General features: G+C 70.8%; 53 protein-coding genes and 1 pseudogene (1 of these 54 only partly in view). 34 read left to right on the top strand and 20 right to left on the bottom strand.

Annotated elements, in window-relative coordinates; translation table 11 throughout:
* Positions 1–464 carry the 3' portion of a VOC family protein gene (locus ACIOEW_RS09780; RefSeq protein ID WP_401963044.1) on the top strand. The gene continues 265 nt to the left of window position 1, outside the view, so 464 of the gene's 729 nt are visible here — the last part of the coding sequence; the start codon falls outside the window, past its left edge; the stop codon is at positions 462–464.
* A 95-nt stretch (positions 465–559) separates the two neighbouring features.
* Here ACIOEW_RS09780 and ACIOEW_RS09775 read toward each other — a convergent pair whose 3' ends face one another.
* Positions 560–1,009 carry an NUDIX hydrolase gene (locus ACIOEW_RS09775; protein WP_401963042.1) on the bottom strand — a complete coding sequence of 150 codons (450 nt, stop codon included), beginning with the start codon at positions 1,007–1,009 and terminating at the stop codon, positions 560–562.
* Positions 1,010–1,256: 247 nt separating this feature from the next.
* On the opposite strand from ACIOEW_RS09775, the gene ACIOEW_RS09770 reads away from it, so the two are divergent.
* The 6 genes from ACIOEW_RS09770 (at position 1,257) to ACIOEW_RS09745 (ending at position 8,487) form a co-directional block, all read left to right on the top strand.
* On the top strand, positions 1,257–2,888 hold the full coding sequence (locus ACIOEW_RS09770) for an ABC transporter substrate-binding protein (RefSeq protein WP_362551060.1): 1,632 nt from the start codon (positions 1,257–1,259) through the stop codon (positions 2,886–2,888).
* Positions 2,889–3,000: 112 nt separating this feature from the next.
* Positions 3,001–3,924 carry an ABC transporter permease gene (locus ACIOEW_RS09765; protein ID WP_401963040.1) on the top strand — a complete coding sequence of 308 codons (924 nt, stop codon included), beginning with the start codon at positions 3,001–3,003 and terminating at the stop codon, positions 3,922–3,924.
* Positions 3,917–4,891, top strand: coding sequence for an ABC transporter permease (locus ACIOEW_RS09760; RefSeq protein ID WP_362551056.1), 975 nt, complete (start codon positions 3,917–3,919; stop codon positions 4,889–4,891). The genes ACIOEW_RS09765 and ACIOEW_RS09760 overlap by 8 nt, the downstream gene beginning before the upstream one ends.
* Before the next feature lie 13 nt (positions 4,892–4,904).
* The gene (locus tag ACIOEW_RS09755; protein WP_362551053.1) at positions 4,905–5,882 is read left to right on the top strand and encodes an ABC transporter ATP-binding protein; all 978 of its coding nucleotides are present in this window, start codon (positions 4,905–4,907) and stop codon (positions 5,880–5,882) included.
* Complete coding sequence (locus ACIOEW_RS09750; protein WP_401963037.1) at positions 5,872–7,209, top strand: ABC transporter ATP-binding protein; 1,338 nt, start codon at positions 5,872–5,874, stop codon at positions 7,207–7,209. Before ACIOEW_RS09755 ends, ACIOEW_RS09750 begins: the two co-directional genes overlap by 11 nt.
* Before the next feature lie 219 nt (positions 7,210–7,428).
* Complete coding sequence (locus tag ACIOEW_RS09745; protein WP_401963036.1) at positions 7,429–8,487, top strand: hypothetical protein; 1,059 nt, start codon at positions 7,429–7,431, stop codon at positions 8,485–8,487.
* A gap of 5 nt (positions 8,488–8,492) precedes the next feature.
* Here the strand turns inward: ACIOEW_RS09745 and ACIOEW_RS09740 are convergent, their stop codons facing one another.
* Positions 8,493–10,574, bottom strand: coding sequence for a prolyl oligopeptidase family serine peptidase (locus ACIOEW_RS09740; protein WP_401963821.1), 2,082 nt, complete (start codon positions 10,572–10,574; stop codon positions 8,493–8,495).
* A gap of 211 nt (positions 10,575–10,785) precedes the next feature.
* On the opposite strand from ACIOEW_RS09740, the gene ACIOEW_RS09735 reads away from it, so the two are divergent.
* From ACIOEW_RS09735 to ACIOEW_RS09700, 8 genes are all read left to right on the top strand, one after another.
* On the top strand, positions 10,786–10,980 hold the full coding sequence (locus tag ACIOEW_RS09735) for a hypothetical protein (RefSeq protein WP_326738529.1): 195 nt from the start codon (positions 10,786–10,788) through the stop codon (positions 10,978–10,980).
* Between the two features lie 84 nt (positions 10,981–11,064).
* A complete protein-coding gene (gene mshB, locus ACIOEW_RS09730; RefSeq protein WP_362551041.1) occupies positions 11,065–11,964 on the top strand; it encodes an N-acetyl-1-D-myo-inositol-2-amino-2-deoxy-alpha-D-glucopyranoside deacetylase in 900 nt (299 codons plus the stop codon).
* Complete coding sequence (locus ACIOEW_RS09725) at positions 11,961–12,407, top strand: DUF6113 family protein (RefSeq protein ID WP_401963034.1); 447 nt, start codon at positions 11,961–11,963, stop codon at positions 12,405–12,407. The genes mshB and ACIOEW_RS09725 overlap by 4 nt, the downstream gene beginning before the upstream one ends.
* A 338-nt stretch (positions 12,408–12,745) precedes the next feature.
* The gene (locus ACIOEW_RS09720; RefSeq protein WP_401963032.1) at positions 12,746–14,926 is read left to right on the top strand and encodes a hypothetical protein; all 2,181 of its coding nucleotides are present in this window, start codon (positions 12,746–12,748) and stop codon (positions 14,924–14,926) included.
* A 334-nt stretch (positions 14,927–15,260) separates the two neighbouring features.
* A complete protein-coding gene (locus tag ACIOEW_RS09715) occupies positions 15,261–16,196 on the top strand; it encodes an ABC transporter ATP-binding protein (protein WP_401963031.1) in 936 nt (311 codons plus the stop codon).
* The gene (locus ACIOEW_RS09710; RefSeq protein WP_362551031.1) at positions 16,196–16,948 is read left to right on the top strand and encodes an ABC transporter permease; all 753 of its coding nucleotides are present in this window, start codon (positions 16,196–16,198) and stop codon (positions 16,946–16,948) included. The genes ACIOEW_RS09715 and ACIOEW_RS09710 overlap by 1 nt, the downstream gene beginning before the upstream one ends.
* Positions 16,945–18,135: a sensor histidine kinase gene (locus ACIOEW_RS09705; RefSeq protein ID WP_362551028.1), complete on the top strand. Its 1,191-nt coding sequence runs from the start codon at positions 16,945–16,947 to the stop codon at positions 18,133–18,135. The genes ACIOEW_RS09710 and ACIOEW_RS09705 overlap by 4 nt, the downstream gene beginning before the upstream one ends.
* Positions 18,132–18,743, top strand: a complete 612-nt coding sequence (locus tag ACIOEW_RS09700) for a response regulator (RefSeq protein WP_401963029.1) — start codon at positions 18,132–18,134, stop codon at positions 18,741–18,743. Before ACIOEW_RS09705 ends, ACIOEW_RS09700 begins: the two co-directional genes overlap by 4 nt.
* Before the next feature lie 23 nt (positions 18,744–18,766).
* Here ACIOEW_RS09700 and ACIOEW_RS09695 read toward each other — a convergent pair whose 3' ends face one another.
* Positions 18,767–19,450 (bottom strand): response regulator, encoded by a 684-nt coding sequence (locus ACIOEW_RS09695; protein ID WP_401963027.1) that lies wholly within the window; start codon positions 19,448–19,450, stop codon positions 18,767–18,769.
* A complete protein-coding gene (locus ACIOEW_RS09690) occupies positions 19,447–20,778 on the bottom strand; it encodes a sensor histidine kinase (RefSeq protein ID WP_401963026.1) in 1,332 nt (443 codons plus the stop codon). The genes ACIOEW_RS09695 and ACIOEW_RS09690 overlap by 4 nt, the downstream gene beginning before the upstream one ends.
* A gap of 133 nt (positions 20,779–20,911) precedes the next feature.
* On the opposite strand from ACIOEW_RS09690, the gene ACIOEW_RS09685 reads away from it, so the two are divergent.
* The 3 genes from ACIOEW_RS09685 to ACIOEW_RS09675 all read left to right on the top strand — a co-directional run bounded on the left by ACIOEW_RS09685 (position 20,912) and on the right by ACIOEW_RS09675 (position 24,267).
* Entirely contained in the window at positions 20,912–21,820 is a 909-nt protein-coding gene (locus tag ACIOEW_RS09685; protein ID WP_401963025.1) for an ABC transporter ATP-binding protein, read from the top strand.
* Positions 21,817–22,674, top strand: a complete 858-nt coding sequence (locus tag ACIOEW_RS09680; protein WP_401963024.1) for an ABC transporter permease — start codon at positions 21,817–21,819, stop codon at positions 22,672–22,674. The genes ACIOEW_RS09685 and ACIOEW_RS09680 overlap by 4 nt, the downstream gene beginning before the upstream one ends.
* Positions 22,675–22,890: 216 nt before the next feature.
* On the top strand, positions 22,891–24,267 hold the full coding sequence (locus ACIOEW_RS09675) for an alpha-amylase family protein (protein WP_401963022.1): 1,377 nt from the start codon (positions 22,891–22,893) through the stop codon (positions 24,265–24,267).
* A gap of 74 nt (positions 24,268–24,341) precedes the next feature.
* Here ACIOEW_RS09675 and ACIOEW_RS09670 read toward each other — a convergent pair whose 3' ends face one another.
* Entirely contained in the window at positions 24,342–25,271 is a 930-nt protein-coding gene (locus ACIOEW_RS09670) for an SDR family oxidoreductase (RefSeq protein ID WP_401963021.1), read from the bottom strand.
* Between the two features lie 132 nt (positions 25,272–25,403).
* Between ACIOEW_RS09670 and ACIOEW_RS09665 the strand changes: the two genes are divergently transcribed.
* Positions 25,404–25,976 (top strand): TetR/AcrR family transcriptional regulator, encoded by a 573-nt coding sequence (locus ACIOEW_RS09665; protein WP_401963019.1) that lies wholly within the window; start codon positions 25,404–25,406, stop codon positions 25,974–25,976.
* Positions 25,977–26,095: 119 nt separating this feature from the next.
* Positions 26,096–27,750, top strand: a pseudogene (locus tag ACIOEW_RS09660) (IS1182 family transposase).
* A gap of 7 nt (positions 27,751–27,757) precedes the next feature.
* Here the strand turns inward: ACIOEW_RS09660 and ACIOEW_RS09655 are convergent.
* The 5 genes from ACIOEW_RS09655 to ACIOEW_RS09635 all read right to left on the bottom strand — a co-directional run bounded on the left by ACIOEW_RS09655 (position 27,758) and on the right by ACIOEW_RS09635 (position 32,532).
* Positions 27,758–28,012: a hypothetical protein gene (locus ACIOEW_RS09655; RefSeq protein ID WP_401963018.1), complete on the bottom strand. Its 255-nt coding sequence runs from the start codon at positions 28,010–28,012 to the stop codon at positions 27,758–27,760.
* A 290-nt stretch (positions 28,013–28,302) separates the two neighbouring features.
* Positions 28,303–30,114: a coagulation factor 5/8 type domain-containing protein gene (locus ACIOEW_RS09650; protein WP_401963016.1), complete on the bottom strand. Its 1,812-nt coding sequence runs from the start codon at positions 30,112–30,114 to the stop codon at positions 28,303–28,305.
* 318 nt (positions 30,115–30,432) lie between these two features.
* Positions 30,433–31,278 (bottom strand): class I SAM-dependent methyltransferase, encoded by an 846-nt coding sequence (locus tag ACIOEW_RS09645; protein WP_401963014.1) that lies wholly within the window; start codon positions 31,276–31,278, stop codon positions 30,433–30,435.
* 103 nt (positions 31,279–31,381) lie between these two features.
* Entirely contained in the window at positions 31,382–31,939 is a 558-nt protein-coding gene (locus ACIOEW_RS09640) for a TetR family transcriptional regulator (RefSeq protein ID WP_362556316.1), read from the bottom strand.
* Between the two features lie 14 nt (positions 31,940–31,953).
* Positions 31,954–32,532 (bottom strand): sugar O-acetyltransferase, encoded by a 579-nt coding sequence (locus ACIOEW_RS09635; protein ID WP_351003105.1) that lies wholly within the window; start codon positions 32,530–32,532, stop codon positions 31,954–31,956.
* A gap of 80 nt (positions 32,533–32,612) precedes the next feature.
* Between ACIOEW_RS09635 and ACIOEW_RS09630 the strand changes: the two genes are divergently transcribed.
* On the top strand, positions 32,613–33,815 hold the full coding sequence (locus ACIOEW_RS09630; protein ID WP_362556314.1) for an MFS transporter: 1,203 nt from the start codon (positions 32,613–32,615) through the stop codon (positions 33,813–33,815).
* Positions 33,816–33,909: 94 nt separating this feature from the next.
* Here the strand turns inward: ACIOEW_RS09630 and thrS are convergent, their stop codons facing one another.
* From thrS to ACIOEW_RS09615, 3 genes are all read right to left on the bottom strand, one after another.
* Positions 33,910–35,208: a threonine--tRNA ligase gene (gene thrS / locus ACIOEW_RS09625; protein ID WP_401963819.1), complete on the bottom strand. Its 1,299-nt coding sequence runs from the start codon at positions 35,206–35,208 to the stop codon at positions 33,910–33,912.
* Positions 35,209–35,325: 117 nt separating this feature from the next.
* The gene (locus ACIOEW_RS09620; protein ID WP_362556312.1) at positions 35,326–36,078 is read right to left on the bottom strand and encodes a class F sortase; all 753 of its coding nucleotides are present in this window, start codon (positions 36,076–36,078) and stop codon (positions 35,326–35,328) included.
* A gap of 196 nt (positions 36,079–36,274) precedes the next feature.
* Positions 36,275–37,081, bottom strand: a complete 807-nt coding sequence (locus tag ACIOEW_RS09615) for a hypothetical protein (RefSeq protein ID WP_362556310.1) — start codon at positions 37,079–37,081, stop codon at positions 36,275–36,277.
* Positions 37,082–37,483: 402 nt separating this feature from the next.
* Here ACIOEW_RS09615 and ACIOEW_RS09610 point away from each other — a divergent pair, with 402 nt between their 5' ends.
* Positions 37,484–39,499: a translation factor GTPase family protein gene (locus tag ACIOEW_RS09610; protein WP_362556308.1), complete on the top strand. Its 2,016-nt coding sequence runs from the start codon at positions 37,484–37,486 to the stop codon at positions 39,497–39,499.
* 42 nt (positions 39,500–39,541) lie between these two features.
* Here the strand turns inward: ACIOEW_RS09610 and ACIOEW_RS09605 are convergent, their stop codons facing one another.
* Positions 39,542–40,381: a tetratricopeptide repeat protein gene (locus tag ACIOEW_RS09605; protein ID WP_401963010.1), complete on the bottom strand. Its 840-nt coding sequence runs from the start codon at positions 40,379–40,381 to the stop codon at positions 39,542–39,544.
* Between the two features lie 4 nt (positions 40,382–40,385).
* Positions 40,386–41,387 carry a GNAT family N-acetyltransferase gene (locus ACIOEW_RS09600; RefSeq protein ID WP_401963008.1) on the bottom strand — a complete coding sequence of 334 codons (1,002 nt, stop codon included), beginning with the start codon at positions 41,385–41,387 and terminating at the stop codon, positions 40,386–40,388.
* Positions 41,388–41,504: 117 nt separating this feature from the next.
* On the opposite strand from ACIOEW_RS09600, the gene fdxA reads away from it, so the two are divergent.
* Together fdxA and dapC are read left to right on the top strand one after the other, a co-directional pair.
* A complete protein-coding gene (gene fdxA, locus ACIOEW_RS09595) occupies positions 41,505–41,825 on the top strand; it encodes a ferredoxin (RefSeq protein WP_018956287.1) in 321 nt (106 codons plus the stop codon).
* Between the two features lie 129 nt (positions 41,826–41,954).
* Positions 41,955–43,049, top strand: coding sequence for a succinyldiaminopimelate transaminase (gene dapC, locus ACIOEW_RS09590; protein ID WP_401963007.1), 1,095 nt, complete (start codon positions 41,955–41,957; stop codon positions 43,047–43,049).
* An 83-nt stretch (positions 43,050–43,132) separates the two neighbouring features.
* On the opposite strand, the gene ACIOEW_RS09585 is transcribed toward dapC, so the two are convergent.
* Together ACIOEW_RS09585 and ACIOEW_RS09580 are read right to left on the bottom strand one after the other, a co-directional pair.
* Positions 43,133–43,546 carry an ATP-binding protein gene (locus ACIOEW_RS09585; protein WP_401963005.1) on the bottom strand — a complete coding sequence of 138 codons (414 nt, stop codon included), beginning with the start codon at positions 43,544–43,546 and terminating at the stop codon, positions 43,133–43,135.
* Between the two features lie 286 nt (positions 43,547–43,832).
* Positions 43,833–44,783 (bottom strand): hypothetical protein, encoded by a 951-nt coding sequence (locus ACIOEW_RS09580; RefSeq protein WP_401963003.1) that lies wholly within the window; start codon positions 44,781–44,783, stop codon positions 43,833–43,835.
* A 35-nt stretch (positions 44,784–44,818) separates the two neighbouring features.
* Here ACIOEW_RS09580 and dapE point away from each other — a divergent pair, with 35 nt between their 5' ends.
* On the top strand, positions 44,819–45,898 hold the full coding sequence (dapE, locus tag ACIOEW_RS09575) for a succinyl-diaminopimelate desuccinylase (RefSeq protein ID WP_362556295.1): 1,080 nt from the start codon (positions 44,819–44,821) through the stop codon (positions 45,896–45,898).
* 95 nt (positions 45,899–45,993) lie between these two features.
* On the top strand, positions 45,994–46,779 hold the full coding sequence (locus ACIOEW_RS09570) for a TIGR00730 family Rossman fold protein (RefSeq protein ID WP_362556293.1): 786 nt from the start codon (positions 45,994–45,996) through the stop codon (positions 46,777–46,779).
* 157 nt (positions 46,780–46,936) lie between these two features.
* On the opposite strand, the gene folP is transcribed toward ACIOEW_RS09570, so the two are convergent.
* Positions 46,937–47,809 (bottom strand): dihydropteroate synthase, encoded by an 873-nt coding sequence (gene folP, locus ACIOEW_RS09565; RefSeq protein ID WP_362556291.1) that lies wholly within the window; start codon positions 47,807–47,809, stop codon positions 46,937–46,939.
* A gap of 121 nt (positions 47,810–47,930) precedes the next feature.
* Between folP and ACIOEW_RS09560 the strand changes: the two genes are divergently transcribed.
* Complete coding sequence (locus tag ACIOEW_RS09560) at positions 47,931–48,380, top strand: hypothetical protein (protein ID WP_362556289.1); 450 nt, start codon at positions 47,931–47,933, stop codon at positions 48,378–48,380.
* Positions 48,377–48,967 carry a DNA-3-methyladenine glycosylase I gene (locus tag ACIOEW_RS09555; protein ID WP_401963000.1) on the top strand — a complete coding sequence of 197 codons (591 nt, stop codon included), beginning with the start codon at positions 48,377–48,379 and terminating at the stop codon, positions 48,965–48,967. Before ACIOEW_RS09560 ends, ACIOEW_RS09555 begins: the two co-directional genes overlap by 4 nt.
* Positions 48,968–48,979: 12 nt before the next feature.
* Here ACIOEW_RS09555 and ACIOEW_RS09550 read toward each other — a convergent pair whose 3' ends face one another.
* The gene (locus ACIOEW_RS09550) at positions 48,980–49,792 is read right to left on the bottom strand and encodes an enoyl-CoA hydratase/isomerase family protein (RefSeq protein WP_401962998.1); all 813 of its coding nucleotides are present in this window, start codon (positions 49,790–49,792) and stop codon (positions 48,980–48,982) included.
* A 314-nt stretch (positions 49,793–50,106) separates the two neighbouring features.
* Here ACIOEW_RS09550 and ACIOEW_RS09545 point away from each other — a divergent pair, with 314 nt between their 5' ends.
* Complete coding sequence (locus ACIOEW_RS09545; RefSeq protein WP_003966491.1) at positions 50,107–50,274, top strand: DUF3117 domain-containing protein; 168 nt, start codon at positions 50,107–50,109, stop codon at positions 50,272–50,274.
* Positions 50,275–50,388: 114 nt separating this feature from the next.
* On the opposite strand, the gene ACIOEW_RS09540 is transcribed toward ACIOEW_RS09545, so the two are convergent.
* Positions 50,389–51,054 carry an O-methyltransferase gene (locus ACIOEW_RS09540; RefSeq protein WP_327708990.1) on the bottom strand — a complete coding sequence of 222 codons (666 nt, stop codon included), beginning with the start codon at positions 51,052–51,054 and terminating at the stop codon, positions 50,389–50,391.
* A 182-nt stretch (positions 51,055–51,236) separates the two neighbouring features.
* Between ACIOEW_RS09540 and sigE the strand changes: the two genes are divergently transcribed.
* From sigE to ACIOEW_RS09515, 5 genes are all read left to right on the top strand, one after another.
* Complete coding sequence (gene sigE / locus ACIOEW_RS09535; RefSeq protein ID WP_362556283.1) at positions 51,237–51,998, top strand: RNA polymerase sigma factor SigE; 762 nt, start codon at positions 51,237–51,239, stop codon at positions 51,996–51,998.
* Positions 51,995–52,993: a zf-HC2 domain-containing protein gene (locus ACIOEW_RS09530; protein ID WP_401962995.1), complete on the top strand. Its 999-nt coding sequence runs from the start codon at positions 51,995–51,997 to the stop codon at positions 52,991–52,993. Before sigE ends, ACIOEW_RS09530 begins: the two co-directional genes overlap by 4 nt.
* A gap of 122 nt (positions 52,994–53,115) precedes the next feature.
* A complete protein-coding gene (locus ACIOEW_RS09525) occupies positions 53,116–54,945 on the top strand; it encodes a S1C family serine protease (protein WP_401962993.1) in 1,830 nt (609 codons plus the stop codon).
* Positions 54,946–55,044: 99 nt separating this feature from the next.
* Entirely contained in the window at positions 55,045–55,521 is a 477-nt protein-coding gene (locus ACIOEW_RS09520) for a sec-independent translocase (protein WP_401962991.1), read from the top strand.
* 118 nt (positions 55,522–55,639) lie between these two features.
* A complete protein-coding gene (locus ACIOEW_RS09515) occupies positions 55,640–56,299 on the top strand; it encodes a hypothetical protein (protein ID WP_362556274.1) in 660 nt (219 codons plus the stop codon).
* Positions 56,300–56,445: the final 146 nt, after the last annotated feature.

Raw genomic sequence — 56,445 nt, 5'->3', positions numbered from 1 at the left:
GGAAACACATCGACGTGGGCCAGCTTCCGGAAGACGGGCATGTGGTGCTCGCCGATCCGGACGGCAACGAGTTCTGCGTCATCGAGGCGGGCAACAAGTTCCTCGCCGACACCGGCTTCATCGGGGCGCTGGCCTGCGACGGTACGCAGGAGGTCGGCTACTTCTGGAGCGAGGTGCTGCGGTGGCCGCTGGTCTGGGACCAGGATCAGGAGACCGCGATCCAGTCGCCGAACGGCGGTACGAAGATCACGTGGGGCGGCCCTCCGGTGGCGCCGAAGGCGGGCACGAACCGGCTGTACTTCGAGCTGGTGCTGCCCGCCGGTGCCGACTGGGAGGCGGAGGCCGACCGCCTGATCTCGCTCGGTGCGACGCGCACCGACGCCGGCGAGGGTGAGGGCGACGGCGGTCGGGTGCTGATGCTCGATCCCGACGGCAACGAGTTCTCCGTACAGAGGCCCCGGTAGCGGCGCTCTGCGGACGGCACGAGCGGACAGCGGCCGCTCCGGCGGCGTGGCCGAGCTGTACGGCCACGGCTCCGGGCGTTACCCAGGGCTGCGCGTCACCTTGCCGAGACCGGTGCCGCCTGCTCAAGGATGCGGAGGGCGTCGGCGGCCGCCGGTGACAAGACGGTGTCGTCCCGCAGGTCGGCAAAGGAGACCCACTCCACCGCGTCGGTGGAACCGTCGGTCTCGGCCACTTCCGGTGCCCCGCCCTTCAGCGCGACGACGTAGAACAACGCCGTGAGGCTCCAGCTCACTCCGTTCCGCCTGACCGCGTAGGTCCGCGCATCGGCCAGCCGGGCATCGGCGAGTTCGAGCCCCGTCTCCTCCCGGAGCTCACGGGCCAGGGCCTCGACGGGCTGTTCGCCCGGGTCGATTCCGCCGCCCGGCAGGTGCCACAGCCCGGGCAGGAAAACAGGGGACGTGTCCGACAGCCGGGCCAGCAGGAGCCGATCGTCCTCCACCGCGATTGCGTATGCCGAAACACGGGTCTGTACGTGAGCGCCCACGGTGCCCGCCCCTCCCTGTTCGAATGCTGCCGGGCTGACACCTTAACGTCGCCGGCCGATGTGGCCGGGGCCGACGCTCGTCACGGACTCCGACGCGTCACCGCTTTCGGCAGCCGCGCGAATCCGTCACGTCCGATGTGCCCGAATGCTCACTCTGTGCCCAGATGGCGGGAGTAAATGTGCGAAAGGTCCTATGTCAGGTGATATTTGACCTCACGTACGACGGAGCACTACGAGGAGGCACTCCATGCGCGGAGCCACACAGGTCAAGTGGGCCGCATGTGCGGTGGCCGTCGCCCTGGCGGCGACGGCCTGCGGCGGAGGGGACAGCGGCGGTGGTGGCGGTGGCGCCGATGGGATCGTGAGCTCCTCCTGGGGTGACCCGCAGAACCCGCTGGAGCCCGCCAACACCAACGAGGTGCAGGGCGGCAAGGTCCTCGACATGATCTTCCGCGGGCTCAAGAAGTACGACCCGAAGACCGGCGAGGCGACGAACATGCTCGCCGAGAAGATCGAGTCCACGGACAATCAGAACTTCACCATCACGGTGAAGGACGGCTGGACCTTCAGCAACGGCGAGAAGATCACCGCCAAGTCGTTCGTGGACGCCTGGAACTACGGCGCCCTGTTGAAGAACAACCAGAAGAACGCCTACTTCTTCGGTTACATCGACGGATACGACAAGGCCCACCCCGAGACCGGCACGGCGAGCGCCACCTCGCTCTCCGGCCTCAAGCAGGTGAACGACATGACCTTCACGGTCAAGCTGACGCAGAAGTTCTCCCTGTGGCCCGACACCCTCGGCTACCCCGCCTTCTCGCCGCTGCCCACGGCCTTCTTCACCGACCACGCGGCCTGGGTGTCCAAGCCGATCGGCAACGGCCCGTACACGATCGACGATTACGCCAAGGGCTCGTCGATGAACCTGCGCAAGTGGGACGACTACCCCGGTGACGACAAGGCGCAGAACGGTGGGATCGACCTCAAGGTCTACACCGACAACAACACCGCCTACACCGACCTGACCGCCGGCAACCTCGACCTCGTCGACGACGTGCCCGCGTCCCAGCTCAAGAACGTCAAGGCGGACCTCGGCGACCGCTACATCAACACCCCGGCCGGCATCATCCAGACGCTCGCGTTCCCCTTCTACGACGAGCAGTGGAACACTCCCGGCGCGATCAAGGTCCGTCAGGGCCTCTCCATGGCGATCAACCGCGAGCAGATCACCAACCAGATCTTCCAGAAGACCCGCACCCCCGCCTCCGACTGGACCTCCCCGGTCCTCGGCGAGGACGGCGGCTTCAAGAAGGGTCTGTGCGGCAAGGAGTGCACGTACAACGCGGCCGACGCCAAGAAGATGATCGAGGACGGCGGCGGGATCCCCAACGGCCAGCTCAAGATCTCGTACAACGCGGACACCGGCTCCCACAAGGAGTGGGTCGACGCCGTCTGCAACAGCATCAACAAGGTCATGGGCAACAACAAGGCGTGCGTGGGCGCCCCGGTCGGCACCTTCGCCGACTTCCGCAGCCAGGTCTCCCAGCAGAAGCTGCACGGCGCCTGGCGCGCGGGCTGGCAGATGGACTACCCGCTGATCCAGAACTTCCTGCAGCCCGTCTACTACACCAACGCCTCGTCCAACGACGGCAAGTGGAACAACAAGCAGTTCGACGACCTCGTCAACAAGGCGAACGCCGAGTCGGACAAGGCCACGGCCGTCTCCACCTTCCAGGACGCCGAGAAGGTCATGGTCCAGCAGATGCCCGTCATCCCGCTCTGGTACCAGAACGGCAGCGCCGGCTACTCGGAGAACGTCACCAACGTCTCGCTGAACCAGTTCAGCGTCCCGGTGTACGAGCAGATCAAGGTCAAGTAGGCGGCTCAGGCCGGGTGACCGGTGCGCTCCCGCACCGGTCGCCCGGCTTCCCCGTCCCCGGCCCCCGACTCTCAGCCCAGAGCCTCTGACCCCGCGACCCCCGGAGCCCTTCATGGGACGTTATGTGATCCGGCGGCTGCTGCAGATGATCCCGGTCTTCTTCGGCACCACGCTGTTGATCTTCCTCATGGTGAACGTGATGGGTGACCCCATCGCGGGTCTCTGCGGCGACCGCCAGTGCGATCCGGCGACTGCCGCCCAACTCCGTTCGGAATTCGGCCTCGACAAGCCGGTCTGGCAGCAATACCTCACCTACATGGGCAACGTCTTCACCGGCGACTTCGGCACCGCGTTCAACGGGCAGAAGGTCACCGAGCTGATGGCCACGGCCTTCCCCATCACCATCCGCCTCACCCTCGTGGCGATCTTCTTCGAGATCGTCATCGGCATCAGCCTCGGTGTCGTCACGGGTCTGCGCCGCGGCCGTCCCATCGACACGTCCGTGCTGGTCCTGACCCTGGTCGTCATCTCCATCCCGACCTTCGTCACCGGTCTGCTGCTCCAGCTCCTGCTCGGCGTGGAATGGGGCGTGATCAAACCGTCCGTCTCCAGCGAGGCTCCGCTCAACGAACTGATCATCCCCGGGCTCGTGGTCGCCTCGGTCTCCCTGGCCTACGTCACCCGGCTCACCCGGACCTCGATCGCCGAGAACGCCCGCGCCGACTACGTCCGTACCGCTACCGCCAAGGGCCTCCCCAGGCGCCGCGTGGTCGTCCGGCACCTGCTGCGCAACTCGCTGATCCCCGTCGTCACCTTCATCGGTACTGACGTGGGCGCCCTGATGGGCGGAGCGATCGTCACGGAGCGGATCTTCAACATCCACGGCGTCGGCTACCAGCTCTACCAGGGCATCCTGCGCCAGAACTCGCAGACCGTCGTCGGCTTCGTCACCGTTCTGGTCCTTGTCTTCCTGGCGGCGAACCTGATCGTCGACCTGCTCTACGCCGTACTCGACCCGAGGATCCGCTATGCCTGAGCAGACACCGGACGAGGCGATCTCGTCGGCCGGAGCCGGCGGAACGATGGACCTCGCCCTCGACGAGGGCGACAGCCTCGAAAAGACGCCCGGCGGTCCCGAGGGAACGGGACCCGGCACCAAGCCGCAGAGTCTGTGGTCCGACGCCTGGCGCGACCTGCGCCGCAACCCCGTCTTCATCATCTCCGCACTGATCATCCTGTTCCTGGTGATCATCTCGATCTGGCCGCAGCTCATCGCCTCCGGTGACCCGCTCGACTGCAACCTCGACAAGGCCCAGGAGGGCTCCCAGCCCGGCCACCCCTTCGGGTACGACGGCCAGGGCTGTGACGTCTACACTCGTGTCGTGTACGGCGCCCGGAACTCCGTGACCGTCGGTATCTGCTCCACCATCGGCGTCTCGCTGATCGGCAGCATCCTCGGCGGCCTGGCGGGTTTCTTCGGCGGCTGGTGGGACTCGATCCTCTCCCGGCTCACCGACGTCTTCTTCGGCATCCCGGTCGTCCTCGGCGGCCTGGTCTTCCTCTCCGTGGTGACCAGCTCCACCGTCTGGCCCGTGATCGGCTTCATCGTGCTCCTGGGCTGGCCGCAGATCGCCCGCATCGCCCGCGGCTCCGTCATCACCGCCAAGCACAACGACTACGTCCAGGCGGCCCGGGCGCTCGGCGCCTCCAACGGGCGGATGATGCTGCGCCACATCGCTCCCAACGCCATCGCCCCGGTGATCGTCGTCGCGACCATCGCGCTGGGTACGTACATCTCCCTGGAGGCGACCCTGTCGTTCCTCGGCGTCGGCCTGAAGCCACCGGCCGTCTCCTGGGGCATCGACATCTCCGCCGCGTCCCAGTACATCCGCAACGCCCCGCACATGCTCCTCTGGCCCGCCGGTGCGCTGGCGGTCACCGTGCTCGCGTTCATCATGCTCGGCGACGCGGTGCGCGACGCCCTCGACCCCAAGCTGCGCTGAGGAGTCCGCTGCCATGTTGCTCGAAGTGCGCGATCTGCACGTGGAGTTCCACACCCGGGACGGGGTCGCCAAGGCCGTCAACGGGGTCAACTACTCGGTGGCCGAGGGCGAGACGCTCGCCGTGCTCGGCGAGTCCGGCTCCGGCAAGTCGGTCACCGCACAGGCGATCATGGGCATCCTCGACATGCCGCCCGGCAAGATCAGCGGCGGCGAGATCCTCTTCAAGGACCGCGACCTGCTGAAGCTCAAGAAGGAGGAGCGCCGGAAGATCCGCGGCCAGGAGATGGCCATGATCTTCCAGGACGCCCTCTCCTCGCTCAACCCCGTGCTCACCGTGGGGGAGCAGCTCGGGGAGATGTTCGTCGTGCACCGCGGAATGTCCCGCAAGGAAGCGAAGGCCAAGGCCGTCGAACTGATGGACCGGGTCCGCATCCCGGCCGCGAAGGAGCGGGTCGGCAACTACCCGCACCAGTTCTCCGGCGGGATGCGCCAGCGCATCATGATCGCGATGGCACTGGCCCTCGAGCCCTCGCTGATCATCGCGGACGAACCCACCACCGCCCTCGACGTCACCGTCCAGGCCCAGGTGATGGACCTGCTCGCGGAGCTCCAGCGCGAGCTGAACATGGGCCTGATCCTCATCACCCACGACCTGGGCGTGGTCGCCGACGTCGCCGACAAGATCGCCGTGATGTACGCGGGCCGCATCGTGGAGACCTCGCCGGTCCACGACATCTACAAGGCGCCCGCGCACCCGTACACCAAGGGCCTGCTCCGCTCGATCCCGCGGCTGGACCAGAAGGGCCAGGAGCTGTACGCGATCAAGGGCCTGCCGCCCAACCTGCTCCACATCCCGCCCGGCTGCGCCTTCAACCCGCGCTGCCCGATGGCCCAGGACATCTGCCGCACCGACGTGCCGCCGCTGTTCGACGTGGCCGAGCACCGTCAGAGCGCCTGCTACTTCTGGAAGGAGACGCTCGATGCACGCTGACCACTCGGGGCGCAAGGGAGCGCGCGAAGAGGGCGAGGTGGCACGCGACCTCCTGGCCAAGTCGCGGGAGGGCAGCAGGTACGCGGGCGGCGAGCCGATCCTTGAGGTCCGCGACCTCGTCAAGCACTACCCGCTGACCCAGGGCATCCTGATCAAGAAGCAGATCGGTGCCGTCAAGGCGGTCGACGGGGTCTCCTTCGACCTGGCGGCCGGCGAGACCCTCGGGATCGTCGGCGAGTCCGGCTGCGGCAAGTCGACCGTCGCGCGGATGCTGGTGCACCTGGAAGCTCCGACAGCCGGCGCGATCCGGTACAAGGGCGAGGACGTCACCAAACTGTCCGGCCGCGCGCTGAAGGCCGTGCGCCGCAACATCCAGATGGTGTTCCAGGACCCGTACACCTCCCTCAACCTGCGGATGACGGTCGGCGACATCATCGGGGAGCCGTACGAGATCCACCCCGAGGTGGCCCCGAAGGGCGACCGGCGGCGCAAGGTGCAGGACCTGTTGGATGTCGTCGGCCTCAACCCCGAGTACATCAACCGCTATCCGCACCAGTTCTCCGGCGGCCAGCGTCAGCGCATCGGCATCGCCCGCGGCCTCGCGCTCAACCCCGAGATCATCGTCGCCGACGAACCCGTCTCGGCCCTCGACGTCTCCGTCCAGGCCCAGGTCGTCAACCTGCTGGACCGGCTCCAGACGGAGTTCAACCTCAGCTATGTGTTCATCGCCCACGACCTCTCCATCGTCCGTCACATCTCCGACCGGGTCGGCGTGATGTATCTCGGCCGGTTCGCCGAGATCGGCACGGACGAGGAGATCTACGACCACCCCACGCACCCGTACACCCAGGCGCTGCTCTCCGCCGTGCCGGTGCCGGACCCGATGGCGCGCGAGTACCGCGAGCGGATCATCCTGCACGGCGACGTGCCCTCGCCCGCCAACCCGCCCTCCGGCTGCCGCTTCCGCACCCGCTGCTGGAAGGCGCAGGAGCGGTGCGAGCTGGAGGTGCCGCTGCTGGCGGTCCCGGCGGCCTTCCGGCTCACCGACACCCCGGCCAAGCATGATTCGGCCTGCCACTTCGCGGAGGAGAAGCGCGTGGTGCCCCCGGAGGGGACGCTGGAGCAGGTGGGCGAGGGCGACACGGGAGCCGGCCCCGACGTGGAGAAGGTGGACCGCGAGGCCCGGAAGCCGCCGGAGACGGACGCGCAGCCGGGGGACCGGCCGCCGCCGGAGGCGCGGAACGAGGGCGACGGCCCGCCGCCGCCGGACGTGGGGAACGACGGCGACGGCCCGCCGCCGCCCTCCGGCAGCAGCCGGGTCAGCTGACCCGCCGGTCCGTTAACGCGTGGGCAACTCGGGCGTCTCACGTCCGATATACGGACCCGTCAGCATGGACTGCGTACGGCCGTGCGGGTGCCGTGGACCGGCCGGAGGGACTCACGTCTCCCCGGCCGGTCGCCCGTCGGGACCGTGCCGACGGCCCTCTTGTCGGGAGGCCGGGCGCGGGGGAGTATCGCTGGGGTGATACTCACTCGTGGAGCAAGAGTGACCGGCGCCGCTCTCTGCGCGGTGCTCGCCCTGATCGTCGCGAGCTGGCTCGTGCGGGACATCAGGGCCGTGGACGCCGAGCAGCTGTGGCGTTACTGGGCCGGCTTCCATGACGCGCGCCCGAAGGCGATGCCCGCCACCTCACCCCTGGATGCCGCCCTCCTCGTGGTGTACGTCTTCGCCACCGTCGCCGCGCTGCGCTCCTCGGTCGCCGCCACCGTGCTCGTCGCCACCGGAGTGATCACCCTCGCCGTACGGCTGCCGGGGGTCTGGGGCATCGGGAGCCGCCGGATGGAGACGGTGTTCTCCGACGACCTGCGCTCACGGGCGCTGATCTGTGCCTTCGTCGCCCTCGCCGCGGGCATCGCGCTGCTCATCACCGCCGGAGCCGGCCGCCGTCCGCCGGCCGACTCCTACGAGCAGCTGCCCTCCCGGCCCGGGTCCGGTGCCTCCGTCGCCGCGTTCCTGATGCTGGGCGCGGCTGGAGCGGTGCTGATCGCCTGGGAGATCCGCCAGATGGTGAGGTACCCCGAGCTCTATCCCGAGTGGTACGTGGGCGACGACCGCATCCCGCACGGCGTGATCGACCCGCCGCCGGGCTGGGGCACCGCGGCGCTGGCGCTGCTCTGTCTGGTCGCGGCGGCTAGCGCCCTCTTCCGCGCCGTGCACGCGCGGCCGTTCGGTCTGGTGGCGGCCGCGCTGCTGCTGCCCGGCGGGGCACTGGGCGTGGCCCGGGCCGTCCACTACGACCTGTTCGACGACTTCGGTTCCCTGCCGACGGAGACCCAGCTGATGCTCCTGAGCTGGATCTTCGAGGTGATCGCCGCGCTGGTGGTGCTGCTGGCGCTGGCGCCCAGGGGCTTCGCCGACCTCCCCGGCCCCTACGGACCGGGGCAGGGCCCCGGCTACGGCCCCCCGGAATTCGGTCCCCCCGGCTACGCCCCCACCTCGTACCCGGGGCAGCAGCCGCCGCCCGCACCGGGTTACGGCTACCCGCAGGGCGGCGGCGGTTTCGGGCCGCCCCCGCCGCCCTCGCAGCCGCCGCCGGGCTGGTAGACGGACTACATCCCCAACGACCGCTTCAGGAAGTCCACCTGGAGCAGCAGCAGATTCTCCGCCACCTTCTCCTGCGGGGTCATATGGGTCACCCCGCTCAGCGGCAGCACCTCGTGCGGGCGCCCCGCCGCGAGCAGTGCCGAGGACAGCCGCAGAGTGTGCGCGACCACCACGTTGTCGTCCGCCAGGCCATGGATGATCATCATCGGCCGCACCTGGTCGGCGGCGTGCGAGAGCCCCTCGTCGGTGAGCAGCGAGTTGTAGGCGTACACCTCCGGCTGGGTCGCCGGATCGCCGAGGTAGCGCTCCGTGTAGTGGGTGTCGTACAGCCGCTGGTCGGTGACCGGAGCGCCCACGACCGCCGCGTGGAAGACGTCGGGCCGCCTCAGCACCGCCATGCCGGCCAGGAATCCGCCGTACGACCAGCCCCTGATGCCCACCCGGCCCAGGTCCAGGGGGAACCGCTCCGCGAGCGCGTGCAGTGCCTCGACCTGGTCGTCGAGGGTGAGGGTGAGGTTGTGCTTGACGGCCTTCTCCCAGCCGGGCGAGCGGCCGGGTGTGCCGCGGCCGTCCGCGACGACCACGGCGAAGCCCTGGTCCGCGAACCACTGTGAGGTGAGATGCGGATTCTGGGCGGCGAGGACCCGGCGGCCGTGCGGCCCGCCGTACGGATCCATCAGGACTGGAAGCGGACCGTCCGATTCCTTGTAGCCGGTGGGGAGCATCACGGCGCACGGAATCCGCCGTGCGCCCCCTTCGGTGAGCTGCGGCCTCGCGGACAGCACCGGCTGCTCCGCGTGACTGGCGACGGTGGCGATCTGCTTGCCGTCCCGGAACACCCGTACCGTCGATCCGGGCACGTCCAGCGCCGTGGAGACCATGACGGTCACCCCGCCCGACCGGACCGCCGCGTGCACGCCCGCGCCCTCCGAGACCCGCTCGACGCCCAGCTCGTTGACCCGGTACACATGGGTCTCGCCGATCTCCGCCTCGGTCGCCCGCTCACCCGCCGACGCCGTCACGAGGATGTCGGACTCCCCGATGTCGAGCACCGTCCGGATCTGCAACTGGGCCCCGGTCAGCGGCCGGTCGCCCACCGCGAGGACCCGCGCCCCGCCCTCGTCCGCGATCCGCACCAGCCGCCCGTCCGGCGCCCACGCGGGCACAGCGGGGAACAGCTCCAGCCACACCGGGTCCTCGTCCGCGTGCACCGTCCGGGTCGCCCCGGTCTCCGGGTCCACCGCGAGGTAGAGCTGACTCTGCTGGTCACGGGCCTGCACCAGCAGCAGCGGTGCCCCGTCCGACGACCAGTGCACCCGCGCCAGATAGGGGAACCGGGCCCGGTCCCACACCACTTCGGTACGCTCCCCGGCCAGTCCCACCACGAAGAGCCGCACCTCGGCGTTGGGCGTACCGGCCGCCGGGTACGCGACCTCGGCGGGCTTGCGGTCCGGGTGCGCGGGATCGGCGATCCACCACCGTCGCACCGGGCTGTCATCGACCCGGGCCACCAGTAGCCGGTCCGAGTCCGGTGACCACCAGAAGCCGCGCGAGCGCGCCATCTCCTCGGCCGCGATGAACTCCGCGAGGCCGTAGGAGACCTGCGCTTCCTCCGGTTCGGCGAGGGCCCTGTCCTCCTCGCCGCCGGCGCCCACGACGCGCAGCGCACCCTTGGACACATATGCGATGTGTCGTCCGTCGGGGGAGGGGCGCGGGTCGATCACCGGGCCCGGCACGGGCAGCGCACGCGTCGTTCCGGCACGCAGTTCGGCGACGTACACCTTCCCCGAGAGTGCGAACGCCGCCAACTCGGCCGCCGCGTCGACCGCGTAGCCGACGATCCCCGACGACCCCTCGCGGCTCCGCTCACGCCTGGCCCGCTCCTGGACCGAGAGCCGCTCCGTCGAACCGCCCAGCAGCACCGCCGGATCGGCCACGACCCGCTCCCGCGGGGCCTTGCCGTCGCCGAGGTCCAGCACCCAGAGCTGCCCCGAGCGGTCGGTTCCCGACCCCGAGCGGAGGAAGGCCACCCGTTCACCATCGGGTGAAACCGTGAACGCGCGCGGTGCACCGAGGGTGAAACGCATGGTCCGGGCCAGCTGCAGCGGGAAGGTGATCTCTGGCGAAGTCATATGCCGAACCTATCGGCCGGTCCCGCCGTCCGTGCGCCCCTCGTGCTGCTGTGCCCCGATCAATGCCATGCGACGGATAGTTATGATCCGTAGCGCTCGGTGGGTATGAACCTGCTGGCTCCATGCGTGCTGCCTGTCCCGACCGTACAGATGGAGGTGAACCGCTGTGGTGCTCTCGATTTCGGCGGTGGTGCTGCTGGCGATCGTCGTCTTCCTGCTGATCCGGAAATCCGGACTGAAGGGCGGACACGCGGTCGTCTGCATGCTGCTCGGCTTCTACCTCGCCAGCTCGTCCGTCGCACCCACCATCTCCGAGCTGACCACGAACGTGGCCGGCATGATCGGGGGCATGAAGTTCTGACCCCGGCAGCCGCCCGTGGTCCCGCGGCGTCCGGAAAACGGCCGCAGTCGGCCCAGGGGGCCACCGGCTCGTAGGGTGGTCCCCATGACGGATCTTCCCGCCCGGCGTCTGCTCCTGGTGCACGCGCACCCCGACGACGAGTCGATCAACAATGGCGCCACCATGGCCAGGTACGCCGCCGACGGCGCCCTGGTCACGCTGGTGACCTGCACGCTCGGCGAGGAGGGCGAGGTCATCCCGCCCGAGCTCGCGCATCTTGCCGCGGACCGGGACGACTCCCTGGGCCCCTGGCGCCGGGGTGAACTCGCGGCGGCGATGAAGGAACTGGGGGTCACCGACCACCGCCTCCTCGGGGGCGCGGGCCGATACCGCGACTCCGGAATGATGGGCACCGAGCAGAACAGGCGCCCCGGCGCCTTCTGGTCCGCCGACCTCGACGAGGCCGCCGGGTACCTCGTGGAGGTGATCCGTGAGGTGCGCCCCCAGGTCCTGGTGACGTACGACCCCGACGGGGGCTACGGGCACCCCGACCACATCCAGGCGCACCGGGTCGCGACGCGCGCCGCCGAACTGGCCGCCGACCCCGCGTACCGCCCTGACTCCGGCGCTCCGCACGCCATCGCGAAGACCTACTGGAACCGGGTGCCGCGCTCGGTCGCCGAGGACGGCTTCGCTCGCCTGCGGGCCACCGCCCCGGACGCGTTCCCGGGCGTCGCCGCGATCGACGACGTACCGGGTGTGGTGGACGACGCCCTGATCACCACCGAGATCGACGGCACCGGACACGGTGAGGCGAAAGTCGCGGCGATGCGGGCGCACGCCACCCAGATCGCGCTCGACGGCCCCTTCTTCGCACTGTCGAACAACCTGGGCCAGCCCGTCCTCACCAACGAGTACTACGAGTTGGTGAAGGGCGCCCCGGGCGGCGGAGGGAACACCCGGGAACGCGACCTCTTCACGGGCGTGACGGAGGCGGGCCGGTGAGCAGCAGCAGTTCGCGGGCCGCCCGGACCAACGCACCTCCACGGGACATTCCGGCCACCGGCCTGGCCGCGCCCCTCAACCCCCGGCGGATCGCCGCCCTGCTGTGCCTGGCGGTTCTCGGCGCGCTCGTCGGCATCGCGGGAACCCTGGTCCAATCCGCCTGGTTCCCCGGCGGATTGCTGCTGGCCCTGCTCGCGTCCGCAGGCCTCTTCTACGGCGGCCGCTGCCTCATGGGCACGCAGCCGGGGGCTCTGGCGCCCGCCGCGGGATGGCTGATTTCGGTCATTGTTCTGCTGGGTGGCAGACCGGAAGGGGACTACGTCTTCGGAGACGAACTCGGCCTCGCTCTCTTCATGCTGGGCGGCATGGCCATCGCTGTGATCTGCGCCACCATGTCGCGGCCGCCCCAACTGGGCGCCGACAGCGGCCGACCTGGCAAGTAATGTGCCACCTCCGATCCCGGAATGCCCCCTGTCCGCCCGGGGGGTGCGCAGTCGTTTCCCCCGGTCGCGGGGTGTCTGTCGGCCGCGGCCAGTATGGTGGTTCGCGCGCCTAGTCGGGTGCTGAAGATCTTGACCGGGCTCGCGAGGCCTGGCACGCATATCTGCGGCGTTACCCAACGCCCTCATAGCTTCGCCACGAGGACGCTCCGGCTTCTCGTGGCTGCACGCACCAGGCGCCGCTCCCTGATCCGGCCAAGATCTTCAGCACCCTCCTAGTCGTCCCCCGGCCTGCGGGACGGGGGAAGTACGGGCGGCGGAGCCAATCGGGAGAACCTGCTTTGAGTCGTGAAACTGACAGTTCGTCCTCCGGGCCCCAGGGCCGCGGGGGAGCCGCGTACCCCTCGGGTACGCCGCCGTACGGATCCCGCCAGTATCCGTCGCTGCACCCTTCGCAGGACGCCCCGGAGGAATCCCCGGAGGCCGCGGATCCGCCTCAGCCCGACGAGCCGAGGACCGAGACGACGCTGACGACGCGCATCCGGATCAACATTCCGGGTTCGCGCCCCATCCCTCCGGTCGTCATGCGTACGCCCATGAGCGACGTCGACAGCGCCGGTGGCGAGCGCACCGGCTCCACGCCGCGCCCGGGCGCCTCCGCGTCCAACGGCGGGCAGGCGGCTCCGGCCGCACCGGGGCCCGAGCCCCGGGAGCCGGCGGCGGCGGAGCCCGCTGCCGAGAAGCCGGCCAGGGAGAAGAGCGGCAGCGACTGGTTCGCACCGCGCAAGTCCCCGGCCGCCGCCCCGGCGAGCGACGGCACGGACGGGGCCGGCTTCCCGGCCGGTGGTCCCAGCGGTACGGGCGGTGCCGGTGGTACGGGCGGTGCCGGTTTCGGGGCCGGTGGCCCCGGCAGCCGTCCGGACGGTCCGGGCTCCGGCCCGGCCACCCCGCCCGCAGGCAGCCCCCGCGCCGAGCTGCCCTACTTCTCCGACGGACCGCAGCGCGCCGGCGACCCGGGTGCGACCGGTCCCGACGGCTTCGGCTCCGACGGCTTCGGTCCCGACGGCTTCGGTGGCGACGGTTCCGGCGGGCCCCGCGCCACGCCGAACCTCGGTATCCGTACACCGGGACCGTCCGGCCCCACCACCGGACCGGCCACCGGTACCTCGGCCCTCACCCCGGACCTCGACGGCCGGATGCCCTTCGGCCCGGGTCCGGCGGGCCCGGGCGGGCCGGCGGGCCCCGGCGGTGCACAGGGCCCCGGAACCCCCGGCGGCGTACCGCCGCGGATGTCGGACGACACCGCCGTGCTCACCCCGCAGTTCGGGCCGGGCCCCTCCGGCCCCGGGGGCAATGTCTCGGGGGACACGCTGAACAGCGGCATCCCCGTCGTGCCCTCGGACCACCGCGCGTCAGGGGCTCCGTCTCCGTTCCCGGGCCCCGATTCCACCCCGCGGGGGCCGGCCGGGCCGATGGGCACCGGACCGGCCGGACCGGGCGGCTTCGACGGCCGGGAGGCCGAGCCCGCCGCCCGTACCGCACCTGCGGCCGCGGCGCCGAGCGCCCCGGCGAAGAAGGGCCGCTCCAAGCTGGTCATGCTCTGCGTGGCCGCCGTCTGCCTGCTCGGGGTCGCCTACGGCGCCGGGCTGCTGATGAACCACTCCGACGTACCCAAGGGCACCACCGTCCTCGGTGTCGACATCGGCGGCGGGACCAGGGACGACGCCGTCGAGAAGCTGGACGCCGCGCTCGGCGAGCGGTCCACGGCCCTGCTCCAGCTGACCGTGGACGGCAAGAAGACGCAGCTCGCCCCCGACAAGGCCGGACTCGCCCTGGACAGCCAGGCGACCGTGCGTGCCGCGGCGGGCAGCGACTACAACCCCGTCTCCGTCATCGGCTCCCTCTTCGGCGGCGAGCGCGACGTCGACCCGGTGATCCCGGTCGACGAGGAGAAGCTCGGCGTCGCGCTGAAGGACCTGGCCGGCGCCTCGGGTTCGGCCAGCGACGGCACGATCAAGTTCGTGCCGGGCAAGGCCGTCGCCGTCCCGGGCAAGGCAGGCAAGGCGCTCGACGTCAACCAGTCGATGGTGTCGGTACGCGACGCCTATCGCGCCCAGGTCGAGACGGGCAGCGCGAAGACCGTCCCGCTGCCCGTCACCACCAGCGCACCCACCATCAGCCAGGCCGAACTGGACCGGGCGATGAAGGAGTTCGCGGAGCCCGCGATGTCCGGCCTGATCGTCATCAAGGCGGGCTCGAAGCAGATCCCGTTCGGCCCGGCCAAGTCGCTGCCGAAGATCCTCTCGATGGTGCCCATCGACGGCCGGCTCGTCGACCACTACGACAAGAAGGCCATCGAAGAGCTCTGCGCAGGCGTCTTCGACGGGATCATGGTCACCAAGGGCGACGGTACGAAGCACCAGGTCGGCCCGGACGACGTGGCCTTCGCCATGAAGGGCGCGCTGCTCGGCAAGACCGCGGCCGAGCGCACGGTCACGATCGACCTCGGCGGCAACGGCTGAGCCGTCACCCGCCACATCCCACCGCCCCCGCCCGGACCTCCGGCCGGGGGCGGTGCTGTATCCGACCGGACCTCCGGCCGGGGGCGGTGCTGTATCCGACGGGACCTCCGGCCGGGGGCGGTGCTGTATCCGACGGGACCTCCGGCCGGGGGCGGTGTCGTATCCGACGGGACCTCCGGCCGGGGGCGGTGTCGTATCCGACGGGACCTCCGGCCGGGGGCGGTGTCGTATCCGACGGGCCGCCGCTGTCACCCGTACGGCATGACATCTGTCATCCCGTTTCCACGACCCGTGACCCTGCCGGGCGCACCCCCTGCTGAGCCAGGCTGGACGTATGACAACGACAGCCCCCGAAGTCACCGCGGCGAAAACCGCCGTGGTCAGCTTCGACCAGGTCAGCAAGGCCTACGGAGACGTACGCGCCGTCGACGGGCTCACCCTCGACCTGCACCCCGGTGAGACCGTGGCCCTCCTCGGCCCCAACGGCGCCGGCAAGTCCTCCACCCTCGACCTCCTCCTCGGCCTGCGCACCGCCGACTCGGGAACGGTCCGCCTCTTCGGTACGACTCCGCAGGCGGCCATCGCCGCCGGACGCGTCGGCGCGATGCTGCAGACCGGCGGCCTGATGGAGGACGTCACCGTCCGGGAACTGGTCGGGCTCGTCTGTGAACTGCACCCCAGGCCCTACCCGGTCGACGAGGTGCTGGGCCGGGCAGGCATCGCACCGATCGCCGGACGCATGGTCAACAAGCTCTCCGGCGGCCAGGAACAGCGCGTGCGCTTCGCGCTGGCCACCGCGGGGGCCAGCGACCTCATCGTGCTCGACGAGCCGACCACGGGAATGGACGTCACCGCCCGCCAGGCCTTCTGGGCCACGATGCGTGAGCAGGCCGACCAGGGCCGTACCGTCCTGTTCGCCACCCACTACCTCGAAGAGGCCGACGCGATCGCCGACCGCGTCCTGGTCCTGCACAAGGGCCGGATCCTCGCCGACGGCTCCGCCGCCGAGATCAAGGCGAAGGCCGGAGCCCGCCGGATCTTTTTCGAGCTGGAGGGCGCGATCGACGAAGAGGCCCTGCGGGCCCTTCCGTTCCTCTCCACGCTCGACATCACCGGCCGTCGTGTCCGGATCCAGTCGCACAACGCCGACGCGACCGTGCACGCCGTCTACGGCCTGGGCCTCTACCCGCGCGAGCTCGAAGTCGCAGGACTCGGCCTGGAGCAGGCCTTCGTCGCCATCACCGAGGCCGAGGAGGCCAGGACCAAGTGATGAAGTTCTTCTCATGGGCGCTCATCAAGCTCGAAGTGACCCGCACCCTGCGGAACAAGAAGTTCATGTTCTTCTCGGTCATCTACCCGTCGGTGATCTACCTGCTGATCTCCGGCACCCAGAACACCACCGACAAGGTGCCGCACACCGATCTGACCCTGCAGTCCTTCTTCATGGTCTCCATGGCCTCGTTCGGCGCGCTCACCGCCGTCCTGATGGGCAACAGCGAACGCATCGCCAAGGAACGCGAGAAGGGCTGGGTCCGCCAGCTGAGGCTGACCGCGCTGCCGAGCCGCGGCTACGTCCTGGCGAAGATCGCCAGCGCGGCCATGGTCACGCTGCCCTGCATCGTGGTGGTCTTCCTGGTCGCCGCCTCCGTCAAGCACGTACGGTTCGACCTCTGGCAGTGGTTCGCCCTCGCCGGGGTCATCTGGGCCGGCTCGCTGGTCTTCGCCGCGCTCGGGGTGGCCATCGGCTACCTCGCCAGCGGAGACGCGGTCCGCCCGATCACCATGATCATCTACTTCGTGCTCTCGATCCTCGGCGGCCTGTGGATGCCGAGCGCGACCTTCCCGCAGTGGATCCAGAACATTTCCGAGTGGCTGCCCACGCACGCGTACGCTGCACTCGGCCAGGCCGTCGAGTTGGGTGGCGCACCGCATGCCAAGGACGTCGCCATCCTCTTCGCCTACTTCCTGCTCTTCGCGGGCGGCGCCGCCTGGCTCTACCGGAAGGACACGTTGAAGGCGTGAACGAGGACGAGATGTCCGTGGGCGTCGGGCGCCCGCCGTCGACCGCCAGACAGACCCGGATCAAACTGATGTGGATCGGCGTCTGGCTGGCCTTCATGAGCGCGCCGGTCAAGGACCTCGCCGACGGCAACCACACCCCGTGGGCGACCGCGCTCGGCGTCCTCGGGCTGCTGGTCTTCGTCGGCGCCTATCTGGTCCTGGTCTTCCGCCACACCTCCAAGGCGCTCGACCCCTTCCGGGTCCGTGCAGCCCTCGCCTTCCTCGGGGCCCTCGCCGTCCTGCTGTCGCTGACGTTCGGGACGCCCTGGCTGGTCCTCTTCGTGTACGTGGCGGTGTCCGTCGGCGCCACCCTGCCGATACGGACCGCCCGTTGGCTGATCCCGGCTGTCACCGCCGTACTCGTGGCGATCGGCCTGACCGGCGACCACCCCCGCGAGATCATCACGGCGCTGGTCTTCCCCGCACTGCTCGGCGGCTTCGCGATGTCCGGCGTACGGCAGATGATCCGCACCACGATCCAGCTCCGCGAGGCCCGCGCCACCGTCGCCCAGCTCGCCGCCAACGAGGAACGGCTGCGCCTCGCCCGCGATCTGCACGATCTGCTCGGCCACTCCCTCTCCCTGATCACCCTCAAGAGCGAACTGGCCGGGCGGATGCTCCCGGACCACCCGGAGCAGGCGGCCGCGCAGGTCGCCGACATCGAACAGGTCAGCCGCCAGGCCCTCGTGGACGTACGCAGCGCCGTCACCGGCTACCGCAGACCGACCCTCCCCGGCGAACTGGCCGGGGCCAGGACCGCCCTCGCCGCCGCCGGAATCACCGCCGAGATACCGGCCGAGGCTCCCGATGACCTCCCGGAGGACCTCCCCGAGAAGGCGGAGGAGGTGCTCGCCTGGGCGCTGCGGGAAGCCGTCACCAACGTCGTACGCCACAGCGACGCGGGCCGCTGCACGGTCACCCTCGCCCCGCGCCAGACCCTCGACGGGCGCGTCCTCGAACTCACCGTCGCCGACGACGGCCGCGGTGCCGCCGGCACGAAGCGGGGCAACGGCCTCACCGGCATGGCCGAGCGGCTCGCCTCGGTCGACGGGACACTCGCCACGCGGGCCACCGACTCCCGCTCGGGCAAAGGCTTCACCACGGTCCTCAGCGTTCCGCTCGAATCCGGCCTAGGATCCCGGGAATGAGCATGATCAGACTCCTCCTCGCCGAGGACCAGTCCATGGTGCGCGAGGCCCTTGCGGCGCTCCTCGGCCTGGAACCCGACATCGAGGTGGTCGCCCAGGTCGCCCGCGGCGACGAGGTGCTGGCCGCGGCCAGGGAACACGGCATCGACGTGGCCCTCCTCGACATCGAGATGCCCGGCATGACGGGCATCGAAGCGACGGCGGAGCTGCGCCGCGCCCTTCCGGACGTCAAGGTCGTCGTCGTCACCACCTTCGGCCGCCCCGGATACCTGCGCCGCGCGATGGAGTCGGGCGCGGACGCCTTCCTGGTGAAGGACGCACCGGCGTCCCAACTCGCCGAGGCCGTACGCAAGGTGCTCGCCGGGGAACGCGTCATCGACCCCACCCTCGCGGCCGCCGCCCTTGCCGACGGCGCCAGCCCCCTGACCGAGCGCGAACGCGATGTGCTGCGCACGGCCGCGGACGGCTCGACCAATGCGGAGATCGCCGCGGCGCTGCACCTGTCCCAGGGCACTGTGCGCAACTACCTCTCCATGGCGATCCAGAAGATGGCGGCGCGCAACCGGGCGGAGGCGGTCCGGATAGCACGGGAGAAGGGCTGGCTGTAGGAGCCCTGTGGCATCGTGCCGCGTCACCGGGAGGCGGAAACCAGCCCCGCCTCGTACGCGATGATGACGAGCTGCACCCGGTCCCGGGCATCGAGCTTGGCGAGCAGCCGGGTCAGATACGTCTTGGCCGTGGCCACACTGATGAAGAGCCGCTCGGCGATCTCCGCATTGGACAGCCCGCTGCCGACCAGTACCAGAACCTCGCGCTCCCGGTCGGTGATCGCGGTGAGCGGGCGCCGCAGGGGCGACGACGAGGGGCGCCCCGCGAACTCCTTGATCAGCCTCCGGGTGACGCTCGGCGCGATCAGGGCATCCCCGGCCGCCACCACCCGGACCGCCGCCAGGATGTCGTCGAGCGCCATGTCCTTGACCAGGAAGCCCGCCGCGCCGGCGCGCAGGGCGCCGTACACGTAGTCGTCGTCGTCGAACGTGGTCAGGACCACCACATGGGCGGTGGCCGGTCCTGCGGCGATCCGCTCGGTGGCCTCGATGCCGTTCATCCCCGGCATCCGGATGTCCATCATCACGACATCGGGGGCCAGTTCGGCGGTCAGCCGGACCGCCTCGTCGCCCGTGCCGGCCTCGCCGACGACGTCGATGTCCGCGGTGTCGGCCATGACCATGCGCAGTGCGGTGCGCACCAGCGGCTGGTCGTCGGCGAGCACGACGCGGATCGGCTCCGCGGGGGCGGCCGTTCCGTCGCTCATGCGGTTTCTCCCGTCGCCGGCGCTGTTGCCGCGGCCGTTGCCGTGACTGTTGCCGTTGCTGTGGCCGTGGGCATTGCTGTGGGCGTGGGCGTGGGCGTGGGCGTTGCCGTCGTTGTTGCCGGCTCCGCAGTGGGCACCGGCAGCCGGGCCGTCACCCGGAAGCCGCCCTCCGGGTGCGGGGCGGCGGCGAACTTCCCGTGCAGCAGGGCGACCCGCTCCCGCATGCCGACGAGGCCGAACCCGGTGAACGTGGACCGGTCGGCACCCCGGCCGCGGTCCGCGACCTCGATGGTGAGCTCCTCGGCGCCGTACTCGACGGACACCCGACAGCAGTCGGTGCCGGCATGGCGGACCACATTGGTCACCGACTCCTGGATGATGCGGAACGCCGACAGATCGATGTCCGGGGGCAGCGACCTCCGCTCGCCGCGCCACTGCACGTCGACCCGGACCCCGGCGGCGGTCGTGGCCTTCGCCAGCCGGTCGACGTCGGTGAGACCCTCCGCGGGACGCAGAGCTGTCTCCCCCTCCACCCCTTCGTGGACCGGCTCCGCCTGACGCAGCGCACCGAGCATCCGGCGCAGCCCCGACAAGGTCTCCCGGCCCGCGGTCTCCACCGCGCTCATCGCCTCGCGCGCGGCGTCCGGCTGGGTGTGCACGACACGGGCTGCCGCACCCGCCTGGAGGGCGATGATGCCGACGCTGTGCGCGACTATGTCGTGCATCTCGCGGGCGATCCGCAACCGCTCCTCAGCCACTGCCTGTTCGGCGGTCCGCGCGGCCAGACTCTCGCCGTGCCGACGGGTCTCGTACGCCGAACCTCCCACCAGCCAGGCGACGATCGCGGTCAGGGCGACGACCAGCTCCGCCGACGTACCGACGTCCCACCCGGCCAGCAGCCGGACGGCCAGGAAGCCGGTGAGGACGCCGAGCGCCATCAGGAGGGCGACGAGACCGGTCCGGCGCGACCGGGTGGCGGCGATGAAGTACAGCGCCACATCGGCGGCCAGGAACTGGGCGAGGGGAATCTCCCCCACGCTCAGCGAGATCGTGGCGAGTGTGGCGGCACCCAGCAACAGTGCCAGGCCTTTCAGCGGACGCCGCTCCAGCACCACGCAGCCGCCCGCCGCCAAGGCCGCGGCGAGCAGCTGGGTCAGCAGACCGTCCCACCGGTAGAACAGCACCCCGGGCCGGACGGATGGCTCGAACTCCCCGGGCAGCCGCACCCGCACGAGGAAGGTGAGCAGCACGCCCGCATACCAGGCCGCCCCCACCCACCAACCCGGTGGCACGCGCTTGAGTAGGGGAAGGGAGAGTGAGGGGGACATGCGCCGATCGTAGCCACTGGCCACCGGTGCGGCATCGGACCACGGTTGTACGACCGTGGTCGACACCGGTCCCGGACAGATGTCATCGACGGTCCGACGACGCACGGGGGCCGCGGACAGCACAGTGGTTCTCGTGATCGAAGTCAACGGACTGACCAAGCGATACGGCGCGGCAACCGCCGTCAAGGACCTCACATTCACCGTACGGCCGGGCGAGGTCACCGGTTTCCTCGGACCCAACGGGGCCGGCAAGACCACCACGCTGCGCATGCTGCTGGGTCTGGTCGAGCCGACCGCGGGAACTGCCACCCTCCAGGGCCGGCCGTTCCGTGAGCATTCGCGCGGACTGCGGCATGTCGGCGCCCTGCTCGACGCGGGCGACGTCCACGGCGGCCGCACCGCCCGCGCCCACCTCGCGATGCTGGCCCGCAGCAACGGGATCGGCCGCGCCCGGGTCGACGAACTGCTCGGGGAGGTGGGCCTCGAAGGAGCGGCTCGTCGTCGCATCGGCGGCTTCTCGCTCGGGATGCGCCAGCGCCTCGGCATAGCCACCGCACTGCTTGGTGACCCCCCGGTGCTGCTCTTCGACGAACCACTCAACGGTCTGGACCCGGAAGGGGTGTTGTGGGTGCGCGGGCTGTTCCGCCGGCTCGCCGCCGAGGGCCGCACCGTGTTCGTCTCCAGCCATCTGATGACGGAGATGGAGCACACCGCCGACCGGCTCGTCGTCATCGGCCGCGGCGAGCTCATCGCGGCCGAGAGTCTGACCGCGTTCTCCGCCCGCTCCACCCGGCTGAGCGTGACCGTCGGCACCCCCGACACCGCCGCCCTCACCCCGCTGCTCACCGCGGAAGGTGCCGCGGTGGTCCCGGACGGTGATCGGCTCACGGTCACCGGCCTCACCGCCGCCCGGATCGGTGAGCTCGCCCTCCACCACCGCGTCCCGCTCGTCGAACTCACCACACTCGGCGCCTCGCTGGAGGCGGCGTTCATGGAACTCACCGCGGACAGCGTCGAATACCTCGCAGGAGACCCCCGATGACCACGGCAACCGCCCCGACCGCACCCGCCGGCCGCGTGCCGCACGACGAACCTCGCGCCCGTTTCCGCGACCTGCTGGCCGCCGAGTGGCTCAAGACGTGGTCGCTGCGCTCGACCCCCTGGATGTATGCGATCACCGCGCTGGCCGTCATAGCGTTCAACGCCGGCACGGCCTACGACCACTACAAGTACTGGTACCAGTACGACGAGCGCGGCCGGGAGTCCTTCATCGCCAACGGTTCGCCCCTCATGGACGCCTTCACCGGGAACGCCGCCATGGTGCTGGTGCTGGCCGTCGCCGCGATCGGAGCGGTATCGATCACCGGCGAGTACGGCACCGGCCTGATCCGCACCACGTTCACCGCCGTCCCGGCCCGCCGCTCGGTCATGGCGGCCAAGGTTCTCGTCCTCACCGCGGTCACCACCGTGTTCGGCGCACTCGTCGCCCTGGCCTCGTTCGCCTCGACGCAGGCGATACTCGCCGGCCGGGACGCCTCGGTCTCCCTCTCCCACCCAGGAGCCCTGCGCCTCGTCGTCGCCTCCGCACTGCTCGCGCCGGTGGCCGCGCTCGCGGGCCTGGCGATCGGCGCGGTGATCCGCCACACCGGAGGCTCCGTCATCGGATGCGTGGTGGTGCTGCTTCTGCTTCCGATGGTCCTCAGCGACCGCCGCCATCTGACTGCGGTACTCCAGCACACGCTGCCCTTCAGCGCGTGGGAGCGGCTGTCGGTCTCGGATCTCCACGCGTCCGTCCTCTACCCGTGGGCAGCCTCCGGAGCCTGGACCGTCTACGCTCTCTGGGCACTGCTGGCGGGCACGGTCGCGGTGGTCGCGGTGCACCGCCGAGACCAGTGACGGACCGCCTCCGTGAGCCGGTCCCACCGCACCGCAGATCCCCGATTCACCTTCCCTGCAAAGCATTTCAGAAACATTCTGGAGATTCTTGCGTGATCTCTTGACGTGTCCACCGCCCTGACGGCAGGCTCCGAACTCCCCCACGGTGGCCAGGCGCGTGGCCACCCACGCCGGGTACGGACCCCATATCCGTACCCGCGAACGAAGGAGCCGCAATTGAGTTCCCGCGCCGCTCGCGCGACACTGGCCGGCCTGCTCGCAGCCGCCGGGGTCACCGCCTTCGCCCCCTGGACCTCCCAGGCGACCCCGCCGGGCGACAAGACCGTCACCGCAACCCTGTTCGAGTGGAAGTACGACGCGGTGGCCCAGGCCTGTACGGACTCGCTGGGTCCGGCCGGCTACGGCTACGTCGAGGTCTCGCCCGCCTCCGAGCACATCCAGGGCGACCAGTGGTGGACCTCGTACCAGCCGGTCAGCTACAAGATCGCCGGACGCCTCGGTGACCGCGATGCGTTCACGTCCATGGTGGAGAGCTGCCATGCGGCCGGGGTGAAGGTCGTCGCCGACGCCGTCATCAACCACATGTCGTCCGGCTCCGGCACGGGTACCGGCGGCACGGGGTACACGAAGTACGACTACCCCGGGTACTTCCAGGACCAGGACTTCCACTCCTGCCGCAAGGACATCAGCAACTACGGTGACCGCAACGACGTCCAGAGCTGTGAACTGGTAGGTCTGGCCGACCTCGACACCGGCAGCGAGGCCGTCCGTACGACGATCGCCGCGTACCTCTCCGACCTGCGCGGTCTGGGCGTCGACGGCTTCCGTATCGATGCCGCCAAGCACATGGCAGCCGATGACATCGCCGCGATCAAGGGCAAGATGTCCGACCCGGGTTTCTGGGTCACCGAGGTCATCTACGGCGGTGGCGAGGCCGTCCAGCCCGACGAGTACACCGGCGTGGGCGACGTCGACGAGTTCCGTTACGGAGGGCACCTCAAGAGCGCCTTCCAGAGCGGCGGCATCACCGGCCTGAAGAACATCGCCGACGGCAAGATGGCGAGCGCGAGCGCCCGTACGTTCGTCGACAACTGGGACACCGAGCGCAACGGCTCGACGCTGACGTACAAGGACGGCGCGGCCTACACCCTGGCCAACGTCTTCATGCTCGCCTCGCCCTACGGCTCCCCGAACGTCTACTCCGGCTACGAGTGGTCGGACAAGGACGCCGGTCCGCCGAACGGTGGCGCGGCCGCGTGCGGCGGCGCCGGCTGGACCTGCACACACACGCAGACGGCGATCACCGGCATGGTCGGCTTCCACAACGCCACGGCGGGCGCGGAGTTGACCGACTGGTGGGACAACGGATCGTCGGCGATCGCCTTCGGCCGCGGGGACAAGGGCTTCGTGGCCATCAACAACGGTGACGGCGAGCTCCAGCAGACGTTCGCCACGTCGCTTCCGGCCGGCACGTACTGCAACGTGGCGCAGGCATCCCCGGACGCCTGCGACGGCAACACGGTGCAGGTCGGCGACGACGGCACGGTGACGGCGACCGTACCGGCGAAGGGTGCGCTGGCGCTGCACGGCTGATCACCACGCCCGGCGCACCACCGGCCGTAAGCGCCTCCGTCGGAGCGGAGGGGCTTACGGCAGGTGGTGCGCTGTCACGCGGTGGGGGTGTCGAAGTAGTGCCCCTTGTCGAGGTCTTCGATCAGTCCCGGATTGGTCGGCTGCCACCCGTACGACTCGCGGGTCAGGGCGCTGGAGGACGGCCCGTCCACGCCCACGAGGCCGCCCAGCCAGCCGAAGTGCGCGTCCGCGTCCTTCGGGGAGACCGAGGCGACGGGAAGGCCGAGCCGGCGTCCGATGGCGTCGGCGACATCGCGGATCGGGACGCCCTCCTCGCCGACCGCGTGCAGCGTCGATCCCGCGGGTGCGGCCTCCAGCGCCAGACGGACGAGGTGGGCCGCGTCGGCGCGGTGCACGGCCGGCCAGCGGTTGGCGCCGTCGCCGATGTAGCCGGAGACGCCCTTGGCGCGGGCGATGGAGACCAGGGCTGCCATGAAGCCGTGGTCGCCTTCGCCGTGCACCGTCGGCGGGAAGCGCACGACGGACGAGCGGACGTTGCGCGAGGCGAGGGAGACGGTCAGCAGGGCGGTGGCCAGCCGGGCCCGCGCAGCCTCGAACGGCACCGGCCAGTCGGGACTCTGCCCGTCCCGCTCGGTGACGACCCGCCCCGGTGCGAGCCCGAGCGTCCCGGAGGCGATGACGAACGGCTTCCCGGATCCCGCGAGCGCCTCCCCGAAGGCCTCGACGGCGCGACGGTCCGCGCCGGCGGCGCCCTGGAAGTCCCCCGAGAAGGCGATGTCGTGCTTGAACGCGAGGTGGATCACGCCGTCCGCGGCGGCCGCGGCGTCGCGCAGGGCGCCGAGGTCGTCCAGGTCCCCGTGCAGCACCTCGGCCCCTGCGGCGGTGAGCGCCTCGGCCGAGCCGTCCGAGCGGGCGAGCCCGACGACCTGGTGGCCCGCGTCGATGAGCTCGGGAACGACGGCGGAGCCGATCCAGCCGGACGCGCCGGTCATGAATACACGCATGGGAATCCTCCTGGGTGGGCCGACCGTCCTGGCGGCGGCCCTCGCGGGGGCACACCAGGAGCGGATCGATGTCAGCGACTGTCATCACCCTATCTCCGATGTCAGTGACTGTCATCCCATAGAATCGGCGGCATGAGTCGATGGGAGCCGAACGCGCGCGGCCGGCTGGAGCAGGCTGCAATGGAGCTCTACGGCGAGCGCGGCTACGAGAAGACGACCGTGACCGAGATCGCCGGACGGGCGGGGCTCACGGAGCGCACGTTCTTCCGGCACTACGCGGACAAGCGCGAGGTCCTGTTCGGTGGCTCCGTCCTGCTCCAGGGTCTCCTTGTGGACACCCTCGCCGAGGCACCCGAGTCCGCGTCGCCGATCGACGCGGTGGCCGGGGCGCTCCAGGCGGCCGCGGCCGTGTTCGACGAGCGGCGCGAGCAGTCCCGGCGGCGCCAGGAGATCATTTCGGCCAACGTGGAGCTTCAGGAGCGGGAGCTGGTCAAGCTCGACTCGCTCGCCGCGGCCCTTGGCGGGGCGCTGCGGGAGCGCGGCGTCCCGGAACCCGCCGCGAGCCTGGCGGGCGAGGCGGGAGTGGCCGTCTTCAAGGTCGCCTTCGGGCGCTGGATCGGCGGCAGTGGTGAGCTGGGCATGGGGGAGTTCATCCAGGAGGCGCTCGACGAGCTCAAGGCCGTGACGGCCGGCGGCCGTTCCTGACGGCAGTGCGCCCCGCCATGACCACGATGCTGTTGGTTAATTCGGCGCCCGCGTGACGTCGGTCTCCAAAACTCGGTTGTGGTCTTGGAGACCGACGTTGCTGCAGGGGGAGGATGTCCATGTCGATGCGGTCGGTGGTACCGGGGATGTCCCAGAAGAGACCGCACGGGTGGCGAAGGCTGCCTTTCCCAAGGGCAGCCTGGCGATCCGGGTCCGGGACGAGTTGGGCACGCTGTTCACCGACGAGCAGTTCTCCGGCCTGTTTCCGTCACGGGGCAAGCCCGCGTGGTCGCCGGGACGGCTGGCTCTCGTGCTGGTGCTGCAGTTCGTGGAGGGCTGACCGACCGGCAGGCCGCTGAGGCTGTGCGGGCCCGGATCGACTTCAAGTACGCGCTCGGGCTCGAGCTGACGGATCCTGGCTTCGACTTCTCGGTGCTATCGGAATTTCGGGACCGCTCATCGAGGCAGACGCCGGGCGGCGGGTGCTGGACGGCATCCTTGCTGCGGCCCGGGACAAGGCCTGCTGGCCAGCGGCGGCAAAGCACGGACGGACTCAACCCATGTGCTGTCGGCGGCGCGGGAGCTGCGCTGGCTGGAGATGGTGGCCGAGGCGTTACGTGCGGCGTTGAACGCACTGGCCCAGGCCTCTCCTGAGTGGCTGAACCGGATCGCCGAGCCGGACTGGTTCCGGCACTATGCCACCCGGGTCGAAGACTCGCGCTTGCCCAAGGCCCGCTCCAAGCGGGAGGAGGTTGGCCGGCGGATCGGCACCGACGGCATGCGGCTGCTCCAGGCCGTGACCTCGCCAGACGCGCCGTGTCATCTGCGCGCTCTGCCCCAGGTGGAGGTCCTGCGGCCGATCTGGGTCCAGCACTTCCACCGTGTCGAAGGCGAGGCGGAGCGCCGGGCCCCAAAAGACCGCCCACCAGGCACACAACGCCTGGTCACCCCCTATGACACCGAGACCCGCACCGGCTCCAAGCGCGACCTGGACTGGGACGGCTACATGGTCCACCTCAGCGAGACGTGCGGCCCCGATATCCCGCACCTGATCACGAACGTGGTGACCACCGCCGCCGCGGTCAATGACGACCGCATGGCTGCTGAGGTCCACGCCGGGCTCGCCCGGCGGGAGCTGTTGCCCGGGGAACATTGGGTTGACACCGGCTACGCCAACAGCCCAGCCATGGTCGCAGCCCGTCGCGACCACGGCGTCCAACTGCACGGCCCGCTTCAGGCAGTCAACACTGTCCCGTCCGCACGTGATGACGGCGCCTGGGGCCAGGACGCCTTCACCATCGACTGGGACAACCAGCGCGTCACCTGCCCGAACGGCCGGACCAGCAAGGCCTGGGCCGTGCACACCTCACAGCGGCGCATGCCCGTCATCCGGGTCGCGTTCTCAGTGCTGGACTGCCGTCCCTGTCCACGCCGGGGTGACTGCCTCAGCGCACCAACGACTCAGCGCCGACAGCTCACCCTGCGGCCACGCGAAGAGTACGACACCCTCCAGCAGGCTCGCGCCCTCCAGCAAACCGACGAGTGGAAAGAGCGCTACAAGATCCGAGCCGGCGTCGAGGGCACCATCGCCCAAGGCGTCCAACGCTGCGGCCTGCGCAGATCCCGCTACTGCGGCCTGGCCAAGGCGAGCCTCCAACACCAGCTCACAGGCGCCGCGATCAACCTCGTCCGCGTCGACGCCCACCTCACCCAAACACCCCGAGCCCGCACCCGCGTCTCACACTTCGCGGCGCTTCTGCCGATCGAGCAGTGAGGCAGGCTTATCCGACCTGATGGGCCGGCGGCCCAACAGGTCGGCCGATATCGGATGGCCAACTGGGCCTGACACGCGCCGCGAAGTCCGCGAAGTCCGCCCGCAGATATTGCGGATCGGACGGTTTCAGCCGGACCTGCTGACGGCTGTCCGCCCACCAGACCTCGAAATCAGCGACCGTGCCTTCGACGGGCCAGCGTTCTTCCTGCTCCGGCAACAGCAGGACGTCAACGAAGCCGCCGACGTCCAGTCCGATGTCCACGAAGAACCCAATTGCCCCAGGTCTGGGCACCTTCACGACAGTGCCCCGGAAGACCTGCCCAAAGCGCAGATTCCCCCGGATCGTCTCCCACTCCGCAACCGTAACCACGAAGCACATCTTCGCAGCACCGCCCACGGGTGAAGCAGCCCGATCTCGGAGTGAGCGAGGGCTCACCCCAAGATCGGGCTCAATTCGCCAACAGCATCATGACCATGGCGGGGCGCACCTGGCTGCCGGGCCGGATCCGGGCCGCCCTGCGGCAACCCCGACCCGGCACCTCTCTCACATCCCTACGGGAACGACACCACCTGAGACGGCACGGTGGTTGTACCGGACGTGGGCGAACCCGTGTCGTTGATGACGTGTTCGTACTGGCCCTGGCCGCCGAGGGAGACGACGAGCAGGTCGTGGAACTTCACGCCGGGCTTCACCGGTGCTTCGAAGCCGTGGTCCTGACGGATGGTCGGGTCGACGTTGAAGTAGCAGTAGCTGCCCAGTCCCCAGCCTTCGTGGGTGGTGACGGAGTCGTCGACCTTGTAGGCGGCGAACCCCTTGGTGTCACCGTTCTGGACGGCGGCCTGGTTGGGGGCGTCGTACGCCTTCTCGTTCTGGAAGAAGATCGTCTTGCCGTTCTCGCCGGACCAGCGCACGTCGTACTTGTTGAAGTGCTCGACGAACAGGCCGGTCGCCAGGACGTTGTCGCCGTTGACCTGGAGGCCGTAGTCGGCCCGGTTGGTCTCCCAGCCGACGCCCTCGCCGTGGTCGGCGCGCCACAGCCAGGTGTGGTCGACGATCGTGTCGTTGCTGTTGATGACCATGCCGGTGGTGGCCTTGCCGGCGCCCGCGCCGCCGACCCGCACGAACACGTCCTGCAGCGACGTCGGGTTGTCCGCGTGGCTCGCGGACGCGCCCTCCGGGCCGACCTCGATGAGCGTGTCGGAGTTGGTGGTGCCGGCGTCGACGAGCAGTCCGGCGAGCTTCACGCCGTCCACGTCACCGACCTTGATGGCCGTGACCCCGTTGTCCGGGATGATCGTGGCAAGGCCCAGGCCGAGCGCCACGGTGTCGGCACGGTCGATTTCGATCGTCCGGTCGACGTGGTAGACGCCGGGCGTGAAGAGCAGGTGCAGGCCCTGCTGGACCGCCGCGTTGATCGTCTCGGCGGTCGCTCCGGGCTTGACCACGTAGAACTGGTCAAGGGGGATCGACTCGCCCTGCGGGGTGCCGTTTCCCCATGAAGTGCCGCGCGCGTTGGTGCGCTTGGCGGGGACGAACACCTTGTAGTCGGCGCCGTCCAGGTAGAGGAAGGGCTTCTCGCGGGAGACCGGTGTGTTGTCGAGGGTGGTGTACGGCGGCTCGGGGAAGCTCTGGGCGGGTGCGCCCTCGACACCGGAGAACGTCATGTTCCAGACGCCGTTGCCCCAGCTGCCGACCGAGCTGTCCCGGGTGTACCACTGCTGCTGCGAGTACGGCCCGACCTGCCCGTCGATCTTGCTGTCGGCGATGTACCCGCCGCTCGCCCAGCCGTAGCCGTCGGGCGCGAGGTTGAGCCCGCCCTTGACGTGCATCCGACGGAAGGGGGCGGCCTGCGACACCGCCCAACGGTCCGTTCCGTTCACCGGGTTGAGCGCGAGGTTCTCCGCCGAACGCCAGAAGTTCTGCGTGGCGTTGCCGTTGAACCACCCGGCGTCGACGGTCACATCACCGTTGAACGTGGTGTCGTCCGGGTTCAGTCCAAGCCCGGCGATCGAGGTGTAGAACCCTATCTGCGCGTTGAGATTGTTGTACGTGCCCGGCTTGAACATCAGCGCGTAGCGGCCGGTGCCGAACTGCGCCGACTCCTGCTTCTTGAAGACCTCGTCGACCTTGGCCTGGATGTCGGGCATCGACGGATCGAACACCATGACGTTGGGTCCGAGGTCGCCGCCGCCCTCGATGGCCTGCGCGTCCTCGCCGAAGGCGGTCTGCGCCGTGGGGACGGCCATGAGCAGGGAAACGGCGAACGCGGCGATCCCGAACGAGCGGGTCCGGCGCCTGCGCCGGGATGCGGTGGGGGTTCCCGTGGGGGGAGTTGTGGGGGATTCCGTGGGGGGAACATGCATGGGCGTACGTCTCCTGAGTCGTGGTACGGGTGACACGACGAGCTCTTCGGAGAGCGCTCTGAGAGCGCTCTCCGACGGGTGTTGATGGTTCCGCTGTCACCCGGGAAACGTCAAGAGGTGTGCAACAGGAGCCTCACTCGATCCATCTGAGCGCAACAATTAACGCCAGCAGAAAGGCAATTGACCCGATTCGCGCTCAGTTCGGGGTGCGGTTGAGTTCAGGAGATGATGTTGCCCTTGCGGTGCTGCTCGGCCATCCACGCGGCCACCGGGAGCCCGCCGGAGGCGGGAACGGCGGGCCGCGGCGGTCCGCAGCCGTCAGTGCTCCCCGCGTGTCTTCCGCCAGATCCTGATCTCGGTCGCCGGCAGCCGTTCCGCGAAGCGGAGGCCGGGCGAGGCTTCGCGCAGCACGCCGCGTACCTCCTGTTCGAAGTCCGCCAGCTCCCCGCCGAACAGGTGAGGGGCCGAGTCGGAGCGGGAGAACACCCACGCCACGAGGTCGTCGGCGCCACGCAGGACGATGTCCCCGGCGGGCACGACATGCCGTTCGCAGCTCCCGAACCCGGCCTGCTCCAGCACCTGTTCCTCCCCGTTCGGGGTCCCGTGGACCAGGGTCCCTCTCCCCGCCCGGCGGACCGGACCCAGGCGCCGGCGCACCACGTCCCCGATGCGCGCGTACGGCGGAGGGGGCAGGGGGAGAGGCCCCGGATCGGGCGGCGGATCCTTGAGCTCGTTGAGGTGGACGAACGCGCCGCCCGGCTCCAGCATCTCGCGCACGGTGGCCGCGACCCGCTCCCGGTCAGTCCAGTGGAACGACTGGGCGAAGACCGCGACGTGGAAGGTGCCGAGGCCCGCCGGCAGGTCCTCGGCCCGGGCATGGACCCAGCGCACGTGGCGCACCTCGCGCAACCTGGCCCGCCGGTCCGCCTCGGCCAGCATGTCCTCGTCCGGGTCGAGGCCCACCGCCTCGGTGACGTACGGCGCCATGTCCAGTGTCACGGTGCCCGGCCCGCAGCCGACGTCGAGGAGCCGGCCGCTTCCGGTCAGGCCGAGCGCGCCGGCGAGCACGTCCGCACAGCCGGGTGCGTACGGAAGTCGTCCGCGTGCGTAGTGGGCCGCACTGCCCCGGAACAGAGTGCTGTCCCACTGCCAGTCCTCAGCCATTCCCGCTCCGTTCGGTCCGCCGGGTGAGCCGGCGAACCACAGGGGTGACCTGGCCGGCACCTTGGTCAGGTGGGGTGCCGGCCAGGAGTCTTGGGGGCGTGCGTCAGGAAAGCACACCGTGAGCCCGCGTGATGCGGGCGATCGCCTCGACGGTCAGGGCCCGGTCGTGGGGCTCGGTCTCCAGGGCGCGATGGATGGACAGACCCTCGATCAGCGCGTCGAGCTGACGGGCCGTCGCCGGGTCGAAGTGCCACTCCAGGGCGACGCGGCTGCGGCGCATCCACTCCCGGGTCAGCTCACGGTAGGCGGGCTTGCGGGCGGCGAGGGTGTACAGCTCGTGGGTGAGGACGAGCTCGCGCTGGTTGCCGCCGGACAGGTGGTGGACCAGGTCGGCGACCGCCTCCCGGGCTTCGTCGGGAGTGGAGGCGGCGCCGAGACGCTCCTCGAAGACGGCGACGATGCTGCTGGAGAAGCGTATGAACGCCTCTCGCAGCAACTCGTCCATGCCGCCGAAGTGGTACGTCATCGAGCCGAGCGGCACACCGGCGCGGGCGGCGACCTTGCGGTGCGAGGTCCCGGCGACCCCTTCCTCCGCGATCAGGTCGAGCGCGGCGGTGATGATGCGCTCCCGCCGTTCGGGGTCGTTCTGTCCGGTCGCCACGGCGTTTCCCTTGTCTAGATCGAGCGGATCACCCGGGCCGGGTTGCCGACCGCGACCACGTTGGCGGGGACGTCCTTGGTCACGACGGCTCCCGCGCCGATGACGCTGTTGTCCCCGATGGTCACCCCGGCCAGCACGATCGCGCCGCCGCCCAGCCAGACATTGTCGCCGATCGTGATCGGCCTCGCCGCCTCCAGCTTGTCCCGGCGCGGCTCCGGCTCCACCGGATGGGTGGGGGTGAGCAGCTGGACGTTCGGCCCGATCTGGCAGTCGCGGCCGATCGTGATCGGGGCCACGTCCAGTGCGGTGAGGTTGTAGTTGATGAACGTGTCCTCGCCGACCGTGATGTACGAGCCGTAGTCCACGTACAGCGGCGGCCGGATGTGCGCACCGGCGCCGAGACCGCCGAGGAGTTCGGCGACGACGGGCTGCGCGGCGTCCGGGTCCTCGGTGTAGGCCGCCAGATACCGGGCGGCCAGCCGCACCGCCCGCCGCTGGGCCTCCACGATGGCGGGGTCGTCGGCGATGTAGAGGTCCCCGGCGAGCATCCGTTCATGGTTCGTACGCGGGTCTCCCGCGAAGTGGTCCGTCATGGGTACGATCGTACACTCCAAGGGCGTACGATCGTACGCTCCTGCTGGATTCCCCTTCTGAACTGCCGAGGCCCGCTGTCATGGATGCCGCAACACGCCGCCGGCGTGCCGCCTTGTTCCTCTTCATGCTTGCGGCCGGAACAGGCATGGCCTCTTGGGTGGCGCGCACTCCGGCCGTCAGGGACGGACTCGACGTGTCCACCGGCGCGATGGGGCTGGTGCTCTTCGGCCTGTCCACCGGTTCGATGGCAGGTGTGACCGCCTCCGGCCCGCTCGTACGCCGTTACGGGGGCCGGGCCGCCATCACCGTCGGCGCGGCACTGATCGTCGCCGGGCTGCTGGTCGTCGCGGCCGGTACCGGTCTGGCGCTGGCGGGCGGGGTCTTCTGCGGACTGGCCCTGTTCGGCGGCGGGATGGGGCTGGCGGAGGTCGCGTTCAACATCGAGGGCGCGGACGTGGAGCGGGTCATCGGCCGGCCCGTGCTGCCGGTGCTGCACGGCTGCTTCAGCCTGGGCACCGTGGTCGGGGCGCTGCTGGGCATGGCGCTGACCGCCGTCGCGTTCCCCGTCGGATGGCATCTGACAGTCGTCTCGGTGCTCGTCGCCGCCGCCGCGGTCCTGGCCGTCCGCGCGCTCCCGCACGGCACGGGCAAGGAGGCGGCCGGCGCCGCCGGGCCGGGCGGGCGGCGGGGCCAGTTCGCGGTCTGGCGGGACCGGCGGCTCGTCCTCATCGGGGTGATCGTGCTGGCCATGGCCTTCGCGGAGGGGGCTGCCAACGACTGGCTGCCGTTGCTCATGGTGGACGGCTACGAGGTGAGCGCCACCGCCGGCTCGCTGACCTTCCTGGTCTTCGCCTCCTCGATGACGTTCGGCCGCTTCGCCGGCGGCCCCCTCCTGGAGCGCTTCGGCCCCGTCCGGGTCGTCCGGATCAGCGCGGTCATCGCCGCGCTGGGCCTGGCGGTGGTGATCGTTTCGCCGAGCCCGGTGATGGCGGGTGCCGCCACGGTGCTGTGGGGGCTAGGCGCCTCCCTCGGTTTCCCGGTCACCGTGTCCGCCGCGGGTGACCACCCGCACGACGCGGCGGCACGGGTCGGCGCGGTCTCCACCGCGGGTTATGTCGCCTTCCTCGTCGGCCCGCCCGCACTCGGCTTCCTCGCCGACCACATCGGGCTCCGGCTCACGATGACCGTCGTCCTCGCCCTGCTGATCGTCGCGTCCACGCTGGCCGGGGCGCTCGACACCGCCCGCCGCACCGATGCGGAGCCGGAGCCCGTAGCCAACTAGGGGCTCTCGTCCGGATCATGCCGGACCCCGCGAGCCCGGCACGATTCGGACGAGAGGCACCAAGGGCTGTCCCGCCGGGAATTGCGGGACAGCTTCAGCCCCAGAGATCAGTGCTGTGTGCAGCGACCAGGGCGCCGATCCGTGCCAGTGCCTCCGCGACCGGCAGCGGGTCGAGACGGCGCCCGTCGCGCAGTCGCAGCGCCACCCGGTCGTCAGCGGCTTCCGCCGACCCGATGACCGCCTGGTACGGCACCCTCCGGGCCTCCCGGATGCGGGCGCCCAGGCTGCCGCGCTCCCGGGCGGCGACCTCCGCGCGGAGCCCGAGCGCGAGGCAACGGCGGGCGAGGTCCTCGGCGTTCGGCAGTTCGGCGTCGGAGACGGGGAGGATCACGACCTGGGTGGGGGAGAGCCAGGCGGGGAACGCGCCGCCGTGCTGCTCGATGAGGTGGGCGACGGCCCGCTCCACGCTGCCGATGATGCTGCGGTGCACCATGACCGGCCGGTGCTTCGCCCCGTCCGCGCCGATGTAGTGCAGATCGAACTGCTCGGGCTGGTGGAAGTCGACCTGGACGGTCGACAGGGTCGACTCACGGCCCGCCGCGTCGGCGACCTGCACGTCGATCTTCGGCCCGTAGAACGCGGCCTCGCCCTCGACCGCCTCGTACGGCAGCCCGGACGCGTCGAGGACCTCGGTCAGCAGGGCGGTGGAGCGCTGCCACATCGCGGGCGCGGCGACGTACTTCCCGCCCGGCCCCGGCAGCGAGAGCCGGAAACGGGCCGGCCGGATGCCGAGTGCCTCGTACGCCCGGCGGATCATGTCCAGTGCGGCCCCCGCCTCCCCGGCGACCTGGTCCAGGGTGCAGAAGATGTGGGCGTCGTTCAGCTGGATGGCCCGTACCCGGGTCAGCCCGCCGAGCACCCCGGAGAGCTCGGAGCGGTACATGCCGCCCAGCTCGGCCATCCGCAGCGGCAGTTCGCGGTAACTGTGGGAGCGGGAGCGGTAGATGACCGCGTGGTGCGGGCACAGACTCGGCCGTAGTACGACCTGTTCGCCGCCCAGGTCCATCGGAGGGAACATGTCGTCGCTGTAGTGCGACCAGTGCCCCGAGATCTCGTACAGCTCCCGCTTGCCGAGCACCGGCGAGTACACGTGGCGGTAGCCCGCCAGCCGCTCGGCGGTGCGGATGTACTCCTCCAGGGTGTGCCGCAGCGCCGCCCCGTCCGGCAGCCAGTACGGAAGACCCGCGCCGATCAGCGGGTCGGTGTCGAACAGCTCCAGCTCACGGCCGAGTCTGCGGTGGTCGTGCATGGCGGTCTCCTCGCGTACGAAGGGCGAGTGACCGCAAGCAGAAGCCCCGGGGCACTCGCCCCGGGGCTTCGGACTGGTCAGCAGTCAGCGCGCCGGGACACTCTCCGGCGTCGTCGTCATGGCAGCGCGCTTCATACGGGGGACGCTAGCAGCGGCCGGCGGTCCGGTGCACGGGGATTTTCGCCGGGGGAGCACGGCGGCTCATCCCTTCTTGGCCGAGTCGAGGTGCGCGAACACGACCACATTGTCCTCGTAGTCCTTGGCCTTCTTGTCGTAGGTGCCGCCGCACGTGATCAGGCGCAACTGGGCGTCAGGGGTGTCGGCGTAGACCCGCTTGTCGGGGAACTTCGCCTTGCTGAACGTTTCGACGGTGTCGACCTTGAACGTGGCCACGGTGCCGTCCGCGCGCGTGATGTCGACCGTCGATCCGGGCCGCAGGAAACGCAGTTGGAGGAAGACCGCGGGGCCGGTCATCGTGTCGACGTGGCCCGCCACGATCGAGGCCCCCCGCTCGCCGGGCGTCACCCCGCCCTTGAACCAGCCGGCCAGGTTCCTGTCGTTCGGGGGAGGGGCGTCCAGGCGGCCGGAGGCCCCGATCGACAGCGGGGTGAAGGGCGCGTCCACGGCGATGGCCGGGATCTTGAGCCGGGTCGGTACGGAACGGGACAGGGCCGGTGCGGTGGTGGGGGAGGGAACAGGGGCGGGGGAGACCTGCCGGGGGACGGTGGCGGACGGTGAGGAGGCGGGGGCCGGGGCGGCGGGGGCCGGGGCGGCGGGCGCCGCGGCGGCGAACGGAGCGGGTGGTTTGTCGTCGGCCGAGGGACCGATGGAGTTGTAGATCAGGAGCATGCCGAGCCCGGCCACTGCGGCGGGCCAGAGCAGGGCGCGGCCGAGGGTGACGGTGTCGGAGGCAGTCCGGGAGGAGGGGGAACCGGGCGACTGCGGGGCGGTCATGGGAGCGTGCCTTTCGTCCGTGCGGGGCGGTGCGGTGATGGCGTAGGGCCGGGTCCCTCCCGTCAGGGTCGGGACGGGCCGTGCGACCCGGGCCTGATCCGGGCGGGAGTCCCCGGGGAAAACGAAGGCGCCGCGGCCGCCGTCCGGAGGGACGGCGGCCGCGACAGCGAAGCGACCGGCTCGCGGTGCGGCCGGGTCAGGCCATCGCGCCACCCGTCGCCTGACGACGGCGCACCTTGTACGCGCCGACACCGACACCACCGAGGAGCAGCAGCGAACCGGCCGCCAGACCGCCGCCGGTCATGGCCATCGCGCCACCACCGGTGTGCACGCCGCCGCTGGGCTTGTCCTTCTTCCAGCCCTCGTCGCTCTTCTCGCTCTTCTCGCTCTTCTCGGCCTTCTCGCCCTTTTCGGCCTTCTCCGTCTTCGCAGGCTTTTCGGCCTTGCCGGTCTCGTCGCTCTCCGGCTGCCACTCCTTGGCGACCGTCATCGACATGGCGCCGCCGCCGGCGTGCATGCCGCCGCTGGGCTTCTCCTTCTTCCAGTCGGACGAGCTGCCCTCTTCGTCGTTGCCGGGCTGCCATTCCTTGGCGACCGTCGACGACAGCGCGCCGCCGCCGGTGTGGACGCCGCCGTTCGGCTTGTCCTTCTTCCAGTCGGACGAGCTGCCCTCTTCGTCGTTGCCGGGCTGCCATTCCTTGGCGACCGTCATCGACAGCGCGCCGCCGCCGGTGTGCACACCGCCGCTGGGCTTGTCCTTCTTCCAGCCCTCGTCGTCCGACTTGCCGTGCTCGTCGCCGGCGACCGTCTTGGCCAGGGCGCCGCCGCCGGTGTGGACGCCGCCGTTGGGCTTGTCCTTCGTCCAGCCGCCGTCCTCGCTGCTGGAGGACGAACCGCTGTCGTGCTCCCTGTCGCCCGCCGTCATGGCGTACGCGGAGGGAGCGGTGATCGTGAGGACCGCCGTGACGGCGGCCGAAGCGAACAGTGTGCGGGCAGAGCGCATCTGAACACGTTTCCTTTCGTCGCGACTGCGAAGAGTGACGGAGCGTCGACTCGGAGTGGCGCAGTGGCTACGTGATCCACCGTCAGCCCGGAGTCCGGAGCGCGCCATCGGGGAGCTCCGCATTCGAGCTACGGCGTGGGCTCATCGAGTGGCGAAGAACGGATAATCACCCGTTGGACGGCACGGCGCGCCGGGGAGAGGTTTGGCCCCCGCCGGTCCCCCGTTCGCTGACGGGGCCTCACCGTGCGGCGGCGCTCACGGTTCCGGTAAATGAGTTGCGCCGCCGGCCGGCCCGCTGTTGTACTCGCCGCATCAGCCGACAGAACCAGGAGATTTCCATGCGCCGACCTCACATGTTCGTTCAGACGGGAATTCACGCCACCGCTGAGAACATGGAGTTCCGTGCACACGCTCAACCTTGGAATTCTGGCGCATGTCGACGCCGGTAAGACGAGCCTGACCGAGCGGCTGCTTCACGCCGCCGGAATCATCGACGAGATCGGCCGCGTCGACGACGGGAACACGCAGACCGATTCCCTCGCGCTCGAACGGCAGCGCGGTATCACGATCAAGTCCGCAGTCGTCTCGTTCGCCCTCGACGACGTCACGGTCAACCTGATCGACACGCCCGGCCACCCGGACTTCATCGCCGAGGTGGAACGGGTCCTGAGCGTGCTCGACGGTGCGGTGCTCGTCATCTCCGCCGTGGAGAGCGTGCAGGCCCAGACCCGCGTACTGATGCGGACGCTCCAGCGTCTGCGCATCCCCACGCTCGTCTTCGTGAACAAGACCGACCGGGCCGGAGCCCGGTATGAGCAGGTGCTGCGCGACATCGCGGAGAAGCTCACGCCGCACGCTGTCGCGATGGGACCTGCCGTCACCGGCCTCGGCACCCGCGACGCACGCAGCGTGCCGTACGCCGACGACGACCCCCGGCTCACGGGCCGGCTCACCGACCTGCTCACCGAGCACGACGACGCCCTGCTGGCCGCGTACGTCGAGAACGGCGAGGAACTCCCGCCCGCCCGGCTCCGTGCGGAACTGGCGGCGCAGACCGGACAAGCACTCGTGCACCCCGTGTACTTCGGCTCGGCCGTCACGGGCGCCGGTATCGCCGCCCTGACCGGCGGGATCAAGGAGCTGCTGCCCGCGGCCGGGGGCGAAGCGGACGGACCGGTCTCCGGCACCGTCTTCAAGGTCGAGCGCGGCCGGGCCGGCGAGAAGCTCGCGTGGGTCCGGATGTTCTCGGGGACCGTACGTACCCGCGACCGGCCGTCGTTCGGGCGGGGCCCCGACGCGGTCTCCGAGGGCAAGGTGACCGGCATCCGTGTCTTCGCCGACGGCACGGACACCGAGGCCGCCTCGGCCGGACCGGGGCAGATCGTGAAGCTCCGCGGGCTGGGCGACATCCGGATCGGCGACGCGGTCGGCGACACCCGGGCGGCGAGCACCGCGCGCCACTTCGCCCCGCCGACGCTGGAATCCGTAGTGGTGCCCGCGCCGCCCGCCTCCCGGGGAGAACTGCATTTCGCGCTCGCGCAGCTCGCCGAACAGGACCCGCTGATCAATCTGCGTCAGGACGACATCCGTAAGGAGGTCTCCGTGTCGCTCTACGGAGAGGTGCAGAAAGAAGTAATCCAGGCGACGCTCTCGGACGAATTCGGAATCGATGTCGCTTTCCGTGGAACGACGACCATCTGCCTGGAAAGGCCTTCCGGCACCGGTGCCGCGTTCGAGATCATCGACAAGGACGACAACCCGTTTCTCGCGACGGTCGGACTGCGGGTCGACCCGGCGCCGCCCGGCAGCGGTGTGGCCTACCGGCTGGAGGTGGAGCTCGGCTCGATGCCGTACTCCCTGATGAGAGCCGTCGAGGAGACCGTCGTCGAAACGCTCGGACAGGGTCTGTACGGCTGGCGCGTCACCGACTGCACGGTCACGATGACGCACTCCGGCTACTGGCCCCGGCAGAGCCACTCGCACGCCGTGTTCGACAAGTCCATGTCGAGCACCGCCGGGGACTTCCGCCAGCTGACCCCGCTGGTCCTGATGGCCGCGCTCCGGCAGGCCGGCACAACGGTGTACGAGCCGATGCACCGCTTCCGGGTGGAGCTCCCCACGGACACACTCGGACCGCTCCTGCCGGCCCTCGCCCACCTGCGGGCCGTCCCGGGCCCCCCGTCCGTCGACGGCACCCGATGCGTACTGGAGGGCGAGATCCCGGCCGCCCGGGTGCATGAACTGCAGCAGCGGCTCCCGGGGCTGACCCGCGGCGAAGGAGTGCTGGAGACCGCCTTCGACACCCACCGCCCCGTCACCGGCAACGTCCCGCAGCGCTCCCGCACGGACCACAACCCGCTCAACCGGAAGGAGTACCTGCTGCACACGGTGAGGCGAGCGGGCGGCGGGCCGGACTGAGAGGGTCCCGGGCACCCCCGCGGGAAGGCCGCGGGGGGACCGTCAGTTCAGCATCGCCCGAGCCGCCCGCGCGCTCCGGCGCACCGCCTCCGCGGCGGCCGGGTCGACGTCCTCGACCACCTGCGCGTACTCGTCCATCTCCGCCGCCCCGCGCAGGAACTCCCCGCCCTGGACCAGCAGCTGGGCCCGCTCGTAACGCAGCCTGGCCGGGTGCGACGGCAGGAGCAGGGACAGCTCGACCGCCCACAGCGCCACGTCGTTGCGTTCGGGCCTGGCCGCCGCCCACGCCCGGATGTTGTTCAGGATCCGCAGCACGATCTCCAGCGGTTGCGCCGGCACCAGCATCGACGCCTCCAGCGGCTCCCCGGTCGCGCCCGTCACCAGCAGTTCCGCGTCCTGGTCCGTCAGCGGCCGCCCACCGGCGAACGGATCGGCCAGCACCCGCTCCGCAGGATCCCCGAAACCGACCACGAAATGGCCCGGCAGCGCCACCCCGTACACCGGGGCGCCCGCCCGCCGCGCCACCTCGATCCACACCACCGACAGGAGGATCGGCAGCCCGCGCCGCCGGCGCAGCACCTCGTGCAGCAGCGAGGACTCCAGCCGCTGGTAGTCCGCCGACGCACCCTGGAACCCGAAGCGCTCGCCGAGCAGTGCGGCCAGCGCCGAGGCCCAGGCGTGGCCGCCGCGCAGACCGTACGGCAGCAGGCCCGCGAGCCGGTCCAGTTCGATCTGTGCCGCGTCCGTCCCGTTCGCGTCCAGCGCGGGATCGGCCTCCGCACCCAGCAGCAGACAGAGCAGCGCCAGATCAGGCCGCTCCGCCCGCGCCTCCTCGGCGAACCGGCGGCGCAGCTCGTCCTTGTCGTACCTCTCGGGAGCCATCGCGCTACGCCGCCCGGAAGTGGTGGTACAGGTGGTGCGTCGCGAAGCCCATCCCGTCGTACAGCCCACGGGCGCCGTCGTTGTCCGCCTCCACCTGGAGCCACGCGGCCGATGCGCCCTCGTCCATCGCCTGCCGGGCCAGTGCGGTCATGACGGTGGTGGCGAGCCCCTTCCTGCGGTGCTCGGGAGCCACCTCGACGGCCATGAAGCCGGCCCACCGTCCGTCCACCACGCACCGCCCGATCGCGGCGGGCGCTTCGTCCCCGGCCTCGCCCGGAACGGTCGCGAACCACACCGAGGGGCCACCGCCCAGCACCGCCGCCACCTGCGGGCCCGGCGTCCCGACGCGCTGGTAGCGGGCGAACCACGCATCGTCCACCGCGCGGCTCAGCCGCACCCGCGACACCTCGGCCGCCAGATCGCCGATCGGGGCCAGCGCCGCGATCCGCACCTCCGCGGTCACCTCGCGTCGCCACCCGTGACCCTCCAGCGCCGCGCACAACTCCTCCTGCGTGCCCTCGGCGCCGGTCGCGGTCTGGATGTACGCGGGCAGGTCCCGGTCCGCGTACCACTGCCTGACCCGCCCGAGCGCCGCGTCGAGCGGCACGCCCGGATCGCCGATCGGCAGTACGGAGTTGGCGCGCCGGGTGAAACCGCCGGCGGCGCGCAGCAGCCAGTCGCCCAGCGGTTCGCTCTCCACGGGCTGCCAGGCGCGCGCGTACACGGGGGCGAGTTCGGCGAAGGAGGCCGCGGGACCACGCCGGCGGGCCGGGGCGGCCGGCACGACCTTGCCCGCGACCAGGGCCGATTCCGGGATCTGAACGGACTCTCCGTTCTTAGGTGTGACCGACAGCACACCCGTGTTCCAGGATGTGAGAACACCGACCGTGTCGGTGAATTTCGGACCCTGGGGGCCGTCCTCGGTCACGCGCCGGACTGATACCCGTTTGCCCACGTCAGCCGGTGCAATTCGGACCTCCAGCCGTCCGCCCATGGTGAATTCCACAGCTCTGTCCGCCCCTCCTGTTCGGATCGTGCCCGGGAACGGAGATACTAGGTGCGGGCATCGACGACGCCGCGCTCCCGCGCGAGAGCCAACGCCCTACCGAGGAGGAACGACAGCGTGACCTACGTCATCGCGCAGCCTTGTGTCGACGTAAAGGACAAGGCCTGCATCGAAGAGTGCCCCGTCGACTGTATCTATGAGGGCCAGCGGTCCTTGTACATCCACCCGGACGAGTGCGTCGACTGTGGAGCCTGCGAGCCGGTCTGCCCGGTCGAAGCGATCTTCTACGAGGACGACACCCCGGAGGAGTGGAAGGACTACTACAAGGCGAACGTCGAGTTCTTCGACGACCTCGGGTCGCCGGGTGGTGCCTCCAAGCTGGGTCTGATCGAGCGCGACCACGCGTTCATCGCCGCGCTGCCGCCGCAGAACCAGTAGCAGCGTCCCGGCACGTGCGTCGCCCCGGTCCCGTACGGCTCGTCACCGTGCGGGACCGAGGTGTTTTCCCGGCAGCCTCCGCGCCGCCGTGCCGCCCGCGTGAACCCTCGTACGAGAAAGCAGAGATCCGTGTCCGCAGTCTCCTCCCGCCTCCCGGTCTTCCCCTGGGACAGGCTCGCGCCCTACAAGTCGACGGCCGAGAGCCACCCGGACGGCATCGTGGACCTGTCCGTCGGCACGCCCGTCGACCCGGTGCCCGAACTGATCCAGCAGGCGCTCGTCGCCGCCGCGGACAGCCCCGGCTATCCGACGGTGTGGGGCACGGCCGCCCTGCGTGACGCACTCACCGGCTGGGTGGAGCGCCGCCTGGGCGCGGTCTCGGTGACGCACGAGAACGTGCTGCCCGTCGTCGGCTCCAAGGAGCTGGTGGCATGGCTGCCGACGCAGCTCGGCCTCGGCGCCGGCGACAAGGTCGCCTACCCGCGGCTCGCCTACCCGACGTACGAGGTCGGCGCCCGGCTCTGCGGCGCCGAGCCCGTCGCCTACGACGACCCGACCGAGCTGGACCCGGCCGGCCTCAGGCTGATCTGGCTCAACTCGCCGTCCAACCCGACCGGCAAGGTGCTCTCCCGGGACGAGCTGACCCGGATCGTGGCCTGGGCGCGCGAGCACGACGTGCTGGTCTTCAGCGACGAGTGCTACCTGGAGCTGGGCTGGGAGGCCGAACCGGTCTCCGTGCTCCACCCGGACGTCTGCGGCGGTACGTACGAGGGCATCGTCGCCGTCCACTCGCTCTCCAAGCGCTCCAACCTCGCCGGATACCGCGCCGCCTTCATCGCGGGCGACGCGGCCGTGCTGAGCGAGTTGCTGCTGATCCGCAAGCACGGCGGCATGATGACGCCCGCCCCCGTCCAGGCGGCGACCGTCGCGGCGCTCGGCGACGACACCCATGTCGCCGAGCAGCGCACCCGTTACGCCGACCGGCGCGCGGCCCTGCGCACGGCCCTGGAGGCCCACGGCTTCCGGATCGAGCACAGCGAGGCGAGCCTCTACCTGTGGGCGACCCGCGACGAGCCCTGCTGGGACACCGTGGCGTACCTGGCGGAGCTGGGCATCCTGGTGGCGCCCGGGGACTTCTACGGGCCGGCAGGCGACCACTTCGTGCGCGTGGCGTTCACGGCCACCGACGAACGCGTGGCAGCCGCGGTCAAGCGACTGAGCTGAGTCCGGCACACACAAACGCGAGGGCCTCGGGAGTGCGCACTCCCGAGGCCCTCGCGTTTGTGTATGTACGGGCGCGGTGCGGATCAGCCGATCGGCAGGCCCTGGGTGGGCAGGCCCTGCGTCGGCAGGCCGCCCTTGGTGACGGCACCGGCCGCGTCGCCGAGGGTGTCGCTCGCGCCGCCCTCGGCCGCCTTGCTGACGCTCTTGGCCGCGGGCGCGGCCTTGGCGCCCGTCTCGCCGAGGGCCTTGCTCGCCACCGGCAGGGTGGTCCCGACGACCTTGCCGCCGGCCTTGCCCGCGGTGTCGGTGGCCGGCTGGGCCGCGCCTTCGACGGCCTTGCCGAGTCCGGCACCCTCGACGGTGGTGAGGCCGCCGAGCTCCGGGGTCTGGGGGAGCTCCGCGGCACCGGCCGCACCGGCCGCACCGACCACGGGGGCCGCACCCGCCGCGATCAGCAGCGCGGTGCGGGCGATCCGACGGGTCAGGGGGAGGGACATGATGCTCCTTCGACGGGGTGGGAAACCTGGTGTCCGTGGGTCGGACGCCATGACAACCGTCTTGGGGGAGGGAGAAGTTGCGGTGGGCCGAGGTAAAGATCGGGCAATGCGTCAGATAATCCGCAACGGAGGAACCCGGGCAAACAATGCATTCCGCAGCCACCCGCCGAACCGTCACTTCCCTTTGACCGCAAGGGGATGGGCGCGCAGGGAACGTGGTGCTCGGGAGGCTGTGCGGAGCCCGCCCGGGGAAGGCACGGACCCCCTGTGCGGGTGACGGGTCGTACTACTGCACGAGGCGTATGCGGACCGCGGCGGTGCCCGATTCCTTCTGCTCCGTCCGCCAGCCCGCCCCGGAGCTCCACTGCTTTCCCGCGTACGCGACCTCGTCGATGCCGAGCGCCTCGGACTGGGCGACCGCCCAGTGCGCGAGTTCCCAGCCGCGCTGCGGAGCACCGCCCTTGCCGGACCGGAGAGCCGTATCCACCGGCACCCAGAGCACGCCCGCGGTCGCGCCCGCGGCCGGGGTCTCCGTGCCCGCGCCGTCCTCCGCGGCCTTGGAAGGCAGTACGGCCTTGCCGAAGGAGCGCACCAGTGAGTCCCGGACCTCCGTCATCCCGCCCGTCCCGGCCGTGCTGCGCGGCGGCTCGCAGTTCAGGGCCGTCGGTGTCCGGCCCGTCAGTGCGGCGGCCAGCAGTGCGGCGTCCGGCTCGTGCTTCGCGTAGGCCTGCGGGAAGCCGCTGCGCTGGACGCGCTGCGCGGCCACGGTGAGCGGCAGCCGTGAGTAGCCGGGGACCTCGGCCAGGTGCTCGTAGAACTTCCCGGCCGAGTAGACCGGGTCCAGGATCTGCTTCTCGGTGCCCCAGCCCTGCGAGGGGCGCTGCTGGAAGAGGCCCAGCGAGTCCCGGTCGCCGTGCTCGATGTTGCGCAGCCCGGACTCCTGCAGCGCCGTCGCCAGCGCGATCGTCACCGCGCGCTCCGGCATGCCGTGGGTGGTGCCGACCGCGGAGATCGTCGCGGCGTTCGCCGCCTGCTCCGAGCTCAGCCGGTAGGTGCGCTCCTCGCCCGCCGAACCGTCGGCTGACCGCACGGTGCACTGGTCGGAGCCTCTGCTGCCCGTCACGTACTGCACGGTGAGATACCCGGCCACCGCCACGAGTACGGCGAAGGCCGCCACGATGCGCAGGCGGCGGCTGCGGGCGGTGTGTCGGCGGGCAGGGGCAACGGTCCGGGGCACGGGGCCACCGTACGCGAGGCACTAGGGTCGTAGCCATGGCCGAAAGCACGCTTGACCTCACATCGGACGGGCCCGCCCTCACCGCGTGGCTCGTCGACTTCCCCTCGGTCAGCGGGGAGGAGAAGGACCTCGCCGACGCCATCGAGTCGGCGCTGCGGACGCTTCCGCACCTGACCGTCGACCGGCACGGCAACAACGTCGTGGCCAGGACGAACCTGGGCCGCGGCGAACGCGTCGTACTGGCCGGTCACATCGACACCGTGCCGATCGCCGACAACGTGCCCTCCCGGCTCGACGAGGACGGTCTGCTGTGGGGCTGCGGGAGCTCCGACATGAAGTCGGGCGTCGCCGTCCAGCTGAGGATCGCCGCGACGGTGCCCGAGCCCAACCGCGACCTCACCTTCGTCTTCTACGACAACGAAGAGGTCGCCGCCGACCTCAACGGCCTCGGGCACATCGCCGACGCCCACCCCGACTGGCTGAAGGCGGACTTCGCCGTCCTCCTGGAGGGTTCCAACGGAGAGGTCGAGGGCGGCTGCCAGGGCACTCTGCGGGTCTTCCTCCGCCTGGAAGGGGAGCGGGCCCACTCCGCCCGCAGCTGGATGGGGGCCAACGCCATCCACGCCGCCGCTCCCGTCCTCGCCCGTCTCGCCGCGTACGAACCGCGCAAGCCGGTGATCGACGGGCTGGAGTACCACGAGGGCCTCAACGCCGTACGGATCGAGGGCGGCGTCGCCAACAACGTCATCCCCGACGCCTGCACGGTCGTCGTCAACTACCGCTACGCCCCGGACCTGGGCCCCGAGGAGGCCCTGGCTCACGTCCGTGAGGTCTTCGCCGACTGCGGCGTCGCCGAATTCACCGTCGACGACCACTCCGGCGCGGCCATGCCCGGGCTCTCCCACCCGGCGGCCAAGGCCTTCATGGACGCCGTCGGAGGCACTGCCCGGCCCAAGTTCGGCTGGACGGACGTGGCGCGCTTCGGCTCGCTCGGCGTGCCCGCGGTGAACTACGGCCCCGGCGACCCGATCCTCGCGCACAAGCGCAACGAGCACGTGCGGATCGACCGGATCACCCACTGCGAGGACCGGCTCCGCTCCTGGCTCACGACCTGACCTCGGGCGTTCCCCTGTCCGTAACCTCCGGGGATCTACGCTGGCCTGAGACAGAGCGCCGCAGGGCGGCTCTGACGTCGGCGTAGGGAGCAGACATGGGCAACCCGGAGGACGCAAGGATCCCTGAGGGCGCGGAGGTCCCCGAGGGGGCGGTCAGGCCCGAGGAGCAGCGGCTCGGCCCGGTGCTGCGCCGCAGGGACCAGGTGCAGCCCGGCACGACCGATCAGCGGTTGCTGGACTCCGAGGGCGACTCCGAGTGGGTGCACACGGACCCGTGGCGGGTCATGCGCATCCAGTCGGAGTTCGTCGAGGGCTTCGGCGCGCTCGCCGAACTGCCGAGCGCCATCAGCGTCTTCGGCTCCGCCCGCACACCGGCGGGCACGCCGGAGTACGAGGCGGGTGTACGGATCGGCCGGGCGCTCGTCGAGGCGGGCTTCGCGGTGATCACCGGGGGCGGTCCCGGAGCGATGGAAGCGGCGAACAAGGGGGCGCGGGAGGCGAAGGGCGTCTCGGTCGGCCTCGGCATCGAGCTGCCCTTCGAGTCCGGTCTCAACCCGCATGTCGACATCGGCGTCAACTTCCGCTACTTCTTTGTCCGGAAGACGATGTTTGTGAAGTACGCGCAAGGCTTTGTCGTCCTGCCCGGCGGCCTGGGCACCCTGGACGAGCTCTTCGAGGCCCTCACCCTCGTCCAGACGGGCAAGGTCACCCGCTTCCCGATCGTGCTGTTCGGTACGGAGTACTGGGGCGGCCTGGTGGACTGGCTGCGCGACACGGTGGTGGCCCAGGGCAAGGCGTCGTCGAAGGACCTGCTGCTGTTCCACGTCACGGACGACGTGGACGAGGCGGTCGGCCTGGTGACGAAGGAGGTCGGCCGCTGAGGCCGTTCCTCCGCTGCCCTTTCGGCCTTTCCCTCCAGGCCCGCCGGCCGTTTGAGGCGCGGGGTCCGGGGCGGAGCCCCGGTCACGGGAAGGGCGGGGCGGGGGACAGGCCCGCCGCAGGCGCACACCGCCCGCGGCGGACCCGCCACCCGCCCCGCTACGCCAGCCCCCGCCGGGCCACGGCCGGCGCCCGGTGTCCGGCGATGGACGCCACCATGTCCAGGACGTCCCGCGTCTCCGCCACCTCGTGGACCCGGTACACCCGCGCCCCCAGCCACGCGGACACCGCGGTCGTCGCCAGCGTGCCGAGCAGCCGCTCCTTCACCGGCCGGTCGAGCGTCTCGCCGACGAAGTCCTTGTTGGAGAGCGAGACCAGCACCGGCCACCCCGTCTCCGCCATCTCGCCGAGCCGGCGTGTGGCCTCCAGCGAGTGCCGGGTGTTCTTCCCGAAGTCGTGACCGGGGTCGATCATGATCCCGTCCGGCCGGACCCCCAGTTCCACGGCCCGCTCGGCCAGGCCCGAGGTCACCCGCAGGATGTCGGCCATCACGTCCTCGTACCCGGCCCGGTGCGGCCGGGTGCGCGGCTCGGCGCCGCCCGCGTGGGTGCAGACGAGACCCGCCCCGTACCGCGCGGCGACCTCCGCCAGTTTCGGGTCGACCCCACCCCACGCGTCGTTCAGCAGGTCCGCGCCCGCCTCGCAGACGGCCTCGCCGACGTCGTGGCGCCAGGTGTCGACGCTGATCACCACGTCCGGGTGACGACGGCGCACCTCGGCGACGAAACCGACGGTGCGACGGGCCTCCTCCTCGGCGGTGACCTCCTCGCCGGGGCCCGCCTTCACCCCGCCGATGTCGATGATCGCGGCGCCGTCGGCCACGGCCTGCTCGACTCGGGAGAGCGCGGGCTCGTCGCGGAAGGTGGCGCCCTGGTCGTAGAAGGAGTCCGGGGTGCGGTTCACGATCGCCATGATCACCGGCTCGTGCGCACCGAATTCGCGCCGCCCCAGCCTGAGCGCACCGCTTCGCATCCCGAGTCTCTCCCTGTGAATCCCCCGGCAGAAAGCCTGCCAGGACCGACTGCGACCCTAACTGTCAGTCCCTCATGGCACGATCGGACCCGGACGAAATTCCGCTCCCGGGGAGATGCGCGTGTTCTGGTTCTTGCTGCTCGCGATGGTGGTGGTGGTTGCCGCGGTCACCCTCGCGGTGGTCGGCGGAGGGAAGAGTGCCATCCTGCAGGACGTGGCACCCGAGCAGCTGACGGATCCGCTGCCCGCGACGCGCCCGGTCGGCCGGGCGGATGTCGAGGCGCTCCGGCTGCCCGTCGCCGCCCGCGGCTATCGGATGGCCGATGTGGACGAAGCGCTGGGCCGTCTAGGGGCCGAGCTCGCCGAGCGGGACGCACGGATCGCGGAGCTGGAGTCGGCCCTTGCCGGCGCCCAGGCCACGAGAGCCGGGCGTCCCGATCTTCTGAAGCAGCCCGAGGACCGCCCACAGGCGCCCTGGGAGGCGCCGGAGCCGTTCCCGCGGTCCCCGTCCCCGTCCGCGGCGGACGAGGGCCCACGCGACCCGCGCCCCGACGAGGAGACCGGCCGATGAGCGGCGCCGAAGCGGCGGCGGACGGCGGACTGCGCTGCCCGTGGGGTCTGGCCACCGAGGACTACCTCATCTACCACGACACCGAATGGGGCCGCCCGGTCCACGGCGACGACGCCCTCTTCGAACGGCTGTGCCTGGAGGCGTTCCAGTCCGGGCTGTCCTGGCTGACGATCCTGCGCCGCCGGGAGGGCTTCCGCGGCGCGTTCGCCGGGTTCAGCATCCCGAAGGTGGCGGCGTTCACCGACGCGGACCGGGAGCGGCTCCTCGCCGACGCGGGCATCATCCGCAACCGGGCGAAGATCGACGCCACTCTCGCCAACGCCCGGACGCTGTCCGGATGGTCGGAGGGCGAGCTGGACGAGCTGATCTGGTCGCACGCCCCCGATCCGGCGAGCCGCCCCGCCCCGCGCGTCCTCGGGGACGTAGCGGCCGTCACCGCGGAGTCCACGGCACTGTCGAAGGACCTCAAGAAGCGCGGGCTGCGGTTCATCGGTCCGACCACGGCCTACGCCCTGATGCAGGCGTGCGGCCTGGTCGACGATCATCTCGCCGACTGCGTGGCCCGCGGCGGCGGCCCCGTGGCGTAGACCGGAGCCGCTCTACTGTCCGAGGTACTTCGGCTTCTCCTTGTCGAGGAACGCCTGCACCGCGATCGCGTGGTCCTGCGACGCGCCCGCCCTCGTCTGGAGTTCGTCCTCCTTCTCCAGCGCCTCGCCAAGGGTGTGACCGGCCCCGTAGGCCAGCGACTCCTTGAGCGCGGCGTATGCCACCGTCGGGCCGTCCGCCAGGGTGCGGGCCACCGCTGTGGCCTCGGCGACGAGGTCGGCGGCGGGCACCAGCTTGTTCACGATGCCCAGGTCATGGGCGTCCTGCGCGGAGATGGAGCGCGGGAAGAGCAGCAGATCGGCGGCGCGGCTGTGGCCGATCAGCCGGGGCAGGGTCCAGGAGACGCCCGAGTCCGCCGTGAGAGCGACCCCGGCGAACGAGGTGTTGAACGAGGCGGTGTCGGCCGCGACCCGGTAGTCGCAGGCGAGTGCGAAACCGAAGCCCGCACCGGCTGCGGCGCCGTTGACGCCGGCGACGACCGGCTTCGGCATTTCGGTGAGCGCCCGCACGATCGGGTTGTAGTGCTCCTGCACCGTGCTGAGTGCGTTGCCGCCGCCCGACGCGCGGACCTCGGACAGCTTCGTGAGGTGTTCCTTGAGGTCCTGGCCGACACAGAAGGCGCGACCGCCGGCCGCGGTGAGAAGAACCGCCCGCACAGCGGTGTCGGCGCCGGCCGCCTGCAGGGCGTCGCGCAGGCCCACCTTGGCCGCGGTGTTCATGGCGTTCATCGCGTCGGGACGGTTGATCGTGATCGTCGCGAGTCCGTCGTTCACCGCGTAGAGCACGGAGTCGTCGTGATCAGCCATGTGGGGTCCCCTTTGCGCCTCGTTCAAAATGCCTGTCGAGGCAAGCATGGCCGACTTCGGTGGAGGCGAACATGTGACCTGCGTCTAACAATTCCGCTCCGATGAGGGGCGGATGGGGACGGAGTATCGCAGTCGGATCGCCGAATTGGGTGGTTTTGAGTGAGCGCGTTGCTCAAGCGATGCAGAGCGATGTTGGTCATCGGGGTCTGTGATGCGGGATAATGGCCTGGAAGCAATGTGTTCGATGCCGGTGAGGCAGCGCCTGTCATGGGGCCGCCGGTTGCGATGAGCTGGTTTCAGGAAGGGGAACGAGCATGGCGGCCATGAAGCCGCGGACGGGCGACGGCCCGCTCGAGGTGACAAAGGAGGGGCGGGGCATCGTCATGCGCGTTCCGCTCGAAGGCGGCGGTCGGCTTGTCGTGGAGCTGACTCCGGACGAGGCCGATGCACTCGGCGATGCCCTCAAGAAGGTCGTCGGCTAGCAGAGGCGCCCACACTTCACCACTGCCTCGGCACGGTTTCCGTGCCGAGGCAGTGGTGTATCCGTGGACATGACGCGCCGCTCTGCCGGGCGTGCCGGGCGCCCGGCACGCCGGTCAGCCGCGTCGTACCGCGCAGAGAAGGCCGTCGCCCACCGGCAGCAGCGTCGCCAGCAGCTCCTGGCTCTCACGGACCGCGCGCAGCAGCTCGCGCAGGCGCAGCACCTCCGCGGGCTGGGCGGCGGAGTCGACCGTACGGCCGTCCGCGAACACGCCCTCGAAGCAGACCAGACCACCAGGTCGCAGCAGGCGCAACGATTCAGCGAGGCAGTCCAGGCTCTCCAGCCGGTCGCCGTCGCAGAACACGAGGTCGTAACCGCCGTCCGCCAGCCGGGGGAGTACGTCGAGGGCGCGGCCGGGGATGAAGCGGGCCCGATTGGCGGCGAAACCCGCCGCGCGGAACGCCTCACGGGCGAACTGCTGGCGCTCGGGTTCCGGGTCGACCGTGGTCAGTACCCCGTCCGGCCGCATGCCTTGCAGCAAATAGAGGCCGGACACGCCCGTCCCGGTGCCGATCTCGGCCACCGCCTTGGCGTCCGTCGTGGCAGCCAGCAGGCGCAGCGCGGAGCCTGTGCCTGGCGACACCGAGCGAAGCCCGGCGTCCCGTGCCCGGTCCCGGGCCCAGCGCAGTGCTTCGTCCTCGGCGACAAAGGCGTCGGCGAACGCCCAGCTCGTCTGCCGGTTGGCGGTGATGACCCTCTCCTGTCCCCGTAGTTGGCGCAACGGTGACTGTATCCGCTGTACCCGGGAACCCGCAGATGGGACCAGGCGTTAGAGGAGGGCAGGGGAAAGCGCCTGGACCAAGCCCGCAGATCGGGCCCCGGACAGGCGGGCAGGCGGTTCCAGGGGGAGACCCCGGCCCCAGCAGGAAAAAGGCTTATCCGGAGCTAACGGGCGAGGTGGCTATGGTAGGGGCTCCACTGGACACCACCAGAGCCGACAGGGGAGGTGCGGCTGCGCCTGTGGATCGGGGAGGAGTGCTGCGGCGCTTTCTCAGGTCGGCGGGTGAGCCGAAATCCGTGACCAACATTGCTGACCGTTCTTCCAACGACTCCGCACCGACCGCGACCTTCGCCTCAGATGCGGACTCCCAGGCGTGGACGCCGCCCTCATGGGAAGAGATCGTCAGCACGCACAGCGGTCGTGTCTACCGCCTTGCCTACCGACTGACGGGTAACCAGCACGACGCCGAGGATCTCACTCAGGAGGTCTTCGTCCGGGTGTTCCGATCGCTGTCGACGTACACGCCCGGCACCTTCGAGGGCTGGCTGCACCGCATCACGACCAATCTGTTCCTGGACATGGTCCGCCGCAAGCAGCGCATCCGCTTCGACTCCCTCGGCGACGACGCCGCCGAGCGGCTGCCGAGCCGTGAGCCGTCGCCGCAGCAGGTCTTCAACGACACCCACTTCGACGCGGACGTCCAGCAGGCCCTGGACACCCTTGCGCCCGAATTCCGGGCCGCGGTCGTGCTTTGCGACATCGAGGGACTCTCGTACGAGGAGATCGCCGCGACACTCGGCGTGAAGCTCGGCACCGTGCGCAGCCGTATCCACCGCGGGCGCTCGCACCTGCGCAAGGCGCTGCAGCACCGTTCGCCCGAGGCCCGCGCCGAGCAGCGCTCCCTGGCGGGAGCCCTTGCGTCAGGGGAGGGCGGAACGGCGTGAGCGGCACAGGTCCGACCTCCGCGGAACAGCACTTGGGAGACCGCCTCGCCGCGCTTGTCGACGGCGAGCTGAAGCACGACGCCCGCGACCGGGTGCTCGCTCACCTCGCGACCTGCGCCAAGTGCAAGGCCGAGGCCGCCGCCCAGCGGCGCCTGAAGAGTGTCTTCGCGCAGTCGGCCCCGCCCTCGCCCTCGGAGGGGTTCCTTGCCCGGCTCCAGGGCCTTCCCGGCGGACCCGGTGGTGACGACGACAGTCGGGGAAGACCGCCGGGCGACTCAGGCCGCTTCGGTGACGGGATCTTCCCCGTGATGCAGCCCTCGGGCAGCCGGGCCCAAGCACCCTCGGACGGCTCCCCGCCGGCCGCCTTCGGCTACCTCCCGACCCTGCACGGCTCGACCGCGGTGCTGCCGGCCGGACCCGCTGGTTCCGTCTTCCGGATCCACGAGGTCGGCCGCGAGGGCGACCGCTCACCGTGGCGGGGACGCCGGTTCGCCTTCGCGGCGGCCAGCGCCGTTTCACTGGCCGCCATCGCGCTCGGTGGCGCCCTGCCGACGGACGCCGGCACCGAGGCTCCCACCCGGGCCGAGGGCCCGGGCAACACCGTGGCCCCGCTCGACGCCGACGCCCGGGCCGGGAGCGGCACCGTCAGTCGTCGCGGAGGCGGCAGCCACGGCACGCTCGCCGCGGCCGGCACCGACCGACCGTTCTCGCTCGCGGTGAACGCCGCACCGCTGGCTTTCACCTCGGCACCCTCCCTGCTCGGCGCCGGCGGTCTCAATGGGAACTCGTTCGCCCTTCCCGTTCAGTCCACCGTGTCCGCGCCCTCGCTGATACGTCCCGACGCAAGTAACCCGCTGTTCGCCCGTGCCCTCGGCAGCGGACTCGTCCCGGCGAAATCCGCTGCGCCCTCCGCGAAGCCGTCGCGGACCCCCACATCGGCCGCCGGAGCACCGGCCCCCGCCGATCACGGCCTGCCGCTTTCGTCCCGCCGCTGATGAAGGTCCGCGTACGGGGCCGCGCAGGGCATCCGTAAACCTGGTTGAATTCCGGCAGGATTTTCGGAGGGACGCCCCTGTCGGGGTGTGCAGAGGCCGGTTACGGCAGTTGCGGGGAGAGCATGGACGACGGGAAGACCACCGAGCCGAAGGCGAAGTGGTGGAGCCGGCCCGCGCCGGGACGCAGCACACGTACAGCGCCTCAGGAGCCGTCGCCCGTCGAGGACGCGATTCCTCCGGCGCCCCCGGCAGATGCTCCGGCCGCGAGCGAGGCACCCCAGGCCGCGCCGTACGTGGCCGCGGGACCTGAGGCCGTGACCGCCGAGCCGTCGACAACCGCTGCAGCCGCGACCTCGACAGCCGCGACCTCGACAACCGCGACCTCGACAACCGCGGCCGCGGCGCCCGAGACCGTGGCGCCCGCGACCTCCACAACCTTGGCGCCCGAGGCCGCGGCGCCCGCGCCACGGGCCGCGCAGCCGCTCCACGAGCCCGACCAGTACAGCACCCCGCCCTACGGCGGCCCCGGCCCCTGGGCGCCCGCACCGCCCGTGCAGCGGCCGACCCCGGCGCACGGCACCCCCGTACCCCCGGCCTACGCGGGAACGAACGGCTCCGGCATGACGCTCCCGCCCGCCCCCGCGCCCGCCTTCCAGGCCCCGCCCCCGCCGCAGCCGCACCCCCAGGCCGCACCGCAGCCGCACCCCCAGGCCCCGGGGCAGGCCACCCACCCCCACCCTCAGCCCCCGTCGCCACAGTGGCTCCAGTACGACCCCTGGGGCGCGCCCCGACAGCCGCTCATCACCCAGCCCGGGCCGCCGCTCGGCCCCGACGGCCGCCGGAAGAACCGGCGTGGATCGGTCCTCGTCGGCGCGCTGCTCCTCGCTCTGGTGGCGGGCGGTATCGGTGGCGGTATCGGCGCCTACATAGAGCGCAACGGCGGCCTCACCGCGGTCGAACTGCCCCAGGACGAGCGCAACGGCGGCGGACGCGCCCCCGACAGCGTCGCGGGCATAGCGGCGAGCGCCCTGCCCAGCGTGGTCACCCTGCACGTCAGCGGCACCACCGAATCCGGCACCGGCACCGGCTTCGTCCTGGACGACCAGGGCCACATCCTGACCAACAACCACGTGGTCGCCCCGGCCGGTTCCTCCGGTGAGATCACCGTGACGTTCAGCGGCGGCGAGACGGCGAACGCCGAGATCGTCGGCAAGGACAGCGGCTACGACCTGGCCGTGGTCAAGGTCAGCGGCGTCTCCGGGCTGAAGCCCCTGCCCCTGGGCAACTCCGACAACGTGCAGGTCGGGGATCCGGTGGTGGCGATCGGCGCACCCTTCGACCTGTCCAACACCGTCACCTCCGGCATCATCAGCGCCAAGGACCGGCCGATCACCGCCGGCGGTGAGAAGGGCGACGGCAGCGACATCAGCTACGTCGACGCGCTCCAGACCGACGCCCCGATCAACCCGGGCAACTCCGGCGGCCCGCTGGTGGACACCGACGCGCACGTCATCGGGATCAACAGCGCCATCCGCGCCGCCGACAGCGGCTCGACCACGGAGGGCGGGCAGGCGGGCTCCATCGGCCTCGGCTTCGCCATCCCGATCAACCAGGGCAAGCGCGTCGCCGAGGAGCTCATCAACACCGGGAAGGCCACCCACCCGGTGATCGGTGTGAGCCTCGACATGAAGTACACGGGAGACGGCGCCAAGGTCGGACCCGAGGGCGCCGACGGCAAGTCCTCCGTCACCGAGGGCGGTCCCGGGGCCAAGGCGGGCATTCAGCCGGGTGACGTCATCACCGAAGTGGACGGCAGGCGGGTGCACAGCGGCGAGGAGCTGATAGTGAAGATCCGCTCGCACCGGCCGGGCGACCGGCTGAAGCTCACACTGACCCGCGGTGGCAAAGACCTGTCCATGACTTTGACTCTCGGCTCGGCAACGGGCACGTGACCGTAATGAGGAGCTACCGCCCGGACAGTTTCGCCGGGTACCGTGGGCCGGGTCCGGACCTCATCCGACCTGGTCGCGGAGAACACGAGGAGCCGCAAGGTGTTCAATGACATAGGCCCACTCGAGCTGGTGGCGCTCGCGATCATCGGCGTGCTCGTCTTCGGCCCGGACAAGCTGCCCAAGGTCATTCAGGACGTCTCGGGCTTCATCCGCAAGATCCGTGAGTTCTCGGAGAGCGCCAAGGAAGACATCCGTACGGAGCTCGGGCCGGAGTTCAAGGACTTCGAGTTCGAGGACCTCAACCCCAAGACGTTCGTCCGCAAGCAGCTCATGGACGGCAAAGACGATCTGGGGCTGAAGGAGATCCGGGAGAGTTTCGACCTGCGCAAGGAGGTCGCCGAGGTCACCGACGCGGTGAACGGGCGCGAGACTCCTGCCGTCGAGGCGAAGAGCGGCGTGTCGTCCGCTTCCGCGGTCACCGCCGCGAACGGCTCGCCGGGCGCTCCGGACCTGCTCAAGAAGCGTGAGCAGCCCGCGAAGGCCGACCACCCGCCGTTCGACGCAGACGCCACCTGACACCGGTCAATCCCGACTCGTCCGGACGGTATGGCTATTCTCCATCTGTCCGGTTGTGAGTACGCCCGCGGGGGGCGGGCCGCTCCGGACCTTGACGATCGAGGAGGCGGCCGGGCTGATGGAGACAACGAGTCGGGTGGGCGCGGAAGGTACGCCGGACACAGTCACGGCGGAGGGGGTGCCGGCGGCCCGGCTCACGGTCGACGGCTATCTGCAGGCGTCGTTCCCCTGGTACGGACTGGACGAGGCCTTCACCGGGCCCCGCTGGCTGATGCAGGTGGGCACCGCGGCGGACGGCACGGTGCAGCACGGCTCCACCGGTCACGGTGACGAACCCTTGGTACGGGGCGGCGACTCCGGTGCGGAAAAGCAGCGGTTCGCGGTCGTCGTGACCGTGGCCAGCAGCCCGGTGCGGCGCAGCGGCGACGGCACGGGCGTCCTGGACGCGACGACGGTCTCCTCCGCGGCCTGGCTGGCCGGCTCCGGCCTGCTGGCCTATACGTGGCCCCCGCAGATGGACCACACCCTGCGCGACGACTGGCTGGACCAGCAGACGGAGACGGCGTTCGAGCTCGCCGACGACCTGGACGGCCCTGCCTGGTCGGCGCTGTCCCTGCCGGTCGACGGTGTGCCGGTGCCCTTCCACTACCGCGAGTCCGAATTCGGCTGGGTGCTGGCGGGGTCGGCGCAGGGCGTCCACATCGGGGCGTACGGGCGCGGGATGAGCGCGTACGGGCTGGGGTTCTCGGTCGTCGGGGACATCACGTCGTACGCGTAGCAGCCGGGCAGTTCACGAACGACGCGGAAAGGTGGCGGGGCCCCAGGGGGCCCGCCCCAGTACCCCGCGGGCCCCCGGGGCGGAAATTTTTGGCGGGGGGGTTGCCCCGGGCCAGCCCGCCACGCCCCCCGGGCGGCCCCCCCCCC

Origin of the sequence: Streptomyces sp. NPDC087901 (assembly GCF_044742205.1) — a bacterium.
Taxonomy (GTDB): Bacteria; Actinomycetota; Actinomycetes; order Streptomycetales; family Streptomycetaceae; genus Streptomyces.
The sequence above is the reverse complement of the archived record's forward strand: the minus strand, read 5'-3'. Positions and strand labels throughout refer to the sequence as shown.

Coding starts and splice junctions, on each gene's coding strand:
- ACIOEW_RS09550 (WP_401962998.1), bottom strand. CDS start 49,792: ATGGCTGATCACGACGACTCCGTGCTCTACGCGGTGAACGACGGACTC.
- ACIOEW_RS09620 (WP_362556312.1), bottom strand. CDS start 36,078: ATGACCGCCCCGCAGTCGCCCGGTTCCCCCTCCTCCCGGACTGCCTCC.
- ACIOEW_RS09750 (WP_401963037.1), top strand. CDS start 5,872: ATGCACGCTGACCACTCGGGGCGCAAGGGAGCGCGCGAAGAGGGCGAG.
- ACIOEW_RS09665 (WP_401963019.1), top strand. CDS start 25,404: ATGAGTCGATGGGAGCCGAACGCGCGCGGCCGGCTGGAGCAGGCTGCA.
- ACIOEW_RS09555 (WP_401963000.1), top strand. CDS start 48,377: ATGAGCGGCGCCGAAGCGGCGGCGGACGGCGGACTGCGCTGCCCGTGG.
- sigE (WP_362556283.1), top strand. CDS start 51,237: ATGGTAGGGGCTCCACTGGACACCACCAGAGCCGACAGGGGAGGTGCG.
- ACIOEW_RS09525 (WP_401962993.1), top strand. CDS start 53,116: ATGGACGACGGGAAGACCACCGAGCCGAAGGCGAAGTGGTGGAGCCGG.
- dapE (WP_362556295.1), top strand. CDS start 44,819: ATGGCCGAAAGCACGCTTGACCTCACATCGGACGGGCCCGCCCTCACC.
- ACIOEW_RS09650 (WP_401963016.1), bottom strand. CDS start 30,114: ATGCATGTTCCCCCCACGGAATCCCCCACAACTCCCCCCACGGGAACC.
- ACIOEW_RS09615 (WP_362556310.1), bottom strand. CDS start 37,081: ATGCGCTCTGCCCGCACACTGTTCGCTTCGGCCGCCGTCACGGCGGTC.
- ACIOEW_RS09760 (WP_362551056.1), top strand. CDS start 3,917: ATGCCTGAGCAGACACCGGACGAGGCGATCTCGTCGGCCGGAGCCGGC.
- ACIOEW_RS09585 (WP_401963005.1), bottom strand. CDS start 43,546: ATGTCCCTCCCCCTGACCCGTCGGATCGCCCGCACCGCGCTGCTGATC.
- ACIOEW_RS09515 (WP_362556274.1), top strand. CDS start 55,640: ATGGAGACAACGAGTCGGGTGGGCGCGGAAGGTACGCCGGACACAGTC.
- ACIOEW_RS09605 (WP_401963010.1), bottom strand. CDS start 40,381: ATGGCTCCCGAGAGGTACGACAAGGACGAGCTGCGCCGCCGGTTCGCC.
- ACIOEW_RS09690 (WP_401963026.1), bottom strand. CDS start 20,778: ATGTCCCCCTCACTCTCCCTTCCCCTACTCAAGCGCGTGCCACCGGGT.
- ACIOEW_RS09695 (WP_401963027.1), bottom strand. CDS start 19,450: ATGAGCGACGGAACGGCCGCCCCCGCGGAGCCGATCCGCGTCGTGCTC.
- ACIOEW_RS09715 (WP_401963031.1), top strand. CDS start 15,261: ATGACAACGACAGCCCCCGAAGTCACCGCGGCGAAAACCGCCGTGGTC.
- ACIOEW_RS09635 (WP_351003105.1), bottom strand. CDS start 32,532: ATGACGGACCACTTCGCGGGAGACCCGCGTACGAACCATGAACGGATG.
- ACIOEW_RS09680 (WP_401963024.1), top strand. CDS start 21,817: ATGACCACGGCAACCGCCCCGACCGCACCCGCCGGCCGCGTGCCGCAC.
- ACIOEW_RS09545 (WP_003966491.1), top strand. CDS start 50,107: ATGGCGGCCATGAAGCCGCGGACGGGCGACGGCCCGCTCGAGGTGACA.
- ACIOEW_RS09630 (WP_362556314.1), top strand. CDS start 32,613: ATGGATGCCGCAACACGCCGCCGGCGTGCCGCCTTGTTCCTCTTCATG.
- ACIOEW_RS09765 (WP_401963040.1), top strand. CDS start 3,001: ATGGGACGTTATGTGATCCGGCGGCTGCTGCAGATGATCCCGGTCTTC.
- folP (WP_362556291.1), bottom strand. CDS start 47,809: ATGCGAAGCGGTGCGCTCAGGCTGGGGCGGCGCGAATTCGGTGCGCAC.
- ACIOEW_RS09755 (WP_362551053.1), top strand. CDS start 4,905: ATGTTGCTCGAAGTGCGCGATCTGCACGTGGAGTTCCACACCCGGGAC.
- ACIOEW_RS09670 (WP_401963021.1), bottom strand. CDS start 25,271: ATGCGTGTATTCATGACCGGCGCGTCCGGCTGGATCGGCTCCGCCGTC.
- ACIOEW_RS09570 (WP_362556293.1), top strand. CDS start 45,994: ATGGGCAACCCGGAGGACGCAAGGATCCCTGAGGGCGCGGAGGTCCCC.
- mshB (WP_362551041.1), top strand. CDS start 11,065: ATGACGGATCTTCCCGCCCGGCGTCTGCTCCTGGTGCACGCGCACCCC.
- ACIOEW_RS09700 (WP_401963029.1), top strand. CDS start 18,132: ATGAGCATGATCAGACTCCTCCTCGCCGAGGACCAGTCCATGGTGCGC.
- ACIOEW_RS09710 (WP_362551031.1), top strand. CDS start 16,196: ATGAAGTTCTTCTCATGGGCGCTCATCAAGCTCGAAGTGACCCGCACC.
- ACIOEW_RS09645 (WP_401963014.1), bottom strand. CDS start 31,278: ATGGCTGAGGACTGGCAGTGGGACAGCACTCTGTTCCGGGGCAGTGCG.
- ACIOEW_RS09770 (WP_362551060.1), top strand. CDS start 1,257: ATGCGCGGAGCCACACAGGTCAAGTGGGCCGCATGTGCGGTGGCCGTC.
- ACIOEW_RS09740 (WP_401963821.1), bottom strand. CDS start 10,574: ATGCGTTTCACCCTCGGTGCACCGCGCGCGTTCACGGTTTCACCCGAT.